Origin of the sequence: Nocardia caishijiensis NBRC 108228 (assembly GCF_001612825.1) — a bacterium.
Classification (GTDB): Bacteria; Actinomycetota; Actinomycetes; order Mycobacteriales; family Mycobacteriaceae; genus Nocardia; species Nocardia caishijiensis.
Map to the genome: position 1 here is coordinate 57,672 of NZ_BDBE01000038.1, position 57,671 is coordinate 115,342.

A 57,671-nucleotide genomic window follows, 5' to 3' on the forward strand; every position below is an offset into this window, starting at 1 on the left:
GAAGACCGGTCAACCGACAACGCCGCAGTCCCCGCGACCGGCGACGCCGCCGACGCACCGGAAACCGTCGCGGTGACCGACACCGAAACCCCAGGTCGCCGCCGGTTGACAACGTTGCTGATCATCGCCGCCGTGCTGTTCGGCCTCGACCTGCTGACCAAGTGCCTCGCGGTCGCCTACATCGACCCCGACGACCCGGTGCCGATCATCGGCGACTTCGCGCGCCTCGATCTCGTGCGCAATCCGGGCGCGGCGTTCTCGATGGCGACCGGCATGACCTGGCTGCTGACGTTGATCGCGGCCGCCGTCGTGGTCGGCGTGATCCGCATCGGGCGCACGCTGCGTTCGCTGTGGTGGGCGATCGGGCTCGGCATGGTGCTCGGCGGGGCGATGGGCAACCTGGTCGACCGGATCTTCCGCTCCCCCGGCCCGCTGCAGGGCCATGTCGTCGACTTCGTCGCGATCGGCTGGTGGCCGGTGTTCAACGTGGCCGACTCGGCCATCGTGTGCGGGGCGATTCTGCTGGTGGCGCTGACGATCTTCGGCTTCGAACCGGACGGCACCCGCAGCGGTCGCAAACACACGGAGGACACCGCATGACCGAGTCAGGGCCCGGAGGCGGCAGCCCGCGTAACCACGGAGGGCCCCTCGGGCATGCGCGGAAGGACACAGCGTGAGGGAAACTCGAACCATGCCCGTGCCCGACGGGCTCGACGGGATGCGGGTGGACGCGGGGCTCTCGCGGCTGCTCGGCCTCTCGCGCACGGCGGTGGCCGCGCTCGCCGAGGAAGGGTCGGTGCAGCTCGACGGTGTGGCCGCGGGCAAGTCCGACCGGCTCACCGCGGGCGCCTGGCTGGAAGTGATCTTCCCCGAACCCAAACGGGAACTCACCGTCGAAGCCACCCCGGTGGAGGGGATGAAGATCCTCTACGCCGATGACGACATCGTCGCCGTGGACAAGCCCATCGGCGTGGCCGCTCACTCAGGTGTCGGCTGGACCGGCCCGACGGTGGTCGGTGGGCTGGCCGCGATGGGCTATCGCATCTCGACCTCCGGCGCGCACGAACGGCAGGGCATCGTGCACCGCCTCGATGTCGGCACCTCCGGCGTGATGGTCGTCGCCCAATCCGAACACGCGTACACGATGCTCAAGCGCGCCTTCAAGGAACGCACGGTCGACAAGCAATACCATGCTCTCGTGCAGGGACATCCGGATCCGAGCAGCGGCACCATCGACGCGCCGATCGGGCGTGCGCGCGGCAACGACTGGAAGTTCGCGGTCACCGGCGACGGCAGGCCGAGCATCACCCACTACGACACCATCGAGGCGTTCCAGGCGGCCAGCCTGCTCGACGTGCACCTCGAGACCGGGCGCACCCATCAGATCCGGGTGCACTTCTCCGCGATCCGCCACCCCTGCGCGGGCGATCTCACCTACGGTGCCGATCCGACGCTGGCCAAGCGGCTCGGGTTGGAGCGGCAGTGGTTGCACGCACGTCAGCTGGGTTTCCATCATCCCGCCGACGGGCGCTGGCTCGAGATCACCAGTGAGTACCCCGCCGACTTGGCGGGCGCCCTGGACGTCTTACGCCGTGCCTGACGACCCGCGGTCGTCCGAACCGGCGTCGACCACGGCGCCGGACGACCGCGGGGATCTCGTCGCACCGACCGTTCCGCCCGAGGAGATGGCGAGCATCGACGACTCGACCGGCCTGTCCCGCCGCTCGGCGGTGGTGCTCGGGCTGGCGGCCGTGGTGGTCGCCGTATTGCTGATCGTGGCGTTCACCCGCCCACACCCGACCGGTCCGGTGGCGACCGACCGGCTCGGTCCCGCCCAGGGCGAACAGGTCGCCGATTACCTGGCCGACGCGCGCGCCTCACTCGACGGCACCGACGCCGACCCACGCTGGGCGCTGGTGTCGTTCGCCGAATACCGGACGCCACAGCAGCTTCCGGCCGCCGCCGACGGCCTGCGTATCTCCGGGGTGATCCAGCACGTGCCGATCGATCGGGTGCAGACCCCGGTCGTCACGGTCGCCGTCCCGGCGGGCGACGAGCCGACGCTGCGGTCGGCGGACGCGGCGGCGGGCCTGCTCGAGTCGCAGCAGGTGCGGGACGCGCGCGGCGCCGAGGTCGTGCGCGTGAGCGCCTCGCGGCTGCGCGCCGGTTGCGCCTGCACCGCGGGAATCGTCGTGCGCGGCACGCTTTCTCAACTCCGCGACCTCGCGGCCGCACCGGGAATCCGTGCGGTACAAGCCCTTCCGGCCGATGCCGTCGCCGGGCGCTTCGCGGTGAGCCCGCTGCTGCCCGAGAGCGCCGGGGCCATCACCCCTACTCCCGACGACGGTCCCGTTCCCGCCGAGTAGGCGCACACGGTGGGCCTACTCGACACCAGCGCCCAGGGCCATCGATCGAACACGGCTCTGCTCGGCCTCAGTCCGGCAGCGTCACGACTCCGTCGAGGTAGCGGCGGCAGCGGCCGAGGAGCAGGACGCGGTTGTCGACCAGTTCGCCGCGCAAGGTGCCGCCACGGCGGGACAGCTGGCGGGCGGTGAGGGTGGGGCGTCCGAGTTCCCGGGCCCACAGGGGAACCAGCTGTGCGTGGGCCGAGCCGGTGACCGGGTCTTCCGGAACGCCGACGCCGGGGCCGAAGAAGCGGGAGACGAAATCGCTCGAACGGCCGGGAGCGGTGAGGACCGCGCCGCGTGGCAGCTGCGGGAAGGCACCGAAATCGGGTGCCGCCGAACGTACTTCGTCTTCGTCGGCGACCACGACGATCTCGTCCTGGCCGGTGTAGGCGCGCACCGGGGTGACGCCGAGCGCGGCGACCAGGGCGGGATCGGGGTCGAGCCGGACCGAGGCGAGTGCGGGCAGGTTCAGGACGTATTCGTCGTCGTCGGTGCGGTCGACGTGCAGCCAGCCGGAGCGGGTGTAGAAGCTGACGCGGTCGTGCTCGGGGTGGATGTCGGTGATGATCTGCGCGGCCGAGGCGAGGGTGGCGTGCCCACACATGTCCACCTCGACCGCCGGGGTGAACCAGCGCAGGTGGAAGGCGGGCCACTCGCCGGGCGGGCCGCCCGCGTCCGTGGGTAACTCGGAGGTGTAGAAGGCGGTTTCGGCGAGGTTGTTCTCCTCGGCGAGCTGTTGCAACAGCCCGTCCGGCAGCCAGGTGGGCAACGGCATGACCGCGGCCGGGTTGCCCGAGAACGGCGCGTCGACGAAAGCGTCGATCTGGTGCAGCAATACCTCCATAACCGGCAAAGGTACTCCAACACCGAAACACCTTCCGGCACAAGGGTTCTCGAGGCGACCCGGCCGCCGGTCAGGCCCCCTGGGCGCCGACCGGCGGGACGAGCTTGCCCGCGTTGCCGGTCAGTCGCGCCTGCACGAACCAGGCCAGTTCCACCAGCACGATGCCGATCACACCGCACACCACCGCGGCCAAGGTGAGCCGCGGGTTCGACGGGTCGAGCTTGAAGAACTCGCGGGTGAACGGAATCGTGAACAGCGCGACATAGGCCAGCACCGACACCGCGATCAGCACCACCTTCCACCACACGTACGGCCGGGCGACCAGCGCGAGCACCCACACCGCGATCATGATGAGCGTGATCAGCGCGGTCGTCCCGGCCTGCACCCGCTGGGTCTCCGACGCCCCGGGGCCCGCGTACGCGATCAGATAGGCCACGAAGGTGGCGACACCGATCACCACCCCCGAGGGCACCGCCAGCCGCATCACCCGGCCGACGAATCCGGTGCGTGCCCGCTCGTTGTTCGGCGCGAGCGACAGCACGAACGCCGGGATACCGATGGTGAACCAGGCCGCGATGGTGACGTGGCGCGGCAGGAAGGGATACCCGATGGGGTCGTAGCCGAAGATCTGCGAACCCACGCCCGCGAGGCCGACGAGGAAGGCCAGCAGCACCGAGTACACGGTCTTGGTGAGGAACAGATTCGACACCCGCTCGATGTTGCCGATCACACGACGGCCCTCCCCCACCACGTACGGCAGGGTCGCGAACTTGTTGTCCAGCAACACGATCTGGGCCACCGCACGGGTGGCCGGGCTGCCCGCGCCCATGGCGACACCGATGTCGGCGTCCTTGAGGGCGAGCACGTCGTTGACACCGTCACCGGTCATGGCGACGGTGTGGCCGCGCGACTGCAGGGCACCGACCATGGCCCGCTTCTGGTCGGGGCGCACGCGCCCGAAGGTCGACTTCCCGTCGAGCACGTCGGCGAGTTCGTCGCGGTCCTCGGGCAGGGTGCGCGCGTCGACGGGGTCGGCGCCGCCGGGCAGGTCGAGCGAAGCGGCGACCGCGCCGACCGACACGGCGTTGTCGCCGGAGATCACCTTGATCGAGACGTGCTGGCTCGCGAAGTACTCGAGGGTGTCCTTGGCGTCGGGACGTACCTTCTGTTCGAGCACGACGAGGGCGGCGGGCTCCACCCGGCCCGGTGCGTCGGGTGCGTCGACCGGGCGGTCACCGCGCGCGAGCAACAGCACCCGCAGACCTCGGGCACCCACCTGTTCGGCGTGCGCGGCGGTCTCGGAGGCGGGGTCGAGCAGGACGTCGGGTGCCCCGAGGAGCCAATCCCCGTGGGCGCCGTAGGAAATGCCGCTCCACTTCTTCGCCGAGGAGAACGGGGCGACGGCCGTCCCGGTCCAGTCCGGGCGGTCGGGCAGTGCCTCACCGATGGCCTGCACACTGGCATTGGGGCGTGGATCGTCTGCCGCCAGCGCGGCGAGTACCTGACGCACGCTCGCCTCGTCGAAGGAGCCGAGTGGTTCGACTCGAGCCAGCCGCATGCCGTTCTCGGTGAGGGTGCCGGTCTTGTCCGCGCACACCACGTCGACGCGGGCCAGGCCCTCGATGGCGGGCAGCTCCTGCACCAGGCAGTTGCGTTTGCCCAGGCGCACCACACCGACCGCGAAGGCGATGGAGGTCATCAGCACCAAGCCCTCGGGGACCATCGGGACCAGGGCCGCGACCATGCCGGTCACCGCTGGACGCCACGACTCGCCGCTGGAGACGAGTTGGTTGTAGATGCTGAGCAGGCCCGCCGGAATGAGCAGGTAGGTGATGAATTTCAGGATCTTGTCGATACCCGAGCGCAGTTCCGAGTGCACCAGGGTGAACTTGCTGGCTTCTTCGGCCAGCTTGGCGGCGTAGGCGTCCTTGCCGACCTTCGTGGCACGGTAGGCGCCCGAGCCCGACACCACGAAGCTGCCCGACATCACCGGGGCGCCGACGCCCTTGTCGATCGGGTCGGCCTCGCCGGTGAGCAGCGACTCGTCCACCTCGAGGGCGGCGGCCTCGGTCACCTCGCCGTCGACCACGATCTGGTCGCCGGGGCCGAGCTCGATCAGGTCGTCGAGCACCACCTCGCCCGGCGCGATCTCCTTGGCGACACCGTCGCGACGCACGGTCGGCATGGCCTGGCCGACGATGGCCAGCTGGTCGAGTGTGCGTTTGGCGCGCACCTCCTGGATGATGCCGATCGCGCTGTTGGCCACGATGAGCAGCCCGAACATGCCGTCGATGATCGAGCCGGTCGACAGCACGAGCAGGAAGAGCACACCGAGGATGGCGTTGATGCGGGTGAATACGTTCGCGCGAACGATCTCGCCGACCGACCGGCTCGCCCGCGCGGGCACGTCGTTGGTCTGACCGTCACGGCGCCGCTGTTCGACCTCTGTTGCGCTGAGCCCGGTGGCGGGCTCCCGCACGGATATGGACATGCTCGACAGGCTACGTCAGTCGTAACATGGGATGAATGCAGCCAAGAACGTCCCCGCCCGGTGTCGTCTTCGGGACGGGGGCGTATCTGATCTGGGGTCTGTTTCCGGCGTTCTTCGGGCTGCTCGCGTTCGCGTCGGCCGTGGAGGTGGTGGCGCAGCGGATCATCTGGACCCTGGTCGTCGTGGTGCTGGTGTTGCTGCTCAGCGGGCGACTGCGGGAGATGCGGGCAATCGACGCGCGGACCTGGCGGCTGGCTGCGGTCGCGTCGGCGGCGATCTCGATCAACTGGGGCGTCTACGTGTTCGGGGTGATCTCCGGGAACGTGGTTGAGTGCGCGCTCGGGTACTTCATCAATCCGCTGGTGACGGTGGCGTTCGGGGTGGTTTTCTTCCGGGAACGGCTCACCCGGGCGCAGTGGGCCGCGCTCTCGCTCGGTGCGCTGGCGGTGGTCGTGCTCACCGTCGACTACGGCCGACCACCGGTGATCGCCCTGGTGCTGGCGTGTTCGTTCGCCACCTATGGCCTGGTGAAGAAGGTGATCCGGCTCGACGCGCTGCGCGGGATCGCCGCCGAGGGGATGGTCGCCGCCCCGTTCGCGCTGGTGTTCGTGATCGTCTTGCTGGCTACCGGGCGCAGTGAGTTCACTTCCAGCCCCGCGCATTTCGGCCTGATGATGGCCACCGGACCGGTCACGCTCATCCCGCTGCTGTTGTTCGCCGTCGCCGCCCAGCGCGTTCCCCTGTCGACCATGGGCATCCTCCAGTACCTCACCCCCGCCCTCCAGATGGCCTGGGGCGTCGCGGTGATGCACGAACCGATGCCGCCCTCCCGCTGGATCGGTTTCGCCCTCATCTGGACCGCGCTGGCCGTCTTCACCACCGACGCCCTCCGCCGAGCCCACCGCAACCGCCACCCCATTCCCCTGCCCACCGAACGCCTGGACGCCTGATCACCACGCTGTGGTGATCACTTGCCCAGAGCGACGACGGTGGCGCCTTCCCCGGAAGGCCCGCTTCCTCACGCGGCCGGTTGCCGCCACGGCGATGTGTGATCGAGCGTGGCGTGATGCGGCGCAGGCACAGCTCCTGGGGCCACTACTGCCATGGCAGCGGAAATCGGGAGGGGGTTGGATGATGAGGGCCGACCGAGCGGTGGGTAGGCGGTACGGTCGAGACGACGTGTCGCGGTGAAAGAGGTGGATGCTGTGCGGGATTCGGGTTTCGCGGATCGGGTGGCCGGGGTGCTGGTCGGGACGGCTGCCGGGGACGCGCTCGGGGCGGGATACGAGTTCACGAAACCGGGACCCGAAGTGGTGATCGACATGATCGGCGGTGGGCCCTTCGACTGGGCGCCGGGTGAGTGGACCGACGACACCTCGATGGCGTTGGTGGTCGCACAGGCCGCGGCACAAGGGCCCGGTATCGATCTGGACGCGGTGGCCGAGGGCTTCGTTCGCTGGTTCGACACCAGCCCGCCCGATATCGGGAACCAGACCAGGGCCGTGCTGTCGATCAGGCCGAGCTCCGCGCTGGACATGCAGGCGGCGGCGATGTCGCTGACCGGGCGGACCGGCGGGAACGGGTCGCTGATGCGCACAGCACCGGTGGCACTCGCCTACCTCGACGACGCGGCGGAATGCGTCGCGGCGGCCGGTCGGGTCGGCATGCTCACCCACTACGACGAGCAGGCGGTCGAAGCCTGCAAGATCTGGACGTACGCCATCCGGCACGCCGTACTGCACGCGAACTTCCACGGCGTGCGCGAATATGTCCGAGGCTCAGCGTATTCCGACTACTGGACCGCCCGCCTCGACGAGGCCGAGCACGGTACTCCCGCCGACTTCCCGAACAACGGCTGGGTCGTCCACGCCCTGCAGACCGCCTGGTGGGCCATCACCACCACCGACAGCTCGGCGCCGACGCACCTGCCCCGCGCCCTCGAGGCGTGCGTCCGCGCGGGCAACGACACCGACACCACCGCCGCCATCGCGGGCGGCCTCCTCGGCGCCCGCTGGGGCGCCTCCGCCGTCCCCGCCCGCTGGCGCGACATCCTCCACGGCTACCCCGGCCTGACCTCCCCCGACCTCCCCACCCTCGCCCATAAGATCACCACCACCTGAGACCCGCGAAGACGCGACGGCGCCCGGCGACGACCGCTTGTGCGCGCGGTCGCCCTTGGCGTCGCCGCGCGGAGCGTGGCCGCCCTGGACAAGCGATCACCACGCCGGGCGTCGGACCCGCATCGATCACTATCGGCCGTCCGAGCGGCGCACGGGCCCGCAGCCGACGATCGCCACACCATGGCGTGGCGACTTCGCCCGTATTCCAGCGTGTCCTCAGGGCTGGGCCGATTGGGCGAATGATCACCACGCTGTGGCGGCGGATTTCAGGACGATTTCCATCCACCCGAGCGTGGGGATCAGGTGTCCAGGACTACCAGGCGGTGATGACCGGGCCGGGAGTCCAGGTGCCCCACTCGGTGCGGGAGTCCACCGAGACCTCGGCGGGCGTGGCTGTCGTGTCCCGGGGCAGGTATTGCTCGAGGGAGCCCCAGTCCCTGTCCCAGTCGTTGTTCAGGTAGGTGGGAAGGGTGCGGGCGGTGAAGAGGAGTTGGGTCCAGCCGAGTGGGCCGCCGCCGTCGTGGCCCTGCCAGAGGTTGGTGATGGTGGCGGCGTTGCGGTCGGGGAGGATGCGGTATTCGGGGTGGGCGGCGACGCCGTTGTGGGTGGGGAGGTGGTTCTGGCACGGGAAGTGCAGGCCGACAGCCCAATCCAGGAGCACGGGGGTGTCGCGGCCGAGCAAGGCGTTCAGGGTGGTGGTCCGGGGCATGCGCGGCGGGGTCACGGCGAGCCACTGGTCGGGGCCGAGATCCTTGTCGGCGGCGACCAGGCGGACCGCCGTGGCGTCGGCGGGGAGCTGGTCGAGCGGGACGCGCAGGTTGCGCCAGATGGGCGCGGGGCCGATGTCGATCGGCATCACCTGACCGGTGACCCGCACCGTGCCGTCGGGCGCGGCGGTGCCGTATTCGACCGTCAGGTCCTGACCGGGGTGCACGATGCCGTCGGCGTCGACCGAACGGATCCGGCCCGCCACCGACACCGCGAGCAGCGGGCCGCGCGGACCCTCCGGCAGGCGGAACCAGCCGGTGGTCAGAGCGGCGGGTTCCTGTGCGCCTGCCCGGTAGCTGCCGAGTACGGGGGTGCCGGCCGGGTCGAGGCCGAACGGGAGCTGCAGCGAACCCTGGCGTGACTCCGAACCGGCCGAGGTGGTCGCGTCGCGTAGTTCGTCGGGGTCGTCGGAGACCGAATTCGCTTGGCCGGTGGTGGATTCCACCTCGTCGGAGGTGAGCACCGGAGCCACGCCGTCGGGGCGGAAACCGGTCGATTCGCCCGTCATGGTCGTGGTCATGTCACCGGCGAGCGGGGCGAGCATCGAGGCGTTGGCGTCGGTTTCGACGAGCACCTCGTCGGCCATCCCACAGCCACCCCCGAACGCCGCGTTCAGGTTCGAGCTCGCCACCGAGTACGCCGGGTACTGGGCGACGGCAGCCTTGGCGAACGACGCCACCTCGAACAGCACCATCATCGCGGCGGCCACCGCGAGCACGGGCACACCGCTGAGCCGCGTCGGCTTGGCCGCCGGGTTCGGATGGATGTGGAACCAGGCGGCGATCAGCAGCGCGAGCCCGGTGAGCCCGGCGAACACGGTGGACACGCCGAACCCGGCGGCCGTCGGCGGCTTGTCCCACCACGGCACACCCCAGGCCGACACGTACCAGTAGCCGTTGGCACCGACGAAGGTCACCGCGAGCGCGAAGAACACCGCGGCGGCGAACAGCGCCCGGTTCCGCAACGGCCGCAGCACCTGCGAGCTCACGGCGACCGCGGTGACAGCGGCGACGCAGGTAGCGAGCCCGGCGAACACACCGAACTGATGTGTCCACTTGGTCGGCGAGAACATCATCAGCACCATGGCGGCGAGGGTGATGCCGAGCAGGCGCCGGGTGGGGCCCACGGCGGTGCCGGGGATGTGACCGCCGCGCCGCAGCATGGTCGCCGCGCACACGACGAGGCCGAGCAGCATGACGAACACCCCGAAGCGGCGGGTGAGCCAGCCGTCGGCATTGATCTGCAACAGGAACTGGTAGCGCAAGAACTCGTAGAACCAGGATTCGTGCGGCCCGATCTTCTCGTGCACGGCGAACATCTCGCGCACACCGGCCAGGGTGCGGTCGGCGAAGACGACGGTGAGCACGACAACGCCCGCCGCGAGGATCGGCAGCAGCTGCGACAGGTAGCCGACCGTCTTCGCGCGGCGCACGATCACCGCCGTCATGGTGCGCGCACCGGCCACCAACGCGCCGAGGCAGATCAGTCCCGACGGCGCACCGGTGAGGGTGAACGCGGCCACGATCACCGCCACCGCGTACGGCAGCAACCGCCGCGTGGCGATGGCCCGCTCCACCGACACCCAGGTGACCAGAACACCGAGGGCGACAACGAATTCCGCGCGCAAGCCGTTGTTGTAGGGCAGCCAGAACGCGAGGAAAACCAGCGCCGCGGTCCAGGTGACGAGCTCGCTGTGCCGCAACGCGACACCGAGGCGCGGCAGCACCTCGCGGCTGATCAACCACCAGGTGAGCACACCGGCGAGCAGCGCGGGCAGGCGGACGAGCGGGCTGACGGTGGAGAGGTGGGTGAGCCAGCCGATGATGTCGGTGTAGGGGGTGTAGAACGGACCCTCGTCGACGCTGAACCAGCGGTAGTAGTTCGACATGTTGCCCGAACTGCGCGCGCCCCTGGCCATCCCGAGGATGTATCCGTCGTCGGAGGTGTTGGCGCCGATGAAGTGCCACACCCCGAGCACCGCGAACACCAGCCAGTCGACCGGGCGCAGCCGCCACCAGCGCTGCGGCAGGAACCGGCGCGCCGACCGGCCGTCGGCGGCGTCGAGCCGGTGCAGCGCGAACAGGGCGACCAGCGTCGCCAGCACGCACAGCGCGATCACCGCGAGCTTGGGCCAGGTGGGTGAGGTGATGTAGCGCGAATCGACGTCGACGCGCACGGCGAGGTCGGCGGGTGCGGTGCCGGTGAGCTCGCTGAACACCCCGACCACCTGCGGTCGGAGATCACCGGCGAGGGTGGCCCCCTCCCCGAGTCCCGTTGTGGTGACCGTCGATCCGGTCGGCGACAGGGTGACGGTGAGCGCGCACGACCGGTCGAGCACCTCGGCCAGCGGCGCGGTCCACACCAGCATCGAGCGCGACACCACGTCGACCCGGCCGGGGCGCTCGGGGGTATCGGCGACGACCTTGACGACGAAGCCGTACTTCTCCATGTCGGCCGATTGCCTCGGCACGGTGGACACGACCACCCCGCCGGTCGCCGCGACCGAACTCGGGGCCGTACACGGCACCGTCGCCGTCAGCGCGGCCGGGGCGTAGGCCACCAGCGGTGCCTCGACCGAAGCGGGCGAGCCCTGCTGCGGCCAGGACACGCTCGCGGCGTCGACGCGGACCGGGAGGAAGGGGATGGCCGCGGCACTGAGCACCGCGATCAGCCCGGCGACGATCGCCACGGCCCGGGCCCAGCCGGGCGAACCCGGTCGCACCGGCTCCGAAACACCCTTGGGCGGATGCCCCTGCCGCACGATCGTCTCAACCACGGGGCCTGATCCTATCGGCGCGTCGTCACGCGCCCCCGCCGCCCCGGTGTGCGGTCGTCACCGCGGCGCCGACGTCAGGCGCAGGCGGTCGACTGCTGACCGAGGTTCGTCAGCATCGTGCAGGCCCACGCCTTCTGCACCTTCCACTTGCCGCCGTCGGCGACGAACGGCACATCGACCACGTTCGTCTGCCCGTTGACCGTGAAGTTCGCCTTCGCGTTCACGCTGTCACCGAACGAGGTCACCTCCGTGACCTGCACCTGGGCACCGGCGTCGTGGGCCGCGACCGCGAGCCGGTTCGGCAGCTCGGGGTCGGCTTCCCCACCCTGCACGAAGTCCAGCTTCTGCTCGTTGGGCACCGACGGATCGAGTGCGGTGTTGAGCTGGGCGTTGAGCTCCTCGACCGTCGGGACGGGCGGCAGCGCGGCGGCGGTCGTGGTGGTGGCCTTGGCGCTGGTGGTCGTCTTGGCGGCGGGCTTGTCTTCGGTGCACGCGCTCAGCCCGAGTGCCGTGATCACGGCCAGACCTGCGATCGCGACACGGCCGATCCTGCGAGGGGTCAACTGCTCGTCCTTTGTGTTCGAGGGGCGGGCTGCCGGGCCCGCACCGCTCAGTCGAGGCTGGCGAGCGGGTCGGCGCGCGACAGTCCCGATTCGTCGGCAGGAAAGGTACGCGCCGGGCCGGGACCTGTCGAACTGGTCTCGAACCGCACGGTCACCACGCCGTAGCCCGCGCCCTGTACCCACCCGTGCCCGAACTCCGGGTGACGCACATCCATCCCCGGAAGCCACTGCCCCACAGGAAGTTCCGGCTGTTCGACCACCGGCTCGGGCGCATCGACGGCATCGGTGTCGATATCGGCGGGCATGGCCTGATCGAGTTCGGGGAACAGCGATTCCTGGCGGACCATGGTGAGCCCGCCGTAACCCACCCCGACCAACCGGATGGGCCCGAGCTCGGTGGGGTCGATGGCCGAGCGTTGCGCGGCCGCCGACAGCGTGCTCAGTTCGGTGGTGGCGTAGGGCAGCGTGAACGAGCGGGTCACGATGCTCATGTCGGACTTCTTGAGTTTGAGGACGACGGTGCGCGCGGCGCGACCGTCGCGTTCGAGGCGGCGGTGCGCCGAGGCGGCCATGGCGGTGATCGCGGGGCGCAGGTCGGCGAGGGTGACGATGTCGCGTTCGTAGGTGTTCTCGGCGCTGATCTGCTTGGCTTCGGCGCGTTCGGCCACCGGCCGGTCGTCGATTCCGCGCGCCAGCCGGTGCAGTGCCGACCCGACGCTGCCGCCGAGGATCGAGGCGGCCTCGGCTTCCGGCAGCGCGGCGAACGCGCCGACGGTCTCGATACCGAGGCCACGTAATCGCGATTCGGCGACCGGACCGATGCCCCACAGTTTGCGCACCGGCAATCCGGCCAGCAGCGCGTGCTGCTCGGCGGGCGAGATCACCCGCATCCCGTCGGGTTTCGCCAGGCCGGAGCCGATCTTGGCGAGCTGTTTGCCGGTGCCCGCCCCGATGGAGGCGGTCAGACCCGTCCGTGCCAGGACCAGCGCGCGCAACATCGCGCAGTACTCCTCGACCCGGGCCACGCTTGCCCCGGCGAGTTCGGCCGGTTCGGCGAACGCCTCGTCGAACGACAGGGTCTCCAGCACCGGAACCCGGCTGCGCAGCGCGTCGAACACCCGCCCGCTCAGCACCGAATACACGGCCCCGCGGGGCGGAACGACCACCGCCGACACCCCGACGAGCCGCCGTGCCTGGTGCATGGGCATGGCCGAGCGCGCGCCGAACACCCGCGCTTCGTAGCTGGCGCCCGCCACCACCCCTCGCTGACCGATACCACCCACGAGCACCGGCCTGCCGCGCAGGGTGGGCCGGGTGAGTTGTTCCGCCGAGGCGAAGAAGGCGTCCATATCGATGTGCAGCACCCACCGACGTGCGGTGACCGCCGCATCGGGCCTGGCCTCGGCCGGGACATGGGTGCTCACGAGCGCAATGTACGCGCCCGCACCGACACGTCTGCGACACCCGGCCGGAACGCTCGGCACCGGACAGGCACGCCCGGATGTGTGATGATCGGGTGATGAAGATCCGTAAGGCTGTCATCCCGGCCGCGGGAATCGGCTCCCGGCTGCTGCCGCTCACCAAGGCCACGCCGAAGGAGATGCTGCCGGTCGGCGACAAACCCGTCATCGAGCACACGGTGCGTGAACTGGTCGCTTCCGGCATCACCGACATCACCATCGTGGTGACCAGCGGTAAGTCCCTGATCCAGGACCATTTCCGGCCGAACCCGGCGCTGGTCGCCCAATTGCGCGCCGACGGCAAGTCCGCCTACGCCGACGCGGTGGAGGAGGTCGGTGAGCTATCGCGCGAGGGCCACATCACCTACCTCGACCAGCACGGCCCGTACGGCAACGGCACCCCGGTGCTCAATGCCGCCCGCCACCTGGGCGACGAGCCGATGCTGGTGCTCTGGCCCGACGACGTGTTCGTGGCCGAGGTTCCGCGCGCCCAGCAGCTCATCAAGGCCTACGAGTCCACCGGCTGCCCGGTGTTGGCCCTGATGCCGATGGAACCGGGCGAGTCGCAGCGCTACGGCGTGCCGGTGGTGCGGGAGGACCTCGACGACGGGTTGCTGCGCATCTCCGGATTGATGGAGAAGCCCAAGCCGGAGGACGCGCCGTCGGCGTACGCGGCCATCGGCGGGTACGTGGTGACCCCGGGCATCATCGACGAGCTGCAGTTGCAGACCGACAACTGGTACACCCATCGCACCGGCGAGGTGTACCTGACCGACGCGATCAACAAGTACGCCGCCGAGCACGCGGTGTACGGGCAGGTGATCCAGGGTCGCTGGTACGACACCGGCAACCCGGCCGACTACCTCGTTGCCCAGTTCGCCTCGGCGCTGGCACATCCCGAGTACGGCCCGCTGCTGCGCCAGCTGGTGGACTAGCGGTTCGCCCGCGCCGCCCGCACGCGGCGCGGGGTCAGCACCGTTTGTCCGCGAGCACGAGGTTCGTCGCGATCGTCGCGACGAATCCGAACAGTAGGCGCCGCAGAACTTTTCGCCGCACAGGTGGACTCCCCTCGTCCCGGCGACGGGTCGCCGACTGGTCGGTTACCGGGCGGCACACCACCGATCACGGTGCGGCACCCGCTGATCCGGCGCCGCGGCGGTAGTGGGTTTCCACTCCCGCCGCGACACCGTTTCCACAGGACACTCATCACGAACCGTCGCTGTCACCTCAGCGTGTTCCATGCGCATGAGCGGCAGCACCCTCGATTCTGCCCGACGAACGGCCGGAAAGTCGTGATTTCAGCAACTTTCCAGCACAATCGCGCGTCGACAGCGTCAGCGGTCGCCGACCGAGCCCGCACTCAGGCCTTGGTGAGCGACACCTTCACCCCGCCGGTGATTTCCGGGGCGTCCGCGTCGAGCGCACCGAAAGTCAGTGTGGTGGCGAGGATTTCACCCGCGATGAGGTCGCGGTGGGTGTCGGCCCACTCGGCTCGTTCGGCGGGCACGTCCAGCACCACGGTGATGCGGTCGGACACGTCCAAACCTTGCGACTTGCGGGTCTCCTGCAGGTCGCGGATGAGGTCGCGAGCCCAGCCCTCGGCTTCCAGCTCCTCGGTGACCACCGAATTCAGCACCACCAGACCGGCATTGCCGGGCAGGGCTGCCGTCGACTCGGGTTCGGCGGCGACCAGGCGCTGGGTGTACTCCTCCGGCAGCAGCGTGATCCCGGCGGCGGTGACCACACCGTCGGCCGATTCCGACCACTCCCCCGCCTTCACGGCCTTGATCACCGTCTGCACCTGCTTGCCGAGGCGCGGACCGGCGGCGCGGGCGTTGACGGCCAGCTCGAAACGGCCGTGCGCGGCGACGTCAGTGGTCAGATCGACCTTCTTGACGTTGACCTCGTCGGCGATCAGCTCGGTGAACGGGGCGAGCCGTTCGGCGTCGCCCGCCGCGATGGTGACCTCGGCCAGCGGCAGGCGCACCCGCAGGTTCTTGGCCTTGCGCAGACTCAGCACGGTGGAACACACCACGCGCACCTCGTCCATGGCCGCGACCAGTTCGGCATCGTGCGGCAGCTCGGACTCGGCGGGCCAGTCGGCCAGGTGCACGGAGCGTTCCCCGGTGAGACCGCGCCAGATCACCTCGCTGATCAGCGGCAGCAGCGGCGCCGCCAACCGGGTGACCACCTCGAGCACCGTGTGCAGGGTGTCCACCGCATCGCGGTCCTCGGACCAGAAGCGCGAACGTGACCGGCGCACATACCAATTGGTGAGCGCGTCGGCGAACGAGCGCAGCTCGTCGCAGGCACCGGCGATGTCGTAGGTCTCGAGCGCCTCGGTCATCACGTCGCGGGTCACCGCGAGCTTGGCCAGGATGTAGCGGTCGAGCACGTTCGGCGAATCCGTGCGCCACACACCGGGCTTCGAAGCGTAGAGCTGCAGGAAGGTCCACGCGTTCCACAGCGGGCGCAGCGCGTGGCTCACGCCTTCGCGGATGCCGCGCTCGGTGACGATGAGGTTGCCGCCGCGCAGGATCGGCGAGCTCATCAGGAACCAGCGCATCGCGTCGGAGCCGTCGCGGTCGAAGACCTCGTTGACGTCGGGGTAGTTGCCCTTGGACTTCGACATCTTCAGGCCGTCGTCACCGAGCACGATGCCGTGCGCGGCAACGGTTTTGAACGCGGGCGAGTCGAAGAGCGCGGTCGCGAGTACGTGCAGGGTGTAGAACCAGCCACGGGTCTGCCCGTTGTACTCGACGATGAAGTCGCCGGGGAAGTGGCTGTCGAACCACTCCTTGTTCTCGAACGGGTAGTGCACCTGGGCGAACGGCATCGAACCCGACTCGAACCAGCAGTCGAGCACCTCGGGAACCCGGCGCATGGTCGACTTCCCGGTCGGGTCGTCGGGGTTGGGCCGGGTGAGATCGTCGATGCCGGGGCGGTGCAGGTCTTGCAGGCGCACACCGAAGTCGCGCTCGAGTTCGTCGAGCGAACCGTAGACGTCCACGCGCGGGTGGGCCGGGTCGTCGGACACCCACACCGGGATGGGGCTGCCCCAGTAACGGTTACGGCTGATGTTCCAGTCGCGCGCGCCCTCGAGCCACTTGCCGAACTGGCCGTCGCGGATGTGCTCGGGCACCCACGTGATGTGCTTGTTCAGCTCCACCATCCGGTCGCGGAACTGGTTGACCGCGACGAACCAGGACGGCACGGCCATGTAGATCAGCGGCTGACCCGAACGCCAGCTGTGCGGGTAGGAGTGCTCGATCGTCTCGTGCCGAAGGAGTTTTCCGGCGGCCTTGAGGTCCTTGATGATCACCGGGTTGGCGTCGAAGACCATCAGGCCCTCGTACGGCGGCACCATCGAGGTGAACTTGCCCGCCGGGTCGAGCGGCTGCACGATCTCGATGCCGTTGGCCGAGGCCACGTCCATGTCCTCCTCACCGAAAGCCGGTGCGAGGTGGACGATTCCGGTACCGGAGTCGGTGGTGACGTAGTCGGCGGTGAGCACGCGGTGCGCGTTCGGGTGACCGAGGAAGAAGTCGAACGGCGGGGCGTAGGACAGGTCGGCCAGGGCCGCGCCGTCGTACTCGCCGAGCACCGTCGGCTCCTCACCGAACTCGCGGGCGTAGTGCGACACCCGTTCGGCGGCCAGCACGTAGCGCTTGCCGTCGGTGGCCCGCACGTGCACGTAGCGCACGTCGGGGTGCACGGCGATCGCCAGGTTGGACGGCAGCGTCCACGGGGTGGTGGTCCAGATCAGGGCGTTGGCGCCGTCGAGGGCGGCCAGCGGGTGCTCGGCGGGCACCGACAGCACCATGTCGACGGTGACCGCCGGGTCCTGGCGCATCTTGTACGCGTCGTCGAGGCGGGTCTCCTGGTTCGACAGCGGCGTCTGCTCGTACCAGCTGTAGGGCAACACGCGGAAGCCCTGGTAGATCAGCCCCTTGTCGTAGAGGGACTTGAACGCCCACATCACCGACTCCATGAAGTCGAGATCGAGGGTCTTGTAGTCGTTGTCGAAGTCGACCCAGCGCGCCTGGCGGGTGACGTACTCGCGCCACTCGTTGGTGTAGCGCAGCACCGAGGACTTACAGGCGGCGTTGAACTCGGCCAGTCCCATCGCGTCGATCTGCGACTTGTCGGTGATGCCGAGCTGCTTCTCGGCCTCGATCTCGGCGGGCAGGCCGTGGGTGTCCCACCCGAAGCGGCGGTCCACCTTCTTGCCGCGCATGGTCTGGAAGCGCGGGACCAGGTCTTTGACGTAGCCGGTGAGCAGGTGACCGTAGTGCGGCAGACCGTTGGCGAAGGGGGGGCCGTCGTAGAAGACGAACTCGGCCTCGCCGTCGCGGTTGGCGATGCTGGCGCGGAAGGTGTCGTCGGCTGCCCAGTAGTCGAGAACCTTGGTTTCGAGTTCCGGGAACGTCGCGCCGGAACCGGCACCGAATTCGACCCGGGGGTACGCGCCACCGGTGGTTGTCTCGTCCGCCATTGCGGAATGCTCCTCGTGCCGCCGCGCCGCTGGCGCGAATCCGTGGCACGGGGACGATGCCGACGCAGGTGCGCCGAAACCGCGGTACCACCCCGTTTGCCCGCGTCGGGAACGCACGCGAGCCTCTCGTTGCGAGCTGTGACGGGCTCACCCGTTCGGTTCTACTGAGCGCTGCGCGCCGTTCTTCCGAAGACTCCCCGGTGATGGCCGGATCATTGCCGTGTATCAGTCGATTCTAACCGGGCCCGTCCAGCCCTTTTTCCGCACGGTCAGTCCTTGCGGGCGTGCCTCCCCGGCGGAACCGGGTCGTTCTCGGGTCGCCCACCGGCCAGCGCGCTCACCAGCAGGGTGCCCGCGCCGACGACGCAGATCAGGATGCAGCCCCACGCCCACGCCACCGAGCCGGTGGCAAGTGCCGCCACGAGCAGTCCGAAGCCGATCGCGGCCAGAACGAGCGTCAAGACGAGCATGCTGACTCCCAAGCAACCGAGCAGCCCGCCGAACTGTGCGTTCGGCGAATCACGCGACGCGCTGCGCCGCGCGACCCGCGTTCCAGTTTACTTGGCGCCCTTGGCGAAGGAGGAGGCCGGAGCCAAACTGTTGGACGATCCGTTGGTGTCACCCGCGAACTCGCCGCCGTCGACCGGAACGGCCGAGCCACGGTTCTCCAGCTCCTCGAGCTGCGACTCCAGGTAGGACTTCAGGCGCACGCGGTACTCGCGCTCGAAGGTCTTGAGCTGCTCGATCCGGCTTTCCAGCACCGTACGCTGCTGGGTGATGGTCGCCATGATCTCGGCGTGCTGACGCTCGGCGTCGGCGGTGAGCGCCTCGGCCTTGTCCTTGGCCTGGCGGATCTGGGTGTCGGAGCGGTTCTGCGCGTCGGCGAGCATCGCGTCGGACTTCTGCCGGGCGTCGGCGATCATCGCCTCGGAGCGGGTGCGGGCGTCGCCGACCAGACGCTCGGAGTTTGCCCGGGCGTTCGACAGCAGGCTCTCGGCCTCGGTCTTGGCGTCGGTGGTGAGGCGGTCGGCCATCTCCTGCGCCAGGGTGAGGACCTTCGCGGCCTGCATGTTGGCGTCGGGACCCGAGTTGTCGCGGGCGGGCGCGGCCACCGGCATCGGCGCGGGCGGCGCCGCCGGGACCGGCGCCGGAATAGGTTCTGGTGCGGGCGGCGGTGCCTGTTGGACCGGGGCCTTCACGGCGGCGACCGGGGCCGGGCCTCGGTTCTTCTTGGCATCGGCTAGCTCGGTGTCGAGCTCGGCGACCCGCTGGCGGAGGTCGGCGTTCTCCTCGATCAGGCGCGAGAGCTCCTGCTCGACGAGATCCAGGAAGGCATCGACCTCGTCCTCGTTGTAGCCGCGCTTACCGATCGGCGGTTTGCTGAACGCGACGTTGTGCACATCGGCGGGAGTCAGCGGCATCGAAGGATCCCTTCACGCGGTCTTTGGAGAACTAGCAAGCGGTCTTCTCGACACATTGTGTCACACGGAGGTCACGGGCTGCCCGAGCCTACCCACGATGGACATCAGGATGAACACCACGAAGAGCAGAACCATGATCGACAGATCGAGCCGGATACCGCCCAGATTCACGGGAGGTATCAAGCGCCGCAACAGTTTCACGGGCGGATCGGTGACGGTGAAGATGAACTCCAGCACGATCACCACCACACCGGTCGGGCGCCAGTCGCGCGCGAAACTGCGGATGAACTCCACGATCACCCGGCTGATCAACAACAGCCAGAAGATGAAAAGCACGAGGTACAGAACCGCGAACAGGGCCACGGGTTCACTCTGCCGCAAAACCGGCGACGTGCAAAATGGCCGCGCCGCGCAGTGCGCGGGCGGCCATCACAGCATTTCCCGAGTTGTCGCTATTTCTGGTTGTAGAAGCCGTTTTCGGCGATCCGGCGCCGTTCCTCGGCCGATACGTCGACGTCGGCCGGTGAGAGCAGGAACACCTTCGTGGCCACCTTGTCGAACGAGCCACGCAGCGCGAAGGCCAGACCGGCCGCGAAATCGACCAGCCGCTTGGCATCGGCGTTGCTCAGGTCGACCAGGTCCATGATGACCGGGTTGCCCTCGCGGAAACGCTCACCGATGATCCTGGCCTCGCTGTAGTCGCGCGGACGCAGCGTGGTGATCTTGGACAAGGGACCTCCGTCCTCGAAGATCCCGGGCCGCCGCACGGGCGCGGGCTCGGGGCGCAAACGCTCCTCCAACCTGCGCTCCTCGGCGTCGGGATCGACCGCGAGCGCGCCACGGGTCGAGCCGCGCATCCCCGGCGCGACCCCGCCCGCCCGGAACGTCCGGCCCGACGAGGGCGCCGTCTCGATCCTGGTCGGGCGCCGCGGCGGTTCGTAGCGGTCCTCGGCGTAGGCGTCGTCGACGTAGTCGTCGCGACGCGCCTGATAAGCCGGCTTGTAGGCAGGCTGAGGGAAGTCGTCGGCCTCGTCGCCGAAACGCTCGGAGCCGTAACGATCTTCGGCGTAGCGGTCGTAGCTGCGCGGGCGAGTACGGCCGCCACGCTCCTCGGGACCACGTGAGGCGTGATCGTCGACGTAGTCGTCTTCGTACTCATCGAGCGGAACCATGCCGAAGTACGCCTTGAACTTGTGCAGCGTGCTCATCTTGGACGACCTTCCTTCGGCCCCGGTGGCGGCCGGGTGTTGAAGTTCTTGCTCAGCGCCTCGTCGGCCAATCGTATGTGTCGAATGTGACTGATGAGGTTTCTTTGCTACGCCGAGGTTATCGGTCGGGCGCCCATCAAGGCGGTACCGACACGCACACACGTCGAACCGTGTTCGACCGCGATCTCCAAATCACCCGACATACCTGCGGAAAGTTCGGTGGCGTCGGCGTGTTGCGAGAGCAGCGAAGTGTGCAAAGTCGCAAGCTTCGCAAAGGACGCATCACTGTCGGCGTCAAGGGGTGGAATCGCCATCAGACCGGCCAGATGCAGTCCGGGAGCCTTCGCTACGAGGTCGGCCAGAGCGGGCAGATCTGCCGGTTCGACACCCCCGCGTCCGGGGTCCGCGTCCAGGCTCACCTGCAGCAGGACACGCAGGGGCGCGGTACGCTCACCGGCTGCCTGTGCGTCGGTCACCGCCCGGTCCAGCGCGTTTGCCAGCCGTTCGCTGTCGACCGAGTGCACGGTGTGTGCCCAGCGGGCCACCGCGCGGGCCTTGTTGCGTTGCAGTCGCCCGATCATGTGCCACTCGACGTCGGGGTAGGCCAGTTCGGCGACCTTGGCCGAGGCCTCCTGTTCACGCGACTCGCCGAACTCGCGCCTGCCGAGGCGGTAGAGGATGTCGACATCGGCGGCCGGGAAGAATTTGGTCACCGGGAGCAGCCGTACCGAGCCCACCGGGCGGCCCGCGGCGGCCACAGCGGCGTCGAGACGCGCGAGCAGCCCGTCGAGGCGGGTCGAGAGTTCGGTCGTGCGATCGGTGCCGGTCGAGGTCTCCTTGGTCATGCGGCCGCCCCTCGCCGGGTGGTGCGCTGCGGGCTCATGCGGTGGGGTCCATCCAGATCACGCCCGCGATGCGGCCGGTCGGGGCGCCACGCCGGTGACTGAACAGGGTCTTGTCCTCGATCGTGCAGCGTGGGTCGAGGGCGATGCCGCCCACGCCCGCCTCGGTGAGCTGCCTGCTGATGCCCGCGCGCAGATCGAGGCCGGGGGTCTTGCGGACGGTGGTGGTGGCGCTGCCGGGTAGGTGGGCCTCCACGTCGGCGCGCATGGCGGCGGGCACTTCGTACTGGCGGCCCGAGGCGGCCGGGCCGAGGAACGCGCCGATGCGCTCCATGCGCGCACCCACGGAGACCATCGCCTCGAGCACCCGGGGCACGATACCGATGCGGGCGCCGATGCGGCCCGCGTGCACGGCGGCGATGACGCCCGCTTCGTCGTCGGACAACAGGACCGGGACACAGTCGGCGGTGAGGACGACCAGCGCGAGGCCGGGCACGGTGGTGACCAGCGCGTCGGTGACCGGCACCGGTTCGGCGCGCGGGCCGTCGACGATTTCCACGTTGCGGCCGTGCACCTGCTCCATCCACACCAGCCGGTCGGGGGTGAGCCCGATGCCCTCGGCCAGGCGGATCCGGTTGCGGCGCACGGCCTCCGGATCGTCACCGACGTGGTCGCCCAGGTTGAACGAGTCGTACGGGGCGACGGAGTAGCCACCGGCGCGGGTGGTGGTCACCCGGCGAACGGTCACGGTGGGGGGTGCGGAAGTCATGGTTCGAGGGTAGTGCGGTCAGCGGGTCGAACGGCACGCGTGCGGGGTGACGTCGGTCAACCCGACGGGCGGTGTTCCGCCTGCGGCGCTCGCGTCGCCACGGTCGAGGCCACATCTCGACCTCCGCGCACGCGTGAACGACACGTGGCGTCGTGCCGGACCGACGACACGAAAACGCCCGAACTCCCCTGGGAGCTCGGGCGCTGATGTGCGCTGCTATCGGCGCATGAAGATCGGCACGTTGATGTCGTCGTCATCGTCGCCGTCGTCGTCCCGCTGGTCGGGATTGTTGACGCGGTTGAGAGCGGCCTCGGTGACCCGCTGGCGCTCCGACTCCCGGTACCGCTCGGTGTCACGGTAGTTCGGCGCCGCGGCCCGTCCGCTCGACATGCCCGCGGTCGCGGGCTCGGTGGGCCGGGCCGGTGCCTCGGTGCTGCGGCTCTGCCCCACCTCACCCGCGCGGCCGGAGCCGATCGGGTTCGTGGAGGACCGGCCGGTCTGCATGGTGTTCTCGACCGCGCGCCGGGAGGGGCCGCCGCCGTCGAAACCGGCGGCGATCACGGTGACGCGCACCTCGTCACCGAGCGAATCGTCGATGACCGTACCGAAGATGATGTTGGCCTCGATGTGGGCGGCCTCCTGCACCAGTGAAGCGGCCTCGTTGATCTCGAACAGGCCGAGATCGGAACCACCCGCGATCGAGAGCAGCACGCCGTGCGCGCCGTCCATCGACGCCTCGAGCAGCGGCGAGTTGATCGCCGTCTCGGCCGCTTTCACCGAGCGACCCTCACCGCGCGCCGAACCGATGCCCATGAGCGCCGAACCGGCGCCCGACATCACGCTCTTCACGTCGGCGAAGTCGACGTTGATGAGGCCGGGGGTCGTGATCAGGTCGGTGATGCCCTGCACACCGTTGAGCAGCACCTCGTCGGCGGAGCGGAACGCGTCCATCAGGCTCACGGCCGCGTCGCCCAGCTGCAGCAGCCGGTCGTTGGGGATGACGATCAGGGTGTCGCACGACTCGCGAAGCAGGTTGATCCCCACCTCGGCCTGGTTCCCGCGCCGTTTGCCCTCGAAGGAGAACGGTCGGGTGACGACGCCGATGGTGAGGGCGCCGAGCTTGCGGGCGATGCTGGCGACGACGGGGGCGCCACCGGTTCCGGTGCCACCACCCTCACCGGCGGTGACGAAGACCATGTCGGCGCCCTTGAGCACCTCTTCGATCTCGTCCTTGTGGTCTTCGGCCGCTTTGCGGCCGACTTCCGGATCGGCTCCGGCGCCGAGTCCTCGGGTGAGTTCCCGGCCGACATCGAGCTTCACATCGGCGTCGCTCATCAGCAGGGCCTGTGCGTCGGTATTGACCGCGATGAACTCGACTCCCTTGAGTCCCTGTTCGATCATCCGGTTGACGGCGTTCACGCCGCCGCCGCCGATACCGACGACCTTGATCACGGCAAGGTAGTTGTGCGGGGGCGTCATGGGCTCTCGCCTTCCTTCGATCTAAAACCCTCAACCTCAACCATAGGGTTGGCGTTATGTCAAGTATCCGACTGCTGCGGAACGCTATTCGCAGCCACCGCGATCCCGGCGCAGGCGCGCCGAAGTTTCGCTCACTTTACCGTGACCAGATTCGGACTCGAAACGTCGAACACGGTGCCTTCCCGGGTGAGCAGCGGCATTACGACGGCAGCCTTGCGCTCCCCGTCGCCCGTGCCGCCCCACACTACCTTTCTTCCGTCGCGCAGGTTCAGCGAGACATCCGAAATGGACCGTGCGACAACCTCACCCACCTGGACCGACAGCGCGGGCGGCAGCGTGACCAGCACCGCGACGGCCGCGCGGATCGCGTCCGGCCCCGACAACGGGCCCTCGGTGACCAATTTCGGCACGCCGATGGGTGGTGCGGCCTCGATCGCGAATTCCACACTCTCGGCGTCGATCAGGTGCGCCCCGTCGGGAGCGTCCAGGTACACCACCGGAGTTCGTTCGACGACCGTCACCAGCACCGTCGACGGGAACTTCCGCTGCACCCGCACCGAGCGCACCTCCGGGATCGCCGCCACACGACCCGCCATCTCGGTGGTATCGATGCGCAACATCGAACGCCCGTCCGGGATTTCGAGCCGGTCGCGGACCTGCTGCTCGGGTACGGCGGTCAGGCCGTCGATCCGCACGGTCCGCACCGACAACGCCGGGGTGAACCACGCGAGCACCGCGAGCACGGTGACGACGATCAGCCCGACCGCGGTCCAGAGTCGGTAGCCGTGCCACCCGCGCGCGGCGGGCATCGGCAATCTCACCGGCCACCCTGCTGCGGACGCGCCCGCAAGCCGTCGAGGATCTGACTGCCGAGCATGGTGACATCGCCCGCGCCCATGGTGATCACGACGTCACCGGGTTGCGCGAGCGCCGCGACCTGGCGGCCGACCTTCGACATATCGGGTTGGTAGTGCACGGGTTCGGTCACCGCCTGGGCGACCAGCGCGCCGTTCACACCGGGCAACGGTTCCTCGCGGGCACCGTAGACGTCGAGCACGACCACCTCGTCGGCCAGGCTCAGCGCCGCGCCGAACTCGGTCGCGAAAGTGGCCGTGCGGCTGTAGAGGTGCGGCTGGAAGACCACGATCACCCGGCCGCGTTCGGTGCGCGCGCCGTCACGCGCCTCCTGCGCGACGAGCTGGGCCGCGGCCTCGAGCACGGCCCGCACCTCGGTGGGATGGTGGGCGTAGTCGTCGAAGACGCGCACACCGTTCTCGCGCCCGGTGAACTGGAACCGGCGGTGCACGCCACCGAAACCTTCCAGCCCCTGCACGATCTCGTCGACGTCGGCGCCCGTCGCCCGGGCCGCGAGCAGCGCGGCGAGGGCGTTGAGGGCCATGTGTCTGCCCGGCACCGACAGGCGAACCGTGCGCGGCGTCGTCTCACCGCCGAGCTGGAACTCGACGATGCCGCCGACATCGCGCGGCTGCCAGCCCAGCAGCCGGGCGCCGACGGGCACCGGTGCGTCGGTCAGGTCACCGGAGCCGTAGCCGAGCACCTGCACGCCGCGCTCGGTGAGCCGGGGCGCGACCCGTTCGGCCAGGGCGAGCGAGCCGGGATCGTCGAGGCAGACCACCAGCAGGCCGCCGGGGGCGAGCCGGTCGGCGAAATCGTCGAAGACCTGGATGTAGGCCTCGTCGGTGCCGAAGTAGTCGAGGTGGTCGGATTCGATGTTGGTGACCACGGCGACGTCGGGGTCGTACTGCAGCAGCGAACCGTCGGATTCGTCGGCCTCGGCGACGAAGACGTCGCCGCTGCCGTGGTGGGCGTTGGTCCCCGCCTCGTTGAGTTCGCCACCGACCGCGAACGAGGGGTCGGCGCCGCAGTGCTGCAGCGACACGATCAGCATCGAGGTGGTCGAGGTCTTGCCGTGGGTGCCCGAGACGAGCAGGGTCTTGTGCCCGCGCATCAGCGCGGCGAGCACGGTGGGACGCATCAGCACGGGGATGTCGCGCCGATTGGCTTCGACCAGTTCGGGGTTGGTCTTCGGAATGGCGGCGTAGGTGGTGACGACGACGGTCGGGCCGCCGGGCAGCAGGTCGAGCGCGTCGGCGTCGTGCCCGATGCGCACCTGCGCGCCGCGGGCCCGCAGCGACAGCACGCCACGGCTCTCCCTGGCATCGGATCCCGACACCGCGCCGCCGCGGGCCAACAGGATGCGCGCGATACCGGACATGCCCGCACCGCCGATCCCGACCATGTGTACCCGCTCGAGTTCGGCGGGCAACGCCGAACCCACGGGCTCGCCCGCGGTGCCCGGGCTCGGGCGGCCCGGCTGGTCACGCTCGGCTTTCGCGTCCGGCCGCTGACCGCTCATCGGGCGAGCCCGGCGACGATGCGGGCCACGGTATCGGCGGCGTCGCGGTGACCGGCGCCCGCGGCGGCGCGGCTCATCTCGGCGAGTCGGGCGGGGTCGAGCAGCAGCGGAATCACCTCCTCCATCACGAATTTCGGGGTCAGCTCGGCATCGGGGACAATTCTGCCACCCCCCTTGGCCACCACAGGTCGCGCGTTGAACTCCTGCTCGCCGTTGCCGTGCGGCAGCGGCACGTAGAACGCGGGCAGCCCAACGGCCGACACCTCGGCCACCGTCATCGCACCGGAACGGCAGACCACCGCGTCGGCGGCGGCGTAGGCCAGATCCATCCGCGACAGGTACGGCACCGCCACGTACGGCGCGGGCGCGTCGGCAGTACTCACCTCGACGCTGTTCTTGGGGCCGTGCGCGTGCAGCACCGAGATCCCGGCGGCCGCCAATTGCGGTGCGGCACCGAAGATCGCCTCGTTGAGGCTGCGCGCACCTTGTGAACCGCCGAACACCAGTAGCACCGGACCTTCGGCGGGCAGACCGAAGTGCTCGCGGGCCTGCGCGCGCAGCGCGGACCGGTCGAGTTCGGTGATGGCGGCACGCACCGGGATGCCGACGACCTCGGCCCCGGCCAGGCCGGAGTCGGGAACGGCGGCAAGCACTGTGGTGGCCAGCCTGGCGCCGACCTTGTTGGCGATGCCCGCCTTGGCGTTGGCCTCGTGCACGACGACCGGCACCCGGCGCTGCCTGCCGATACCGCGCGCGGCGAGGTAGGCGGGCAGGGCGACGTAGCCGCCGAAGCCGATCACGACGTCGGCGTGCACCCGGTCGATCACCGAGCGCGTGGCCCGCACCGAGGACACCACCCGTGCGGGCAGGCGAAGCAGGTCGGCCGACGGCTTGCGCGGCAGCGGGACCGGCGGGATCAGCTCGAGCGGGTAGCCGCGATCGGGCACCAGCTTCGTCTCGAGTCCACGCTCGGTACCGAGTGCGGTCACCCGGATCGAATCGTCGAGTCGGCGCAACGCGTCGGCCACCGCCAGCGCGGGTTCGATGTGGCCTGCGGTTCCCCCGCCAGCGACGATCACCGACAACCCGGATCGCGGGCTACTCACTTGGATCTACCTCGTTCTCTAGCGTGTGGCATCGGATAGGTCGGTTCCCATGCTCTGGTCGACCGTAGCGAACTCGTGCCCCGGCTTTCCCGCGCGCGTCGCCCACGCGGGGCATCGGCTTGGCGGCGGGGGGCCTGACGTGGGCGTTCGGTTTTCGCGCGCGGCGCGGGCTTGCGCGGCGCCGGGGTGTACACCTCGGGTACGGGTAGTCGCAGCAGCCTGCTGAGTCGGCCGTCCTGACCGGCTTTGAGCGCCGAGACGGCCTCCGGCTCGTGCCGCGCGGCACTGGCGATGATGCCGAACATGAACAGCGTGATCGCCAGCGACGAACCACCCGCCGACACCAGCGGCAGCTGCAGGCCGGTCACCGGCAGCAGGCCGACGACGTAGCCGATGTTGATCAGCGCCTGCGCGGTGATCCAGGTGGTGGCGGTGGCGGTGAGCAGGCGCAGGAACGGGTCGACCGAACGCAACGCGATGCGGATGCCGGTGTAGACGAACATCGCGAGCAGCGCGAGCACCGCCATGCAGCCGAGGAAACCCAGTTCCTCGCCGATGATGGCGAAGATGAAGTCGTTGTGCGAGTTGGGCAGGTAGCTCCACTTGGCGCGGCTCTGGCCGAGCCCGCGACCGAGGATGCCACCGTCGGCCAGGGAGTATTTGGCCTGCCGCGCCTGGTAATTGGCGCCCTGGGGGTCGTCACCGGGGTTGAAGAACGCGCGCACCCGGTCGGATCGGTACCCGGCCGACAGCGCGAGCACCGACGCGACGACCAAACCGCTGACCATGATCCCGACGAACAACCGCACCGGCAGCCCACCGAACCACAGCAGCGCCATCAGCACGATGCCGAGCGCGATGGTGGTCGACAGGTTCGGCTCGAGCACCACGAGCAGACACACCAGCAGACCGGCGGGCACCAGCGGTACCAGGATGTCCTTGAGGTGTGCCCCGCGCCGCGACGCGAGCAGGTGCGCGCCCCACACCACCAGGGTCACCTTGACGACCTCGGACGGCTGGATCGAGATGGGTCCGATGTCGAACCAGCGCCGCGCGCCGCCGTGCACCGCGCCGATCCCCGGGATCAGCACGAGGACCAGGGCGATCACCGAGACGCTGAACGCCGGGAACGACCACTGCCGCAGCAGCCGCAACGGCAACCGCAGCGCGATGTAGAACGCGACGGCGCCCAGCCCGGCGAACATGGCCTGCTGGATGAACAGCGAATACGCCGACCCACCACCGGCGTAGGCCTCGACGCTCGACGCCGACAGCACCATCACCAGACCGAGCACGGTGAGCAGGGTGGCGATGGTGACGATGAGGTGGAACGAGGCGAGCGGACGGGCCAGCCACGCGCCGAAACGCTCCCCCGCCCATCCCGGCTGCGGCGCGATCCGTTTCCGACGCGCCGCGGTCGGGGTGGTCTGGCCCGTCGATGTCACAGTGCCCGCCCGATGTCACCGTCTTCCAGTGCCGTGACCGCGTCGACGAAACAGCGTCCGCGGTGGGTGTAGTCGTCGTACATGTCGAGGGACGCGGCCGCCGGTGCCAGCAGCACGGTGTCTCCCGACCGGGCCATGCCCGCGGCGGCCCGCACCGCGCGGCCCATCACCGCTTCGGCGCGCTGCGATCTCGACGACTCCATGTCTGCATCGTCTCCCGGGTCCAGTGCGATGACCGGGACTTCGGGCGCGTGTCGCGCCAATGCGGCGGCGATCACCGGCGCGTCGGCCCCGAACAGCACCGCGCCGACGAGCCGGTCGGCGACCTCTTCGACGAGGTCGTCGACGGTCGCGCCCTTGAGCAGACCGCCCGCGACCCACACCACGTGCGGGTGCGCCAGGATGGAGGCGCGCGCGGCGTGCGGGTTGGTCGCCTTGGAGTCGTCGATGAAGTCGACGCCGCCGAGTTCGCGCACGAAGGCCGTGCGATGCGGGCCGACCTTGTGCTCGGCCAGGCCTTCTTTCACGAACTGCGGTGCCACGTCGATGGCCCTGGTCAGCGCCGAGGCGGCGAGCGCGTCGGCGATGCCAGCCGGCCCCTGCGGACTGATGTCGGAGGTCTCGGCGAGGATCGCGGCCTTGGTGAAGGCGCGGTCGAGCAGTTTGCCGTCGACCACACCGAGTTCGCCGTCGGCGGGCACGCCCACCCGGAACCCGACGGTGCGCCGCGCCTTGGCCTTGCGGGCGAGCGAGCCCGCGACGGGGTCGTCGAGGCCGACCACACCGATGCGGCCGGTGAGAGCGCGCGCCTTGGCGGCGGCGTAGGCGTCGAGCCCGCCGTGCCAGTCGAGGTGGTCCTCGGCGACATTGAGCACCACGCCCGCCTCGGGCCGCACCGACGGCGCCCAGTGCAGCTGGAACGACGACAGTTCCACCGCGAGTACCTGGGGTCCGGGGTTGCGGCGCAGCGCGTCGAGGATGGGCAGGCCGATATTGCCGCAGGCGACGCTGGCGATGCCCGCGGCGCGCAGGATCGAGTGCGTCATCTGGGTGGTGGTGGTCTTGCCGTTGGTTCCGGTGACCACCAACCACTTGCGGACGGGACCGTAGATGCGGGCCTGATCGACCCACCAGGCGAATTCGACGTCGCCCCAGACCGGGATGCCCTCGGTCACCGCGGAGACGAGCACCGGCGAGTCGGGCCGCCAGCCGGGGCTGGTGATGACAAGGGCGAACCGGGTGAGGTCGGCGTGCTCGAGTTCCACCGTGGTGGCGATCTCGAGCCCGAGTTCGGCGGCCTCGGCCAGAGCCTTGGCGCCACCGTCGGTGACCACGGGGTGCGCGCCGATATCGCGCAGCGGTTCGATCAGGGAGCGTCCGGAGACACCCCAGCCCGCGACGAGAACGTCACGGCCACGCAGGAATTCCAGCATGGGGCCCGGGGAACGCAGGGCACGGGGCGAGTGTTCGACCATTTCCGCTCTCACCCGACCTGGGACAGGTATTCGCTGTAGAACAGTCCGAGACCCACGGCGGCGGCGATGCCTGCCAGGATCCAGAACCGGATGATGACCGTAGTCTCCGCCCACTTGCTCAATTCGAAGTGGTGGTGGAACGGCGCCATCTTGAACAACCGGTTGCGGGTGGTGCGGTAGACCGCCACCTGCAGCACCACCGACGCCGCCTCGGCGACGAACAGCGCGCCGATGACGACCATCAGCAGCTCGGTGCGGGTGGTGATGGACAGACCAGCGAGCATGCCGCCGAGGGCCAGCGAACCGGTGTCGCCCATGAAGATCTTGGCGGGCGCGGCGTTCCACCAGAGGAAGCCGATGCACGCGGCGGCGGCCGCCGCGCAGACCAGGGCGAGGTCGAGGGGGTCGCGCACGTTGTAGCACCCGGGCCCGGGGCTGGTCGCGCAGGCGTTGCGGTACTGCCAGAACGTGATGATGACGTAGGCGCCGAGCACCAGGCTCATCGATCCGGCGGCCAGACCGTCCAGGCCGTCGGTCAGGTTGACCGCGTTGGACCAGGCCACGACCAGCAGACACACCATGATGACGAACACCAGGGCGCCCATCGAGACCGTCGACCAGTCACGCACGTACGAGATGTGCTTGCTGCCGGGGGTGAGCCCGTTGTCCGCGCGGAACTGCAGCACGAGCACCGCGAAGATCACCGCGGCACTGATCTGGCCGATGTACTTGCCCGCCGCCGACAACCCGAGGTTGCGCTGTTTGCGCAGCTTGATGAAGTCGTCGAGGAATCCGACCACGCCGAGCGCGGTGGTGAGCCCGAGCACCAGCAGGCCCGAGGCCGTCGGCCCTTCGGCGTCGTAGCCGAGGCCGATCAGGTGCGAGCCGAGGTACCCGGCCCACATGCCGATCAGGATGGCGACACCACCCATCGTCGGGGTACCGCGTTTGGCCTGATGGCTGGCCGGGCCGTCGACCCGGATCTCCTGACCGAAGCCCTGTTTGGCGAAGACCCGGATCAGGAACGGCGTCAACAGGATCGACACCGCAAGGGCGATCCCCGCCGCGAACAAAATCTGCCTCATCGAGCTGCCTCCGAGCTACCTTCCCCTGCCCTGGTCAGGTGCTCGGCGACGGCCCACAGACCGACCGCCTTCGACGCCTTGACCAGTACCACATCGCCTGCGGCGATTTCGTCGTCGAGCAGCGCGATGGCCGCCGAGATATCGGGTACGAGGATCGACTCCTCGCCCCATGAGCCTTCCATCACCGCTCCCTGGTGCATGCCCCGGGAGGGTCGTCCGGTGCCGACCACGATCAACCGGTCGACGTCGAGGCGCACGGCGAGCCGTCCGATCGCGTCGTGTTCGATGACCGAGGTGTCGCCGAGTTCGCCCATCTCCCCGAGCACGGCCCAGCTGCGTCGCGGTTCGGGACCCGCCTTGGCGAGGGTGACCAGCGCCTTGAGCGCGGCCCGCACCGAGTCGGGGTTGGCGTTGTAGGAGTCGTTGATGACGGTGATGCCGTCGGGGGTGGTCCGCACGTCCATGCGGCGCACCGAGGCCGCCGTCGCCCCGGCGAGCGCCTTGGCGACAGTGTCCAGATCCGCACCGCATTCCAGGGCGACGGCGGCGGCGGACAGCGCGTTGCCGACCTGGTGTTCGCCGTGCACGGCCAGCCGCACCGGCACCGACTCGCCACCCGCGTGCAGGGTGAAGCGGGCGCGGGCCTGGTCGTCGGTGGTGACGTCGGTGGCACGGATGTCGGCGTCGCCGGACAGGCCGACCATGACTACGCGGGCTCTGGTGCGCGAGGCCATGGCGGCGACGTTCGGATCGTCGGCGTTGAGCACGGCGAGACCGTCGGCCGGGAGCGCTTCGACCAGTTCACCCTTGGCCTGCGCGATGGCCTCGCGGCTGCCGAACTCGCCGAGGTGCGCGGTGCCGACATTGAGCACCACGCCGATGCGCGGCGGCGCGATGCGAGCCAGGGCGGCGATGTGGCCGACACCGCGCGCCGACATCTCGAGGGCGAGGAATTTGGTGTCGGCATCGGCGCGCAGGGCCGTCCAGGGGTGGCCGAGTTCGTTGTTGAACGAACCGGGCGGGGCGACCACGGGGCCCAGCGGTGCGAGCACGGCGGCCAGCAGGTCCTTGGTCGAGGTCTTGCCGGATGACCCGGTGACGCCGACGACGGTGAGACCGGTGCGCTCGGCCAGGCGCTCGGTGCTGACCCGCGCCAGCTCGGCCAGCGCCGCGAGCACGGCGGCGCCGGAACCGTCGCCGTCGTGGCTCAGGGCCACCGAGGTGGCGGGCACCGTGCCCGCGTCCGGCGCGACGACGATGGCGGGCACCCCGACCGGGCGCGCCGCGAGCACGGCGACCGCTCCGGCCTCGACCGCGGTCGCCGCGTAGTCGTGACCGTCGGAGTTGGCGCCGGGTAGTGCGAGGAACAGATCACCGGAACCGATTCGGCGCGAATCGAATTCGACCGAACCGGTCACCCGTGCCTGGGGGTCGGGTACGTCGTGCAGCTCGCCGCCGACAACGTCCGCGATCTCCCGCAGTGTCATCTCGATCATGAAACCGTCAAGTCCTCCGAGTCCGTGTGCGGACTGTGTTGTGCCAGTAGAGAATCCAGCTCCGCGGCGAGGACCTCGCGGTCGTCGAAGGGATGCTTGACGCCCTGGATCTCCTGCCCCGCCTCATGGCCCTTGCCCGCGACGAGCACCACGTCGCCGGAACGCGCCCAGGCGAGTGCGGCGGCGATGGCCGCCGCGCGGTCACCGATCTCGCGGACCTCGCCGCGATCGGTGGCCGGGAGTTCGTGCGCACCGGCCACCACAGCGGCGCGGATGGCCGCCGGGTCCTCGGTGCGTGGATTGTCGTCGGTGACGATCACCAGGTCGGCACCGCGTGCCGCCGCCGCGCCCATGAGGGGGCGTTTGGCCGCGTCCCGGTCACCACCGGCGCCGACGACCACCACGAGCCTGCCTCGGCCCGCCTCGGTGAGGTGTGCGCGCAGTGTGGCGACCACCGACTCGACGGCGGCGGGTTTGTGCGCGTAGTCGACGACGGCGAGGAAGTCCTGGCCCCGTTCGACGCGCTGCATGCGACCGGGCACGTCGACGGTGGCCAGCGCGGGTGCCGCGACCGCCGGATCGACCCCGGCGGCCGCGCAGGTGGCGACGGCGAGCAGGGCGTTGGCGACGTTGTAGCGGCCCGGCAGGCGCAAGCGGACGGTCAGCTCGCCGGTGGGTCCCCCAGCGGTGAACTCCTGTTCACCACCGGTGGCCTTCACCTCGCCGACGACCCGCCAGGCGGCTGGGCCGACGACCGGCTCGGTGACGGGATCGGCCGTCCGATCGACCGCGCCGGAGCCGGGGCCGGCGGTAGGAGCCACGGAAGCGGCCGGATGATCGTCCGCCGCGTCGGTGGTCGACACCGTGATCGGGTCGACCAGGTCAGCGGCCAGGCGGCGGCCCCACTCGTCGTCCACGCAGATCACCGAGGTACGCGCGGCGATCGGCGAGTCAGGTTCGAACAGGCGACGTTTCGCGGCGAAATAGTCCTCGAAGTCCTTGTGGAAGTCGAGGTGGTCCTGGGAGAGATTGGTGAACGCGCCGACGGCGAAACGCACACCGTCGACCCGGCCCAGCGCCAGCGCGTGACTCGACACCTCCATCACCACCGCCTGCACACCCTGCTCGACCATGGCCGCGAACATGGCGTGCAGTTGCGGCGCCTCGGGGGTGGTGAGGGCGCTCGGCACGCGTTGCCCGCCGATACGGGTCTCGATGGTGCCGATCAGGCCGGTCGACAGGCCCGCCGCGACCAGACCCGCCTCGACCAGATACGACGTGGTGGTCTTGCCTGAGGTGCCGGTGATGCCGACGATGCGCAGGCGATCGCTCGGATGACCGTAGATCTCGGCCGACAGCTCGCCGAGCACGGCGCGCGGGTCCTCGCGCACCAGCACGGGCACCGACACCGCACCGATCAGATCGGCGCCCGCCGCGTCGGTGTACACCGCGACCGCGCCGCGCGCGACGGCGTCGGCGGCGAAGCGGGCGCCGTGCGAAGTAGCGCCGGGCAGACCGGCGAACAGGTCACCGGGGCGGACGGCGTTGGATCGTTGCTCGATGCCGGTGACGCGCACCTCGGCCGGGACCGGGGTGCGCGTGGTGGCGCCGGTGAGCTCAAGCAGGGCCTGCAGCGGCGTCGACGGCGGGGTGTTCGGCCGGAGCGCGTGCGGGCTGGACTGCGCGGGCACAAGGCTCCTCTCTGAGATCGGTCGAGCGCGAAGGCGAGACGAGCAGTCAGGTTACCGACGCGCGGTGTCGGACAGGCAACGTGGGTTGAGTTTCAGGTCGTTCCCGGCCCGCCCGCCTCTGGACTGAGTGGAGGGTGCGACGAAGGAGTACCCGGAGGGAGGGAAGAGGCGGGCTCACGGGGCCGGGAACCGCGGCGCCAGCCGCTATGATGCTGCCTCCAGCACCAGCGGCCTGGGCTCCGGCGACGGTGGCACCCGGTCGCGCTGCAATGCCCAGGAGGCGATGGTGTGGAACAGCGGCGCGGCGGACCCGCCACCGGACCCGTCGGAGCTGCGTACCGGCGCGTCGAGCATCATGCCGATCACGTAGCGCGGGTTGTCGGCGGGCGCCATCCCCGCGAAGGTGATGTAGAACGACGAGGTCGAATAGCAGCGGCAGGCCGGGTCGACCTTCTGCGCGGTTCCGGTCTTGCCCGCCACCTGGTACCCCTCGACCGCGGCCTGCGGCCCGGTGCCCATCTGCACGCCCATCGGGTCCTTCTGCACGGTCGCCTGGAAGACGGTGCGCAGGGTGGCCGCGGTCTGCGGGCTGACGACCCGCACGGGGTCGGGCTGCAGTTCCTCGGTGCGGGTGCCGTCCGGCGCGATCCTTGCCTTCACGATGCGCGGCGGGATGCGAAGACCGTCGTTGGCGACGGCCTGGTACATACCGGTCATCTGCAGGGTCGTCATCGAAAGACCCTGGCCGATGGGCAGATTGGCGAAGGTGCCACCGGACCACTGGTCGCGGGCGGGCACCTGTCCCGGGCTCTCGCCCGGCAGGCCGATCCCGGTGCGCTTGCCGAGGCCGAAGCGGTCGATCATGTCGGCGAAGCGGTCCTCCCCCACCCGCTGCGCGAGCATGAGGGTGCCGACATTGGACGACTTCCCGAAGATGCCCGTGGTGGTGTACGGCGCCACGTCGTGCTGCCAGGCGTCGTTGACGGTGACACCCGACATCCGGATCGACCCGGGCACCTGCAGCACTTCGTCGGGAGTGGTCAGCCCGTATTCGAGCGCGGCGGCGGCGGTGACGATCTTGTTCACCGAACCGGGCTCGAAGGGCTCCGACACCGACGGGTTGCTCATGTTCGCCGAGGCCCAATGCTGTGGCCCCAGTTTCGGATTGAAGGTGTTGTCGTTGGCCATGGCCAGCACCTGACCGGTCTTGGCGTCGAGCACGACCGCCGAGGCCGACGCCGCGCCGGAGAGCTGTTTGGCCTGCTGCACCTGCTGCTGCACGAAGTACTGCATGTCGGCGTCGAGGGTGAGTTCCACGCCGTGCCCGTTCACCGCGGGCTGCTGGTCGCGGTAGCTGCCGGGGATCACCGCGCCGTCGGAGCCGCGATCGTAGGTCCGCGAACCGTCGGTGCCCGCGAGCACCGAATCGAGCGCCGATTCGAGGCCGATCTGGCCGTGCCCGTCCCAGCCGGTCGCGCCGACCACATTGGCCGCCAACGCCCCGCCGGGGTATTCGCGAGGGTCCTGCCGTTCCGCGCCGACCTCCGGGAACTTCGTGGTGATCTCGGCGGCGATCCGGGGATCGACATTGCGGGCCAGATAGTGGAAGGGCTTGTCGCTGCGCAGTTTGTCGAGCAGCTCCTCCTCCTTCGGGCCGGTCGCACCGAGCTTGTCGTGCACGAACTTCGCGATGTCGGTCAGTCGCTGCTCGGGATCGGGCGCGTTCTCCTTGGTCTTCTTCGCGTCGGCGAGCTGCTGGCGCACCCGGACCGGTTGGAACGTCAGCGCTTTCGCGGTGACGGTGAAGGCGAGCGGGTTGCCGTAGCGGTCGGTGATGGGACCACGCACCGCGGCCTCGGTCTCCTTGGTGGTGCGCTGAGAGGCGGCCTGGGCCGAGAGTCCCGGCGCGGCGATGCTCTGGATGTAGAGCAACTGCAGCGCGACCACGGCGAGGGTGGCGAGCATGGTGACCCGGCCGACGCCGAGGCGCAACCGGATGGGCCGGTCCGGCGAGAGCGACCCGCTGCGTCGGGCCCTCGACGAGACCGGCCCGCGTCGCCGTGGCGACGCGGGCCCGCTCTGCCTCATCGGCCTGCCTCGGGAGCGATGATCCGGGGCGTCTCGCTCGGCGGACCCGCGTCCGGTAAGGGCGCGACTTCCGGTGCGGGGGGCGGCGTGTCGGCCGGTGCCGCAGCCAGCTCGACCCGGTCGGGGACGAGCTGGGGGGCCGGTGCCTGGACCGGCGCCTCCGACGGCGCCGGTGGGACGCCGTCGCCCACGGGGGGAGCGACCTGACCCGGCGGGTCCGGCTGTGCCAGGGGCGGATTCACGACGGGCGCGCTCGGCGCTCCGACCTGGGCGCCGGGCGCCGCGAGCACGGCGGGCGGAGTGCTCTCGGGCGCGGCGGTGGCCGGGGTGCCCGGCTGCACCGGGACCACCCGCTCGCCCTGCGCCTGCTGACCCGGTGCCGGGTTCGGCGTCGTCGTCGGCGGTCCGTTCAGCGGCGGCGCGGGGGCGCCCTGGGCGGGCATCGGCGTACCGATCACGGTGACCTCCCCGCCGGGTCCGATCACCAGACGCGCCGGGTCCTTGGCGGGGATCATGCCGAGTTCCCCCGCACGCTCGGCCAATTCGGGTGCCGAGTCGGCGGCGGCGACCTCGCGCTGCAGCGCGGCCCGCTCGTCGGCGAGCGCGCGGTTGTCCGAGCGCATGTCGCCGAGCAGGTAGCTGTCCTCGGCCGCCCGGGTGGTGAGCAGCAGGGTGAGCGCGAGACCGCATCCGAGCAGCCCGATGATCGCGGTGACGAACGGAATGCGCCCGGCCATGGTGGAGGAGCGATCGGGCAGCGATATGCCGTCGAGCAGCTGCTGCCTGGTGCGTTTGCGCGCGTAGGCCCGCTCCGCGGCACCGGACTTCACCCGTTCGGCCGCCTGCACGCGCCGGGCGGTACGCCCCGGTACGGCAACGGTGCTCGTCCGCACGCTCATCGTGTCCCCTCCTGTGTCCTCCCTGACCTCTCCGCGATCCGTTCGGCCGCACGCATCCGCACCGGAGCGGACCTCGGATTGGCCTCGATCTCGGACTCGGTCGCCTTTTCCGCGCCTCGGGTGAGCATTCGGAACTCCGGGCCCATGCCGGGCAGTTCGACCGGCAGGTCCATCGGGGACCTGGACACGATCCGAGGCGCGAATTCCTGCTTCACCAGCCGATCCTCGAGCGACTGGTACGACATCACACAGATCCGCCCGCCCACGCGCAGCGCGTCGAGCGCCGCGGGCAGCGCGGCCCGCAGCGAATCGAGTTCTCCGTTGACCTCCACCCGCAGCGCCTGGAACGTGCGCTTGGCGGGATGCCCGCCGGTGCGCCGGGCCGCGGCCGGGATGGTCGCGTACAGCACCTCGACCAGTTGGGCGCTGGTACTGAACGGTTCGACGGCGCGGCGGCGCAACACCTCCGAGGCGATCTTGCCCGCGAAGCGTTCGTCGCCATAGTTTTTCAGCACCCGGGCCAGGTCGCCGTGGCTGTAGGTGTTGAGCACGTCGGCGGCGGTGATCCCGGTGGTCGGGTCCATCCGCATGTCCAGCGGCGCGTCGACGGAGTAGGCGAAGCCGCGATCGGCCTCGTCGAGCTGCATCGAGGACACGCCGAGGTCCATGAGAATCGCTGACACCGAACCGGTTTCGGCCAGACCCGCCTCGGCCAGCGCCTCGGGGATCCCGTCGTAGCGGGTGTGCACCAGCGTGATTCGGTCGGCGTAGGGCGCCAGGCGCTCGCCCGCCAGTTTCAGCGCGTTGGTGTCGCGGTCGAGGCCGACCAGCCGCGCGTTCGGGTAGGTGCGCAGGAAGTGTTCGGCGTGCCCGCCGAGGCCGAGGGTCGCGTCGAGATAGACCGCGCCCGGCTCGTCGAGCGCCGGACCGAGCAGGTCGTCGGCTCGCTCGAGCAGCACCGGCACATGACGGGGGTTCTCGGTGTCATGGTTCACCTCGACCTCCCGGGATACTGCCTCGCGTCGCAGACGGGTCGCCTTGCCACACAGTGCTTGTGGAATGAGTTGCTTACTCGGATGAGTGCGAATGCGTCGAGGTCTCTGACCGGGGCGCGGCACCTGGCGTCGGGGAAGTACGTCAGGGTCCACGCCCGGGCAGAGGCCTCGCAGCACTCGCGTGCTGCGGGGTCAGAAAATCCCGCCCAGCGACTCGTCTCTGGCTTGCGCGTAGTCCTCCTCGTGCTCGGCGAGGTAGGACTCCCACGCCTGCTTGTCCCATATCTCGAGGAAGTCGACCGAACCGATCACGACGCAATCCCGGGTGAGTCCGGCATAGCGTTTGTGGTCCGGCGACAACGTGATCCGGCCTTGCGCGTCCGGACGTTGTTCGTCGGTGCCAGCGGCCAGCGCCCGGACGAAAGCCCTTGCCTGCGGGTTGCTTCGAGACGCCGCCGCGGCCCGCCGGGCGAGCGCGGTGAACTCTTCCTTCGGATACACGGCAAGGCTGTGGTCTTGACCCTTCGTGACCATCAACCCTCCCGCCAGCTCGTCTCGGAACTTCGCAGGCAACGTCAGTCGCCCTTTGTCGTCCAATCGGGGGGTGTAGGTACCGAGAAACATCCCGGCCACCTCCCTACTGGATCACCTGGCCGTGAGGCCTCTCCTGTAGTGCGCGACCCACATTACCCCACTTTCCCCCACTTTCAATCGAAACCCTGGGTGATCCTACTCCCCGCCAACACAATTCCGCAGGTCATATCAGCTATCAATGAGATTCGGGGTTATCGCGTGTTAGGACGACCCGCGCGGGTCGGCAACCCCGGGTTCCGACAACGTTCAGCAAACTTCCCAGGTGCCGCCGACGACCCTGTCGTTCGACGGCGTACGAGACGGCCCTGGTGGGGAGGGGTGGGGAAGGTGGGGGAACCGCCCTGTTGACACGGTCGCGGACGACCCGACGCGGACATGCGAAAGCGGTGCCGCACCCGTATTCCGGGCGCGACACCGCTTCCTATGCCGTTGTGCTCGACCTCACGGTCGGCGCAGGGTCACTCCTGCTCGAATCTGCGGCGGAATCGGTCTTCCATCCGCTCCGAGAAGCCGCCCGACTTGCGCGGGCGCTGACCACCGCGCCGGTCCGACGGGCGCGGGCCCGCCGACGGTTCGTCGGTGGCCTCCGACCCACCCGGCCGACGCGAGCCGCCGATCATCAGCAGGACGCCGGCGCCGAACATGGCGATGAAGCCCACGAGACTGATGATCGGGAACCCGCCCGGCTTGAACGGGGCGGCGATGCCTGCGACGAGCAGGAACAGGCCGACGGCGAACAACGCCGCAGCTTGGAGCCTGCGTCGACTCGACGTGGAGCGAAGTCGTCCGCCGCGGACGGACGAGGCGAACTTCGGGTCCTCAGCATAGAGAGCGCTCTCGATCTGTTCGAGCATGCGCTGCTCGTGCTCGGAGAGTGGCACGGTACCTCCCCCGGCACTAGGCGTGGCTGGTCGCCTCCGGGTAGGCGACGGGTAGCCGACCTTGGCGGCTATCTGCTCCCCATGATACGAGTTCGATCGAGGCCGTACCACCTACTCGGTGATAACTAAGCGGTCATGTCCCGGTCGCGACTCGGCTGCGGGCGTGTCTTGGCGGCGGCGACCAGCGCATCGTCGACGTCGTAGAGGAACGCGCCCACCCGCGAACAGAACTCGTCGGCTTGTGTGTCGGTGATCGTGCGGTCCAGTCCGGCCTCCAGCGCGGCCCGCAGCGGCGAGTGCGCCTCGAAGTAGTCGGCCCACATGGCGAACTCCGGCGTGGCGCGTCTCAGTAACACCCAGGCGCTGCGCGAACGGGCCCGAGGCGCGCGATCGGCGCCTGCCAGCGCGATGACCGCGCCCGCGCCGCGCAGGGCGGCCAGGTAGGCGGTGCGGAACCGCTCCCCCGGCTCGTGTTCCCAGGCCGAGTCGGTGAGCAGCGCGTCGGCCTGGCGTAGCAGCCCACCGGCGCGGCCGTCGTGGCCCGCGTGCGCTCGACCATCGTTGTGACCAGCCATCTGCTGCCCCTTTCACCCCTCGCACAGATCGAACAATCATTCGAACGTTTGAATTGAGATTGAATATAGGGACACCCACCGACAAGTTCCGACGAGAGCGATGACAGCCGTCAAGCCCAATCACCACACACCAGCACCTGTGGTCGTCGACCTGAGCGTCGCCGCCCTGCGGGCCCGCCTGCACGACGCCCTCTCGGTGTATGTCGCCGCGATGGACTATCCGCGCGGCACCGAACACCATCGCGCCCCGATGTGGAACGAGCACACCACCCGGGTCGGCTGGCGGGCGGTGGCCGCCGTGCTGCCCGACGACGCGGGCGGGGTCGACCTGCGCACCGCGCCATTGCTCGCCATCGCCTACGGCTACAGCGGCGCGCCACGGCAGTGGTGGCATCAGCAGGTACACACCGGGATGCGCCGGTGCGGCTGGCCCGAGGCGGCCGCGCGTGAACTGCTCGCCGACTATTTCGAGCTCACCGAGCTGCATGTACATCCGGCCGCGCAGGGGCGCGGGATCGGGGCGACGTTGCTCGAGCGTCTGCTTGCCGACCGTCCCGAGGCGGCGGTGCTGCTGTCGACGCCGGAGGTTCCCGAGGAGGACAACCGGGCGTGGCGGTTGTACCGCCGTGCGGGATTCACCGATGTGATCCGCAATTTCGTGTTCGCGGGCGATACCCGGCCGTTCGCGATCCTCGGCCGCAGACTGCCGATGCCACCGGCGGGCGGGCGGGCGTGAGCCGTAGCGGGACAACGGTCGTCGTCGGATCGGGCCACAACGCGCTGGTCGCCGCCTGCTATCTGGCGCGCGCCGGGCAGCGGGTCCAGGTGCTCGAACGGGACACGGTGCCCGGCGGCGCGGTGTCGACGGTCGAACGGTTTCCCGGCCATCTTGTGGATCGCGGTTCCTCGGCGCACATCATGGTCCGGCACACCGGGATCATCGAGGAACTCGAGCTCGAGCGGTTCGGGTTGCGCTATCTCGACTGTGATCCGTGGGGATTCACGCCGTCCGACGGTGTGTGCCCACCGATCGTCTTCCACCGCGATCTCGACGCCACCTGTGCGTCGATCGCGACGGCGTGCGGGGCGAAGGACGCCGAGGCCTACCGCCGGTTCGTCGCGGTGTGGGGTGAGCGCAGCGCCCGGGTGATGCGGGCGTTCGGTGGTCGGCCGACACCGGGACGGCTGGGTCGCGCGTTCTGGGGGCTGGACGCGCGCGACGGCGGTTCGGCCCTGTCGCGGGAGTTCCTGCAGACCGGCGACGCGCTGCTGGACTACTGGTTCGACGACGAACGGCTCAAGGCGTCGCTGGCGTGGTTCGGTGCGCAGTCGGGTCCACCGATGTCGGAACCGGGGACCGCGCCGATGGCCGGTTTCGCCGCGCTCATGCACACCTTGCCGCCCGGACGGGCCGTGGGGGGAAGTGGGGCGCTCAGTGCTGCCCTGATCGCGCGGCTGCGTGCCGAGGGCGGTGAAGTCCACACCGGTGATGCCGTCACGGAGCTGCGGCGGTCGGGGCACGGGTGGCAGGTGCGGACGGAATCGGGGCGTGAGCTGCGCGCCGATACCGTGATCGCGGGCTCCCATATTCTCGCCACCCTCGACCTGTTGCGCGCGGGCGGTTTCGACGAGGCGGTGCTCGACGACTGGCAGCGCCGCATCCGGGTCGGCCCCGGCATCGGCATGGTGGTGCGGCTGGCCACCGACCGGCTGCCGTCCTACCCCGGCGCATCGGCGGCGGAATCCGCACACGGACTGCAGTTCCTCGTGTCGGATCGCAGGCAGTCGCGGGCGGCGCACGGCGCGGCCTCGGCCGGTGAACTGCCGCCGCGACCGGTGGTGCTGGCGATGAGTTTCAGCGCGCTCGACCCGACCATCGCCCCACCCGGTGAACACCAGTTGTCGTTGTGGGCGCAGTGGCATCCCTACGAGCTCGCCGACGGCAGCGATTGGTCCGCGCACGCCGACCGGGAGGCCGACCGGATCATCGCCGAAGTCGACCGGTACGCGCCGGGCTTCGCCGATTCGGTCCTGCGGCGGTTCGTGCAGACACCGGTCGACCTGGAACGGGAGATGGGCCTGCGGGGCGGCAATGTGATGCACGTGGAGATGTCGCTGGACCAGATGATGCTGTGGCGGCCGTTGCCGGAGCTGTCGAGCCAACGGGTGCCGGGTGCGCCCGGTCTCTACCTCACGGGCGCGTCGACCCACCCCGGCGGCGGGGTGTCCGGTGCCAGCGGACGCAGCGCCGCCCGTCTTGTCCTGGGCGACCGTCGCATCCGCCGATTCCCCTTGTCACGCAGGCGATGACAGCGTGCGATCCGTGTGCCCCCTCGCCGCCACCGCCCGGGACTGGGTCGGTGCCCGTCGTCGGCGGGCGATCCCGGCGGTCGCCGCGGTGGCGCTCGTGCTCGTGCAGATCACCTATCCGCTGAGCGCGGGGGCGTCGCGCGATCGGATCACGGTCGGCGTCGTGGTGCTGTCGGTGTCGACCGCTCTGCTGCATGCCGTGACGACTCGCGGATGGCGTTGGGCAGCAGGCTTTTTCCTCATCGTCTCGGGGATCGGCCTCGCCTCCGAGATCGTGGGTACGGCGACCGGGGTGCCCTACGGCGCCTATGCCTATGCGACGGATCGGCTCGGCCCAGCGCTCGCCGATGTGCCGCTGGTTGTGCCGTTGGCGTGGACCGGCGGCCTGTATCCGATCTGGGTCGTCGCGGGCCTGCTCGCGGGGATCGATGCGGCGAGAACCGGTGGCCACGGCGTCGGAGACGCGGCCCGGGCGAACAGGGTCGGCGGGCGGGCCGAGGTCATACGTGCCGCACTGCTCGTTGTCGGGGCGGTGGGATGGGATCTGTTTCTCGATCCGCAGATGGTCGCCGACGGGCAGTGGACGTGGTCGGTCACCGACGCCGGTCTGCCGGGGCTGGCGCAGATTCCGTATACCAACTATCTGGGCTGGATGCTCGTCGCGTCGGTGATGGCGACGTTGCTCACCGCACTCGACCGCCTGCTCCCCCGCGCACACGATCCATCGACAGCGGTCCCGGTCGCCGTGTTCGCCTGGACCTGGCTCGGATCGGCGCTCGCGCACGCGGTGTTCCTCGGACTGCCCGCGTCGGCGGCGTGGGGTTTCCTCGGCATGGGGTTGCTCGGTGTCCCGTTCACCCGACGGGTCGTGACGCGAAACCCCTGATCGCGCCGGGTGCCGGGACACGGTTGGGCCCGTCGTGTGGGTTCTGCGGCCCGAGCCTGGCACGATGTCACCCGTGCAGCCGAGTCTCGTCGCCGACATGCCTTCCCCCTCGCGCCGTTCCGGGCCCGCCCGGCGCGTCGCGGCGGTCGCCGTCCTGCTGGCCCTGCTGGTGCCCGCGCTGACCGGATGCCTGCGGGTGCAGGTCTCGATGGGCGTGTCGTCCAACGACCGGGTGTCGGGCCGGATCGTGGCCGCCGTGGCCCCGCAGGGCCCCGATGACAAGGGCCCGCAACTGAAGGCGCCCGAATCGCTGGCCGCCAAGGTGCGGGTCGACCCCTACAACCAGGACGGTTACGTCGGCACCCAGGTGTTCTTCGACGACCTGACCTTCGGTGAGGTCGGCCAACTCGGCAGTCTGTCGGATCAGACCCAGGGCATGTTCACCCTCGAGTTCAAACGCAACGGCGACCTGGTGAGCCTCACCGGCCGGGTCGATCTCGAGTCGGTGCCGCCGCACGGGTCGGACGTGCAGTTCTCCATCGCGTTCCCGTCCCGGGTCGCCAAGACCAACGGCACCCGCGAGGGCGACAACACCGTGTCGTGGAAGTTGCCCGCCGGGGAGGCGTCGACCCTGCGCGCCGAGGTCAAATACGCCGACCCCAACACCCGCTCGTTCGCCGGGTGGGCGGGCATCATGGGCGGTATCACCCTGGCCGTGGCCGCGATGATCGCTGGTCTGGCCTACCGCGACCGCAACCCGCGCCCGCCGAACGCGCCCAAGCACAGCTTCTCACCGTCGGAGATGTGGCGCGAGATCAGCGAACGCAGGTTGGGCCGCTGACATGGGCGCGGCGGGACGCTACCTGACCTGGGCGGGCACCGGGCTCGCCGTGCTCGGCGCTGGCACCGCCACCTACAACCTCGCCACCCTGCGCACCCTCCCCCGGCAGGTCTCGGGGGTGATCGAACCGGTCACCGTTTGCGTGCCCGCCCGTGACGAAGCCGGACGCCTGCCCGACCTCATCACCGACCTGCGCGCCCAGACCGGGGTGCCGCGGCTGCGAGTGCTGATCCTCGACGATGCCTCCACCGACGGCACCTACGAGGCAGCGCTCGCCGCGATCGCCGGTGACGAACGATTCACCGTGCTCCGCTCGGCCGCCCACCCCGCCCCAGGATGGACCGGGAAGGCCGCCGCCTGTGCGCGACTGGCCGCCAGGACCGATGCGGCGGCACTGGTCTTCGTCGACGCCGATGTGCGCCTGCGACCACAGGCGATCGCCGCCGCGGTGACCGAATTGCGCAAGCGCGGCGCGGGTTTGGTGTCGGCGTGGCCGACGCAGGATTCGGGTTCGGTCGCCGAGCAGTTGGTTCAGCCGCTGCTGGCCTGGTCGTGGGCGTCGACGCTTCCGGTTGGTCCGGCCAATCACAGCTTGCGCCCGTCGACGGCGGTGGCGTGCGGGCAGTTCCTCGCCGTCGACGCCGCGGCGTACCGGGCGGGTGGGGGTCACGCCGGTGTGGCGGCGAGTGCCACCGAGGATCTCGATCTCGCGCGGGCGCTGCGGCGGGCGGGTCATCGGACCGCGCTCGTCACCGCCGGGCCCGCCGCCCGCACCCGCATGTACACCGGCGCCGACGACCTCGCGGGCGGCTACATCCGCTGGTTGTGGTCGGCCTACGGCGGCCGGGTCGACACCGGCGCGGCCATCGGTGTCCTTGCCGCCCTTGCCTATTGGATTCCGCCGCTGGCGGTGCTCGCCGGTCGTGGTCGAGTGCGCCGGGCGGGTCTGCTCGGCTACCTCGCCGCCGTCACCGGTCGGCTCACGGCTCGAGTCATCGAGACCCGGCGCCCACCCACCGGCGCCGACCTCGGCTCGGCACTGGCCCATCCGGTGTCCGTCGGCTACTACCTCACCCTGTGGGCTCGCTCGCACCGCCTGCATCGCACCGGGCGCCTGCGCTGGAAGCAGCGGCCCCTGGTCGCACCGGAAGCGCCGCTCGCTCGTCACGGCTGACCCACGCGGTCAGGTATTCCACACCGCTCGGTGAGTCCACGGGGAAGACGGGCGTCTGTCGACGGTCCGCGCTCGCGGGTACCGGATCAGGCGACCTCGGTGATGCCGACGGTCGGGAAGAAGAAGCACGAGCGACCCGCGTTGTCGGTGGTACCGAAGACGGCGGCCAGGACGGTGCCCTTCCCGGTGTCGACGGGGACCGCACGAACACCGCCGACCGGGATCGCGGTGCGTAGGAAATCGCGGATCACGTTCTCGGCGAGCGGCCGGAGTTCGGCGGGAACCTCGGGCGGCACCATCGCCCGGACGATGTCGGCGATCGTCCCCATCGAGGCCAGCCCACCGCGCCCGGTGCTGATATTGAGCCAGGCCACCTGCATGCCGGAGGTCTCGGTGGCGGCCGTGTCCGGGGCCAGGCCGTAGGGGAGGAACGTGAACAACGTCTGGCCTGACTTCACGGCCGTGAGATCGAGTCCGGGGATCGGGAGGGTGTTCGTCGGCCACGGGCCGGGAACCGCACCCGCGACGGCCGGGACCAGGCCGAGCCCGTCACCGGAACAGTTCGCGGCGACCGTCGGGTACAGGAACGGCTGGATGCCGAGTGCTTCGAGAGTGGCGAGCACGGTCTGATAGGCGGCGAGCAGGTCGCCCGGGCCCGCTGTCTGCCGCGCGGGAACGTCACGGGTCACGGCGGGCGCCACCGGTGGATCGGCGGCGACGGGGGCGGCAAGCAGCACGGCGGCGCAGGCCGTCAGCGAGGTCAGGGTGGTCAGACGACGCGCAATTGTCACGGCGAACTCCTCATCGACGCTGAGAAGGCCGAGATTACTCCGGCGACCCGGTGGATCCGCGCAGGTGAAGTGACCGAGCATTCGGCGCGTCGCGCACCGCCACAGCGGGCCCCGGGTTGGGTCGACCAGGCCCGACGTCGGCGATTGTGCCCGCACCCGCGCCCGATTCCAACTGCTGCGCTCACGCTGATTCCTACCGTTGTGCGCCATCACAGCTGTGCCACATGCTGATCCGGCTCGATGCTTCGACACCGGGCACACCATCCAGAGCGACTGAGAGACCTGGCTCTACGACGTCGCAGCAACCCGCCCGGCCTGCCCGGGTGTGGGTGCTTCTGCCGGGTTCGATGGAGGAGATCGATGAAATTCCTGCTCATGACGCTGATCACCCGGGTTCCCGATCCGGTGACCGGCGTCGTGCCGAGCACCCGTGACCGCTTCCGCGAAGTGGTCGAACAGGCCAGGCGCGCCGAGGAGTTGGGCTTCGACGGGTTCGCGGTGGGCGAACGGCACGAAGACCCGTTCCTGTCCGCCGCTCCCCCGGTGGTGCTCAGCCACCTGGCCGCGGTCACCGCGCGGATCACCCTGTTCACCGCCGTCACCACCCTGAGCCTGCTCGACCCGGTGCGTGCCTTCGAGGACTACGCCACGCTGGACAACCTGTCCGACGGGCGGCTCGAGCTGATCATCGGCAAGGGCAACGGCACCGCCCAGGCGCGGCTCTACCACGTGACGACCGAGGATCAGTGGGACCGCAACCGCGAAGGCTACGAACTGCTGCGGGCGCTGTGGGACCGCGAGGAGGTGACGTGGTCGGGCCGCTTCCGACCACCGCTCACCGACGCGCGAGCCCTGCCGCGACCGTTGCAGCCGACGTTGCGGATCTGGCACGGCAGCGCGACGAGCCGCGAGTCGGTGGAACTGGCCGCGCGCCACGGGGATCCGATCTTCTCGGCCAACGTCACCCATCCGATCGAGCCGTACGCGGAGTTGATCCGGCACTACCGGGCGCGCTGGGCCGACCACGGTCGCGACCCCGCCGACGCCCTGGTCGGCGCGGGCACGGCGGGTCTGCACGTGGCGCGCACCTCCCAGGAGGCGGTCGCGGCGTATCGCCCGCTGTACGAGGCACGCACCGCGTTGCAGCGCCAGGTGGGCAATCCGGTGGTGTTCGAGACCGTCGAGGACTTCGTGACCCGATCCTCGGCGCTGGTCGGCAGCCCGCAACAGGTCATCGACAAGGTCGGCCGATATCACGAGCAGTTCGGGCACGAGGTGATCCATCTGTCCGCCGAACGTGAGGGCCGATCCGAGGCCGACCATCTGGGCAGTCTCGAACTGTTCCAGGCCGAGGTGGCGCCGGAGCTGCGCCGCCGTTTCCCGAGCCGTCCCCTGGCCGCTGGCCGTGAATTCGCTGGAGCTACTTCGTGATTCGACATCGCCTCGCCGCGTTCGCCGGTGTTCTCGCCGCCACCGCGACGCTGGTCGCCTGCGGAACCGACACCGGAACCGGCGAGCACGCCGGTCCCCCGCGACCCGGTGGCACCCTGCGCTACGGGCTCTCCCAGGCACCGTCGTGCTCGGATCCCGCACAGGCTGGCAGCAATCAGACGATCTACGTGACCCGCCAGATCGTGGACTCACTCACCGATCAGGACCCGGCGACGGGCAGGATCACGCCGTGGCTGGCGCGCGGCTGGGAGGTCAGCCCGGACGCGAAGGTCTTCACCTTCTTCCTCACCGACGGGGTGACCTTCAGCGACGGCACCCCACTCACCGCCGAGTCGGTGCGCGACACCTTCGACGCCGTGATCCGTCTCGGCGGGGCGAAAGCGCCGCTCGGCGTCAGCTATCTCGCCAACTACGTCGGCACCACCGTGGTCGACAAGCTCACGGCCCGGGTGGAATTCAGCGCGCCGAACGCGCAGTTCCTGCAGGCGTCCTCGACCTCGCAGCTCGGCATCCTCGCCCCCGCCACCAACGCGAAGCCCGCGGAGGCGCGCTGCGCGGGCGACAACATCGGCAGCGGGCCGTTCACCTACGCCGCCTACAAGCAGGACGTCTCGGCGACGTTGACCAAACGCGCCGGATACCACTGGGGTTCGGCGGTTTTCGGCCACGAGGGTGAGGCCTATCTCGACCGGATCGAGTTCACCGTCGTGCCCGAATCGGGAGTGCGCACGGGCTCGTTGGCTTCCGGTCAACTCGACGCGATCAGCGACGCCCTACCGCAGGACGCTCCGCAGATCGAGGCGGTCGGTGGACGCGTGCTCTCGACGTCGAACCCGGGCGTGGTCTTCGGTTTCCACCCCAATGTGACGCGGGGACCGCTGCGTGATCCGGCGGTCCGGCAGGCGTTGCTGCCCGCGCTGGATCGGCGTCAGCTGATCGATACGGTGCTGAGCCCCCAGTTCCGACCCGCCACCTCGGTGCTGGCCGCCTCGACCCCGGCTTACACCGACCTGTCGGCCCGGCTCGGCCACGACCCGGCGAAGGCGAAGACGATTCTGGATCAGGCGGGCTGGTTGCCGGGCGCCGACGGTATCCGGGTGAAGGGTGGTGAGCGCCTGAGCTTCGGGGTGACCTTCAGTCAGGTGTTCGCGGGCAACCAGGCGATCCTGGAGCTGGTGCAGCAGCAGTTGCGGCAGGTCGGGGTGGATCTGCGGCTCGACCTGGTGTCGTTCTCGGAGCAGACCGCCCGGCAGAACAGCAAGGACTACGACGCCGTCTACGGCAACTCCACCCGCGCCGACGGTGACATCCTGCGCACCTCGTTCGCCCTCACCGGCCGTAATCTGTCGGTGCGCGGGCCGGTTCCGGCTCTCGACACCGCCCTCGATCAGCAGCTGGCCACCAACGATCCGGCGGCGCGGGCGGCACTCATCGTGACAGCGCAGCGGGAGATCCTCGACAACGGGCTCTATGTACCGACGATCGAGTTGTCGCAGGCGATCGGTGCCGCCGCCAACACCAAGGACCTGAAGTTCGAGGCCTCGGCGCGGCTGCAGTTCTTCGACACCTGGCTGAGCGGTCACGGCGATGACTGAGCTGATCCGGCGACCCATCGTGCGATACGTGGGTTCGCGGGTGCTGCAAGCGGTCTGGGTGCTGTGGGCCGCGTTCACGGTGTCGTTCGTCGTGCTGTACCTGCTGCCCGCCGACCCGGTCTCGATGGCAGCCGACAGTTCCGGTTCCGGCACCCCCGTCGACAAGGCGGCGATCGCGGAGCTGCAGGCCCGCTACGGGTTGGACAAGCCGCTGTGGGAGCAGTACGTCACCGCGCTCGGCAATGCGGTCACCGGCGATCTCGGCCGGTCCGTCACCACCGGCCAGCCGGTGACCGAAGCCCTCGGTGACGCGCTGCCCGCCACCCTCGGACTGGCCTCGTTCGCCCTGGTTCTCGCGCTCGTCGGCGGCACCGCGCTGGCCTTCGCGGCCACCTACACCCGCCGCCCGTGGCTGCGCGACACGCTGAGTGTGCTTCCGCCGCTCGGTGTCTCGGTGCCGACCTTCTGGACCGGCTTGTTGCTGTTGCAGCTGTTCTCGTTCCAGCTGCGCTGGTTCCCCGCCTTCGGTGGGACGGGTCTGCGTGGCACCGTCCTGCCCGCGCTCACCCTCGCCCTGCCGATCGGCGCGGTGATCGCGCAGGTGCTCGCGGCCGGGCTCACCCAGACCTGGCGGCAGCCGTTCACCGAGGTGGCGCTGGCCAAGGGCGCTTCACGCTGGTGGGTGCAGCGCAGGCACGTGGCGCGGTTGGCGAGCGTGCCCGCCTTCACCATCGCCGGAGTGCTGGTCGGCACCATGCTCGCCGGTTCGGTGGTGGTGGAGTCGGTGTTCGCCCGAGCGGGCGTCGGGCGGCTCACCCAGACCTCGGTGCTCAACCAGGACATCCCCGTCGTGCAGGGGGTGGTGCTGTTGTCGGCGCTGATCTTCGTCGTCGTGAATCTGGTCGTCGACCTGCTGTATCCGCTGCTGGATCCGCGGATCACCGGCACCGGCCGGGTCGCACGGGCGGCGGACGGCAACACGGACACGAAGGTGAGGACGTGACAATGGTCGACGTACCGCATCGCATCGAGCGACGCCGCGCGGGTGGTTTCGTCCGATCCCGGACAGCCGCGTCCCCCGGCGCGACGGACACGTCGAAGTCTGCCGTCGGAAACTCCCGGATCACGGGCGACCGCGCCCGGCTCATCGGCTGGACACGCAGGCATCTCGGACTCCTCGTGTCGAGCGTCGTGCTCGTGCTGGCGATCGGGTGGGCGGTGGCACCGTCGCTGTTCGCGCCCGGCGATCCGCTGACCGGTGTGCCCGGCGAGAAGTTCCGTGGACCGAGTGCGGCGCACTGGTTCGGCACCGACAACCTCGGCCGTGATCTCTACACCCGGGTCGTGCACGGCGCGGGGCTCTCGCTGTCGGCCACCCTCACCGCGGTCGGGATCGCCCTGGTTGCCGGTTCGCTGCTCGGGCTGTTGTCCGGCGCCGCGGGCGGAATCGTCGACACCGCGATCATGCGGGTGGTCGATGTGCTGCTGTCCATTCCGTCGCTGCTGCTCGCATTGGCGCTGGTGACGGCGCTGGGCTTCGGCACCCGCAATGTCGCTGTCGCCGTTGGTGTCTCGCTGATCGCGAATTTCGCCAGGGTGATGCGCTCGGAGGTGCTGCGGGTGCGGCACGCGCCCTATGTCGAGGCCGCGCACGCCTCGGGGGTGCGCTGGTACGCGGTGCTGGCCAGGCACGTGCTGCCCAACTCGTTCCAGCCGGTGCTGGCGTTGGCCGCCGTCGAATTCGGGATGGCGGTGCTGGCGGTCTCGTCGCTGAGCTTCCTCGGCTACGGCACCAAACCGCCCACCCCCGAATGGGGTTCGCTGATCTCGGAGGGCCGCAACTTCCTCGCCACCGCCTGGTGGCTCACTACCCTGCCCGGCCTGGTGATCATCGCGGTGGTGCTGGCCGCCCAGCGGGTCGGTCGTTTCGCGGGAAGGAGCGATCAGCGATGAGCGAGTCACGCACGACGTCGATATCGGAGTCGGGCGACACGCCGACGGCCGAACCGGGCGTGTCCGACGAGCGGCCGACACCGTTGCTGCGGATCGAGGACCTGCGCGTCACCTACCGGACCGGGACGGGTACCGTCACCGCGCTGCGGGGCGCGTCGATCGAGGTGGCGCCGGGTGAGTTCGTCGCGCTCGTCGGCGAATCCGGCTCGGGGAAGTCGACATTGGCGCACGCGGTGATCGGCCTGCTCGGTGCCGGTGCGCGGCGGGCTTCCGGCCGGATCGAATTCGCCGGTGAGCACGTGGCCACCGACGACGAGAAGGCGCTGCGACGACTGCGCGGCCGACGCGTGGGGTTCGTTCCCCAGGACCCGGGCCTGTCGTTGAATCCCGTGCTCCGGGTGGGTGATCAGGTCGCCGAGGCACTGCTCGTGCACCGCCTCGCCGACCGGCGCACCGCGCGGCTGACGGCTCTCGACCTGCTCGAGGAGGTCGGGTTGGACCGGCCCGAGACGCGCGCCCGCCAGTACCCACACGAGCTCTCCGGCGGGCAGCGGCAGCGGGTGCTGATCGCGATCGCCCTGGCCTGCGGGCCGGAACTGATCATCGCCGACGAACCGACCAGCGCGCTGGACGCCACCGTGGCACGGCAGGTGTTGGACCGGCTGGCCGAGCGGACCGCCGCGCGCGGTACGGCGGTGCTGATGATCACCCACGATCTGGCCGTCGCGGCCGAGCGGGCCGATCGTCTCGTCGTGCTCGAGGGCGGCGAGGTCGTCGAAGCGGGACCGGTGGCCCGGGTACTGGCCCGGCCCGCCCATCCCTACACCCGTCGCCTGCTCGCCGCGTCACCCGCCTTGGCGCCCACGGCCTTCCGGCCGCCGAAGGCTCGGGCGGCGACGCTGTTGCTGTCGGTGCGCGCGCTGCACAAGCGGTACCACGCGGCGGGCATCACCGCCGTCGACGATGTCGAGTTCTCCCTCGACCGCGGCGAAACCCTCGCCCTGGTCGGCGAATCGGGTTCCGGGAAGTCGACGACCGCGCGCATCGCGGTGCGGCTCGTCGACGCCGACAGCGGAACGGTGACCTTCGACGGCCACGACCTCGTCGGCGCCCGCCGCACCCGGTTGCGCGAGCTGCGCAGACGGTTCCAGGTGGTGTACCAGAACCCGTACTCCTCGCTGGACCCGCGCTGGGACGTGGGCGACATCGTCGCCGAGCCGTTGCGCGCCTACGGCATCGACGACCGGCCCCGGCGGGTGCGCGAATTGCTCGACCAGGTGGCGCTGCCCTCGGACTTCACCCGCCGCAGACCCGCCGAACTGTCCGGTGGTCAACGTCAGCGGGTGGCGATCGCCCGCGCCCTGGCCCTGCGGCCCGACCTGCTCGTCCTCGACGAACCGGTCTCCGCGCTCGACGCCTCGGTGCAGGCTCAGATTCTCGACCTGCTCGACGGCCTGCAAACCGAACTCGACCTGGGTTATCTGTTCATCTCCCACGACCTGGCCGTGGTGCGGCGCATCAGCGATCGGGTGGCGGTGATGCGCCACGGCCGCATCGTCGAGACCGGGCCGACCGCGACCCTGTTCACCGACCCGAGGCACCCCTACACCAGGGAACTGCTCGCCGCCATTCCCGCACCGGCCCTGCACATCGACGGAAAGGAGACCCGATGAGCGCGCTGTTCCTCGGCATCGAAACCGCGGGCACCGGAACACATCCCGCGTCCTGGCGGCGGACCGATTCCCGCGCCGAAGACCTGTTCACCGCGGGCTACTGGACCGATGTGGTGACCACTGCCGAAGCACTCGGCTTCGACGCCGTATTCCTGCCCGACTCGTTCGCGGTGCAGGACGGCGGGCCCGGCGTGACCCGAGGCCGCCTCGACGCGGTGGCCGTCGCCGCCCGCACCGCCCCGCTCACGCACCGCATCGGCCTGGTCCCGCAGGTGCCGGTGACCCACACCGAGCCCTTCCACGTGTCCAAGGCGATCGCCGCGCTCGACTTCGCGAGTCTCGGTCGCGCGGGCTGGGAGGTCACCGTGTCCACCGGAGAGACCGAGGCAGCCGCGTTCGGCCGCAAGAAGATTCAGGACGCGGCCTCGCTCTGGCACGAGGCCGACGAAGCGGTGGAGGTGGTGACGCGGCTGTGGGACAGCTGGGAGGACGACGCCGAGATCCGCGACGTGCCGACCGGCCGCTTCATCGACCGCGACCGCCTGCACTACATCGACTTCGAGGGCGACAACTTCTCGGTGAAGGGTCCGGCGATCACCCCGCGCTCCCCCCAGGGGCAGCCGATCGTCGCGCTGCGCGCCGACGACCCACCGTCCACCGAGGTCGCCGTCCGCCGCGCCGACCTCATCCGCATCACCGCACCCGATCTGACCACCGCCGCCACCCACCGGCTCGCACTGCGCGCCGCACTCACCGACGCCGGGCGCGACCCGGATGCGGTGCGGGTTCTGCTGGATCTCCCGGTACACCAGGCTGATTCGGCCGCCAGCGCACACGCCGACGTCGCCGAGCTCGATCGGTGGGCCCAGCGGCGTCCAGGGCAGCACGCCCGCGCCGACCGCGCACGAGACGGGCTCGATCAGCGGGAGGCCGCCGGATCCGATCACTCGGCAGCGGAAGGTCGGCTGCGGCACGTGGGCACCGTCGCCGAGCTCGACGAGTTGCTCGCCGAGATCGCGCGGTCCGGGATCGACGGCGTGGTGCTCCAACCGCTCGCCCTGCACGCCACCTTGTCGGCGCTCACCGGCCACCGGGCACCGTCCGCCACGCCGACGGAGCGAGGCGCCTTCCGTGACCGTCTCGGTCTCCCCCGACCCGTCAGCCGATACGCCGCAGGAGCAGCGCTGTGACCTCGAAACCGCGCAAACAGATTCATCTCGCCGCGCACTTCCCCGGCGTGAACAACACCACCGTGTGGGCCGATCCGGCCTCGAAGTCGCAGGTCGAGTTCGCCTCGTTCGAGCATCTGGCCCGCACCGCCGAGCGCGGCCTGTTCGACTTCTTCTTCCTGGCCGAGGGGCTGCGGTTGCGCGAGCACCTCGGCCGCGTCCACGACCTGGACGTGGTGGGCAGACCCGACACGTTCACCGTGCTGAACGCGGTGGCGGCCGTCACCGAACGCCTCGGCCTGGCGGGCACCATCAACAGCACCTACAACGAACCGTTCGAGCTGGCCAAGCAGTTCGCCGCGCTGGATCACCTCTCCGGCGGCCGGGCGGCCTGGAACGTCGTCACCTCCTCCGACGCGTTCACCGGGGAGAACTTCCGGCGCGGTGGCTATCTGGAGCACGGCGCCCGGTACCAGCGCGCCGCCGAGGTGGTCGAGGCGACCCGGAAGTTGTGGGACAGCTGGCCGACCGACGCCCTGGTGATCGACCGTACGCGCGGCGTCTTCGCTCGCGAGATTCCCGAAACCTCGTACCGGAGTCCGCAATTCGACATCCGTTCGCCGTTCGTCGTCCCGCCGTCCCCACAGCGGCATCCGGTGCTGCTGCAGGCGGGCGATTCCGACGAGGGGCGTGAGTTCGGCGCGAAGACGGCCGACGCCATCTTCACCGCCCACGGCACCCTCGAAGCGGGCCAGCGGTTCTACGCCGACATCAAGGGGCGGCTCGCGAAATACGGGCGCACCCCCGAGGAGCTGCTGGTCTTTCCCGCCGCGACCTTCGTGCTCGGCGACAGCGCCGCCGAGGCGCACGAGCGGGCCCGCCACATCCGCTACCAGCAGGTGAGCCCGGCCACCGCCATCGCCTTCCTCGAACAGGTCTGGGGCCGTGAGCTTTCCGGCTACGACCCCGACGGCCCGCTGCCCGACGTGGAACCCGATCCCGCCACCGAGATCACCCGTGGCCGGGTCAGGCACACGAAAGATCCACTGGCCGTGGCGCGTGCCTGGCGTGAACGGGCCGAGGCGGACGACCTCAGCATCCGGGAACTCGTCATCGAGGTCACCGCCCGTCAGCAATTCGTCGGCACACCCGCCGAGGTGGCCGATCAGATCGACCACTACGTGCAGTCCGACGCCGCCGACGGGTTCATCCTCGTCCCCCACCTCACCCCCGGCGGACTCGACGAGTTCGTCGACAAGGTGGTGCCCGAGCTGCAGGACCGAGGCAGCTTCCGCACCGCCTACACCGGCACGACCCTGCGCGACCACCTCGGTCTGCGCCACCCCCGTCACCGCACCGTCACCGAAGGAGCCCGCGCGTCATGACCGTCACCATCGAGAACACCACGGCCACCACCGCTTTCGCCGACGACTGGGCACGCTGGCACCACGCCCGCGAAGACGGCCTGCGCGACCCCCTCGGCTGGCTCAGCCTCGCCGGGCTGCACTGGCTCACCGACAGCCCGGACCACCTCGACGGCGTTCCCGGCACCTGGTGGGTCACCGACGAGAAGGTGTTCATCACCGCCCAACCCGCCGACCGCCTCGATGTGGACGGCGAGCGCATCGCTGGGGTGCGCATCCTCGAACCCGTAGAGGGCGCACCCGGTCTCAGCGTGCACAACGAGGAGCGGGTGCTCGAAGTGATCCGCCGCTCGGGGCGATTCGCGGTGCGCGTGCACGATCCGGCCGCGCCCGGCCTGGCCTACTTCACCGGCGTCCCCGCCTACCCGGCCGATCCGCGCTGGGTGGTGACGGGCCGTTTCACCCCGTTCGAGCAGGCACGCACCGTCACCACCGGGGCCGTGGTCGAAGGGCTCGAGCATCACCATCAGGCGGCGGGCATCATCGAGTTCCAGCTCGGCGAGAGCCGGGAAGCCGTGCTCGCCTTCGGCACGCCGACCGACCTGAAGTTGCTGTTCACCGACGCGACCAGCGGCATCACCACCTATCCGGCGGCGCGGTCGCTGGCGGTCGGCGCGGTCGAGGCCGACGGCACCGTGACCCTGGACTTCAACCGGGCGATCAACCTGCCGTGCGCGTTCACCGACTTCGCCACCTGCCCGATCGCCCCGCGCGAGAACCGCTTGCGGGTGGCGGTGGAAGCGGGCGAACAGGATCCGCGCTCATGACCGTGCCGCTGTCGATCCTCGACCTGGCCCCCGTCAGCCAGGGCTCGAGCGCCGCGGCGGCGGTGCGCAACAGCATCGATCTGGCTCGACACGCCGAGCGGTGGGGGTACCGCCGATTCTGGTTGGCCGAGCATCATTTCGCCTCCGTCGCCAGCTCGGCGTCACTGACGCTGCTCGGGCTGGTCGCCGCCGCGACCGACCACATTCGGGTGGGCACGGGGGCGGTGCAGGTCGGGCAGCACACGTCCACGTCGATCGTCGAGGCGTTCGGCACGGTCGACGCGGTGCATCCGGGGCGGCTGGATCTGGGCATCGGTCGGTCCGGGCATCGCCGCACCCACTACGGCGCCGCCGCGGCGACGGCCAAGGGCGGGCGTCCGGTGCTCGACGCGGTGGTCGGACGCACCCAGGTGCGCGACGGGGTGGTCGTGCCGCCGCCGTTCGACCCGCGACGGGTCCTGGACCGGTCGAAATTCCTCGCCTCCCTCGAGGCGTTGCAACAGCCTGGTGCCCGATCCCTGGACTTCGAGGAGCAGGTCGCCGAGATCAGGGCATTGCTCGACGGCACCTACACCACCTCCAACGGCATCGCACTGCACGCGGTTCCTGGCGAAGGGATCGATACCGAGCTGTGGATCTTCGGCAGTTCCGCCGGGGAGAGCGCACAGCTGGCGGGTCGGCTGGGGTTGCCCTTCGCGGCGGCCTATCACGTGGCGCCGGGTACGGCGCTGGACGCGGTGGCGGCGTACCGGGCGGCGTTCCGGCCGTCGCCGGTACTCACCGCGCCGTATGTCGTCGTGTCGGCGGATGTGGTTGTCGCCGCCGACGACGACACCGCCCGGCGGCACGCGAGCACCTACGGGCACTGGGTGCACAGCGTGCGCAGCGGGGCGGGCGCCGGTGAGTACCTCGATCCCGACACCGCTCCCCCGCTCACCGACGACCAGTTCCGCCTGGTCGAGGACCGCTTGGCCGCCCAGATCGTCGGCGCACCCGGCACGGTGGTCGAACGGCTCGACGCCCTGCGCCGGGTGAGCGGTGCCGACGAACTGCTGGTCACCACCATCACCCACGCACACGCCGACCGGCTCGAATCGCATCGGCTGCTGGCCGAGGCGTGGGGACTGCGGGGTGCGCTGGCCGCGTGAGCGGAAGTGGTCCACACCACGGCGCCCGGCACTCCGCCAGCTCTATACGGGTGCGTATAACAGCGGTAATCTGTTGTTATACGCACCCGTACAGATCGAGGTCATCCGATGCGACTTCCCGCTTCCGCGCACACCGC

49 protein-coding genes and 1 riboswitch (2 of these 50 cut by a window edge) are annotated in these 57,671 nt (G+C 70.1%); of the genes, 21 read left to right on the forward strand and 28 right to left on the reverse strand.

The window, feature by feature from the left end; genetic code table 11:
* From lspA to NC7_RS20560, 3 genes are all read left to right on the forward strand, one after another.
* Positions 1-600 carry the 3' portion of a signal peptidase II gene (gene lspA, locus NC7_RS20550; RefSeq protein ID WP_067985569.1) on the forward strand. It extends 6 nt beyond the left edge of the window, so only the last 600 of its 606 coding nucleotides appear in the window; its start codon lies off the left edge, out of view; it ends in the stop codon at positions 598-600.
* A gap of 73 nt (positions 601-673) precedes the next feature.
* Positions 674-1,600, forward strand: coding sequence for an RluA family pseudouridine synthase (locus NC7_RS20555; protein WP_067985571.1), 927 nt, complete (start codon positions 674-676; stop codon positions 1,598-1,600).
* A complete protein-coding gene (locus NC7_RS20560) occupies positions 1,593-2,366 on the forward strand; it encodes a hypothetical protein (protein ID WP_236573688.1) in 774 nt (257 codons plus the stop codon). Before NC7_RS20555 ends, NC7_RS20560 begins: the two co-directional genes overlap by 8 nt.
* Positions 2,367-2,433: 67 nt before the next feature.
* Here the strand turns inward: NC7_RS20560 and NC7_RS20565 are convergent, their stop codons facing one another.
* The gene (locus NC7_RS20565) at positions 2,434-3,252 is read right to left on the reverse strand and encodes a PhzF family phenazine biosynthesis protein (protein WP_067985573.1); all 819 of its coding nucleotides are present in this window, start codon (positions 3,250-3,252) and stop codon (positions 2,434-2,436) included.
* A 70-nt stretch (positions 3,253-3,322) separates the two neighbouring features.
* Positions 3,323-5,743 carry a cation-translocating P-type ATPase gene (locus NC7_RS20570; protein ID WP_067985575.1) on the reverse strand — a complete coding sequence of 807 codons (2,421 nt, stop codon included), beginning with the start codon at positions 5,741-5,743 and terminating at the stop codon, positions 3,323-3,325.
* A 35-nt stretch (positions 5,744-5,778) separates the two neighbouring features.
* Here NC7_RS20570 and rarD point away from each other — a divergent pair, with 35 nt between their 5' ends.
* Complete coding sequence (rarD, locus tag NC7_RS20575; protein ID WP_067985577.1) at positions 5,779-6,693, forward strand: EamA family transporter RarD; 915 nt, start codon at positions 5,779-5,781, stop codon at positions 6,691-6,693.
* A 246-nt stretch (positions 6,694-6,939) separates the two neighbouring features.
* Complete coding sequence (locus tag NC7_RS20580) at positions 6,940-7,863, forward strand: ADP-ribosylglycohydrolase family protein (protein WP_067985580.1); 924 nt, start codon at positions 6,940-6,942, stop codon at positions 7,861-7,863.
* A 313-nt stretch (positions 7,864-8,176) separates the two neighbouring features.
* Here NC7_RS20580 and NC7_RS20585 read toward each other — a convergent pair whose 3' ends face one another.
* From NC7_RS20585 to NC7_RS20595, 3 genes are all read right to left on the reverse strand, one after another.
* Positions 8,177-11,407: an arabinosyltransferase domain-containing protein gene (locus NC7_RS20585; protein WP_067985582.1), complete on the reverse strand. Its 3,231-nt coding sequence runs from the start codon at positions 11,405-11,407 to the stop codon at positions 8,177-8,179.
* A gap of 74 nt (positions 11,408-11,481) precedes the next feature.
* Complete coding sequence (locus NC7_RS20590) at positions 11,482-11,970, reverse strand: WKL family lipoprotein (RefSeq protein WP_067985584.1); 489 nt, start codon at positions 11,968-11,970, stop codon at positions 11,482-11,484.
* Between the two features lie 47 nt (positions 11,971-12,017).
* Positions 12,018-13,319 (reverse strand): DNA polymerase IV, encoded by a 1,302-nt coding sequence (locus NC7_RS20595; protein WP_067985855.1) that lies wholly within the window; start codon positions 13,317-13,319, stop codon positions 12,018-12,020.
* Positions 13,320-13,489: 170 nt separating this feature from the next.
* Here NC7_RS20595 and NC7_RS20600 point away from each other — a divergent pair, with 170 nt between their 5' ends.
* The gene (locus NC7_RS20600) at positions 13,490-14,365 is read left to right on the forward strand and encodes a UTP--glucose-1-phosphate uridylyltransferase (protein WP_067497501.1); all 876 of its coding nucleotides are present in this window, start codon (positions 13,490-13,492) and stop codon (positions 14,363-14,365) included.
* A 425-nt stretch (positions 14,366-14,790) separates the two neighbouring features.
* Here NC7_RS20600 and ileS read toward each other — a convergent pair whose 3' ends face one another.
* From ileS to NC7_RS20710, 22 genes are all read right to left on the reverse strand, one after another.
* Positions 14,791-17,925 carry an isoleucine--tRNA ligase gene (gene ileS, locus NC7_RS20605; RefSeq protein WP_067985586.1) on the reverse strand — a complete coding sequence of 1,045 codons (3,135 nt, stop codon included), beginning with the start codon at positions 17,923-17,925 and terminating at the stop codon, positions 14,791-14,793.
* A 269-nt stretch (positions 17,926-18,194) separates the two neighbouring features.
* Positions 18,195-18,395 carry a hypothetical protein gene (locus tag NC7_RS20610; protein ID WP_067985589.1) on the reverse strand — a complete coding sequence of 67 codons (201 nt, stop codon included), beginning with the start codon at positions 18,393-18,395 and terminating at the stop codon, positions 18,195-18,197.
* Between the two features lie 87 nt (positions 18,396-18,482).
* Entirely contained in the window at positions 18,483-19,346 is an 864-nt protein-coding gene (gene wag31 / locus NC7_RS20615) for a DivIVA-like cell division protein Wag31 (protein WP_067985591.1), read from the reverse strand.
* A 60-nt stretch (positions 19,347-19,406) separates the two neighbouring features.
* On the reverse strand, positions 19,407-19,709 hold the full coding sequence (locus NC7_RS20620) for a YggT family protein (protein ID WP_067497489.1): 303 nt from the start codon (positions 19,707-19,709) through the stop codon (positions 19,407-19,409).
* An 89-nt stretch (positions 19,710-19,798) separates the two neighbouring features.
* A complete protein-coding gene (locus NC7_RS20625) occupies positions 19,799-20,554 on the reverse strand; it encodes a cell division protein SepF (RefSeq protein ID WP_067985593.1) in 756 nt (251 codons plus the stop codon).
* Between the two features lie 107 nt (positions 20,555-20,661).
* Complete coding sequence (locus tag NC7_RS20630; RefSeq protein WP_174550251.1) at positions 20,662-21,399, reverse strand: YggS family pyridoxal phosphate-dependent enzyme; 738 nt, start codon at positions 21,397-21,399, stop codon at positions 20,662-20,664.
* Between the two features lie 34 nt (positions 21,400-21,433).
* On the reverse strand, positions 21,434-22,165 hold the full coding sequence (gene pgeF / locus NC7_RS20635; protein WP_067985595.1) for a peptidoglycan editing factor PgeF: 732 nt from the start codon (positions 22,163-22,165) through the stop codon (positions 21,434-21,436).
* 216 nt (positions 22,166-22,381) lie between these two features.
* Positions 22,382-23,644 (reverse strand): cell division protein FtsZ, encoded by a 1,263-nt coding sequence (ftsZ, locus tag NC7_RS20640; protein WP_067985597.1) that lies wholly within the window; start codon positions 23,642-23,644, stop codon positions 22,382-22,384.
* A 131-nt stretch (positions 23,645-23,775) separates the two neighbouring features.
* The gene (locus tag NC7_RS20645; RefSeq protein ID WP_067985859.1) at positions 23,776-24,453 is read right to left on the reverse strand and encodes a cell division protein FtsQ/DivIB; all 678 of its coding nucleotides are present in this window, start codon (positions 24,451-24,453) and stop codon (positions 23,776-23,778) included.
* An 8-nt stretch (positions 24,454-24,461) separates the two neighbouring features.
* Entirely contained in the window at positions 24,462-25,904 is a 1,443-nt protein-coding gene (gene murC / locus NC7_RS20650) for a UDP-N-acetylmuramate--L-alanine ligase (RefSeq protein ID WP_067985861.1), read from the reverse strand.
* Positions 25,905-26,017: 113 nt separating this feature from the next.
* Positions 26,018-27,127 (reverse strand): undecaprenyldiphospho-muramoylpentapeptide beta-N-acetylglucosaminyltransferase, encoded by a 1,110-nt coding sequence (gene murG, locus NC7_RS20655; protein ID WP_067985599.1) that lies wholly within the window; start codon positions 27,125-27,127, stop codon positions 26,018-26,020.
* Complete coding sequence (gene ftsW, locus NC7_RS20660; RefSeq protein WP_067985862.1) at positions 27,124-28,524, reverse strand: putative lipid II flippase FtsW; 1,401 nt, start codon at positions 28,522-28,524, stop codon at positions 27,124-27,126. The genes murG and ftsW overlap by 4 nt, the downstream gene beginning before the upstream one ends.
* A gap of 44 nt (positions 28,525-28,568) precedes the next feature.
* Positions 28,569-30,005 carry a UDP-N-acetylmuramoyl-L-alanine--D-glutamate ligase gene (gene murD, locus NC7_RS20665; protein WP_067985602.1) on the reverse strand — a complete coding sequence of 479 codons (1,437 nt, stop codon included), beginning with the start codon at positions 30,003-30,005 and terminating at the stop codon, positions 28,569-28,571.
* Positions 30,006-30,055: 50 nt separating this feature from the next.
* Positions 30,056-31,132, reverse strand: a complete 1,077-nt coding sequence (gene mraY, locus NC7_RS20670) for a phospho-N-acetylmuramoyl-pentapeptide-transferase (protein WP_067497468.1) — start codon at positions 31,130-31,132, stop codon at positions 30,056-30,058.
* Complete coding sequence (locus NC7_RS20675; protein ID WP_067985603.1) at positions 31,129-32,628, reverse strand: UDP-N-acetylmuramoyl-tripeptide--D-alanyl-D-alanine ligase; 1,500 nt, start codon at positions 32,626-32,628, stop codon at positions 31,129-31,131. Before NC7_RS20675 ends, mraY begins: the two co-directional genes overlap by 4 nt.
* Complete coding sequence (locus tag NC7_RS20680) at positions 32,625-34,319, reverse strand: UDP-N-acetylmuramoyl-L-alanyl-D-glutamate--2,6-diaminopimelate ligase (protein ID WP_084458648.1); 1,695 nt, start codon at positions 34,317-34,319, stop codon at positions 32,625-32,627. Before NC7_RS20680 ends, NC7_RS20675 begins: the two co-directional genes overlap by 4 nt.
* Positions 34,320-34,523: 204 nt before the next feature.
* A complete protein-coding gene (locus NC7_RS20685; protein WP_084458649.1) occupies positions 34,524-36,407 on the reverse strand; it encodes a peptidoglycan D,D-transpeptidase FtsI family protein in 1,884 nt (627 codons plus the stop codon).
* Positions 36,404-37,306: a cell division protein FtsL gene (gene ftsL, locus NC7_RS30390; RefSeq protein ID WP_201449935.1), complete on the reverse strand. Its 903-nt coding sequence runs from the start codon at positions 37,304-37,306 to the stop codon at positions 36,404-36,406. The genes NC7_RS20685 and ftsL overlap by 4 nt, the downstream gene beginning before the upstream one ends.
* A complete protein-coding gene (rsmH, locus tag NC7_RS20695) occupies positions 37,303-38,301 on the reverse strand; it encodes a 16S rRNA (cytosine(1402)-N(4))-methyltransferase RsmH (RefSeq protein ID WP_067985605.1) in 999 nt (332 codons plus the stop codon). The genes ftsL and rsmH overlap by 4 nt, the downstream gene beginning before the upstream one ends.
* 192 nt (positions 38,302-38,493) lie before the next feature.
* Positions 38,494-38,925, reverse strand: coding sequence for a division/cell wall cluster transcriptional repressor MraZ (gene mraZ, locus NC7_RS20700; RefSeq protein ID WP_067985870.1), 432 nt, complete (start codon positions 38,923-38,925; stop codon positions 38,494-38,496).
* 428 nt (positions 38,926-39,353) lie between these two features.
* A complete protein-coding gene (locus NC7_RS20705; protein ID WP_067985607.1) occupies positions 39,354-39,776 on the reverse strand; it encodes an SCO2097 family morphological protein in 423 nt (140 codons plus the stop codon).
* A 125-nt stretch (positions 39,777-39,901) separates the two neighbouring features.
* Positions 39,902-40,351 (reverse strand): SAV_6107 family HEPN domain-containing protein, encoded by a 450-nt coding sequence (locus NC7_RS20710; RefSeq protein ID WP_067985609.1) that lies wholly within the window; start codon positions 40,349-40,351, stop codon positions 39,902-39,904.
* A gap of 100 nt (positions 40,352-40,451) precedes the next feature.
* Here NC7_RS20710 and NC7_RS20715 point away from each other — a divergent pair, with 100 nt between their 5' ends.
* The 5 genes from NC7_RS20715 (at position 40,452) to NC7_RS20735 (ending at position 45,562) form a co-directional block, all read left to right on the forward strand.
* Positions 40,452-41,087, forward strand: coding sequence for a GNAT family N-acetyltransferase (locus NC7_RS20715; RefSeq protein WP_067985611.1), 636 nt, complete (start codon positions 40,452-40,454; stop codon positions 41,085-41,087).
* Positions 41,084-42,661, forward strand: coding sequence for a phytoene desaturase family protein (locus NC7_RS20720; protein ID WP_067985613.1), 1,578 nt, complete (start codon positions 41,084-41,086; stop codon positions 42,659-42,661). Before NC7_RS20715 ends, NC7_RS20720 begins: the two co-directional genes overlap by 4 nt.
* Positions 42,662-42,674: 13 nt before the next feature.
* Positions 42,675-43,547, forward strand: a complete 873-nt coding sequence (locus tag NC7_RS20725; protein ID WP_084458665.1) for a carotenoid biosynthesis protein — start codon at positions 42,675-42,677, stop codon at positions 43,545-43,547.
* A 97-nt stretch (positions 43,548-43,644) separates the two neighbouring features.
* Entirely contained in the window at positions 43,645-44,388 is a 744-nt protein-coding gene (locus NC7_RS20730; protein ID WP_067985874.1) for an LppM family (lipo)protein, read from the forward strand.
* A gap of 1 nt (position 44,389) precedes the next feature.
* Positions 44,390-45,562, forward strand: a complete 1,173-nt coding sequence (locus NC7_RS20735) for a glycosyltransferase family 2 protein (protein WP_067985615.1) — start codon at positions 44,390-44,392, stop codon at positions 45,560-45,562.
* A gap of 86 nt (positions 45,563-45,648) precedes the next feature.
* Here the strand turns inward: NC7_RS20735 and NC7_RS20740 are convergent, their stop codons facing one another.
* Positions 45,649-46,353, reverse strand: a complete 705-nt coding sequence (locus NC7_RS20740) for a hypothetical protein (RefSeq protein WP_067985876.1) — start codon at positions 46,351-46,353, stop codon at positions 45,649-45,651.
* A gap of 257 nt (positions 46,354-46,610) precedes the next feature.
* Positions 46,611-46,707, forward strand: a riboswitch (SAM riboswitch).
* Between the two features lie 6 nt (positions 46,708-46,713).
* Between NC7_RS20740 and NC7_RS20745 the strand changes: the two genes are divergently transcribed.
* The 10 genes from NC7_RS20745 to NC7_RS20790 all read left to right on the forward strand — a co-directional run.
* Entirely contained in the window at positions 46,714-47,784 is a 1,071-nt protein-coding gene (locus NC7_RS20745) for an LLM class flavin-dependent oxidoreductase (RefSeq protein ID WP_067985617.1), read from the forward strand.
* Positions 47,781-49,400 (forward strand): ABC transporter substrate-binding protein, encoded by a 1,620-nt coding sequence (locus NC7_RS20750; protein WP_067985618.1) that lies wholly within the window; start codon positions 47,781-47,783, stop codon positions 49,398-49,400. Before NC7_RS20745 ends, NC7_RS20750 begins: the two co-directional genes overlap by 4 nt.
* A 16-nt stretch (positions 49,401-49,416) precedes the next feature.
* On the forward strand, positions 49,417-50,403 hold the full coding sequence (locus tag NC7_RS20755) for an ABC transporter permease (RefSeq protein ID WP_067985878.1): 987 nt from the start codon (positions 49,417-49,419) through the stop codon (positions 50,401-50,403).
* A 2-nt stretch (positions 50,404-50,405) separates the two neighbouring features.
* The gene (locus tag NC7_RS20760; RefSeq protein ID WP_084458650.1) at positions 50,406-51,353 is read left to right on the forward strand and encodes an ABC transporter permease; all 948 of its coding nucleotides are present in this window, start codon (positions 50,406-50,408) and stop codon (positions 51,351-51,353) included.
* Positions 51,350-53,026 (forward strand): dipeptide ABC transporter ATP-binding protein, encoded by a 1,677-nt coding sequence (locus NC7_RS20765; protein ID WP_084458651.1) that lies wholly within the window; start codon positions 51,350-51,352, stop codon positions 53,024-53,026. Before NC7_RS20760 ends, NC7_RS20765 begins: the two co-directional genes overlap by 4 nt.
* Positions 53,023-54,216, forward strand: a complete 1,194-nt coding sequence (locus NC7_RS20770; RefSeq protein ID WP_067985620.1) for an LLM class flavin-dependent oxidoreductase — start codon at positions 53,023-53,025, stop codon at positions 54,214-54,216. The genes NC7_RS20765 and NC7_RS20770 overlap by 4 nt, the downstream gene beginning before the upstream one ends.
* Positions 54,213-55,580, forward strand: a complete 1,368-nt coding sequence (locus tag NC7_RS20775) for an NtaA/DmoA family FMN-dependent monooxygenase (protein WP_067985622.1) — start codon at positions 54,213-54,215, stop codon at positions 55,578-55,580. Before NC7_RS20770 ends, NC7_RS20775 begins: the two co-directional genes overlap by 4 nt.
* Entirely contained in the window at positions 55,577-56,386 is an 810-nt protein-coding gene (locus NC7_RS20780; protein WP_067985623.1) for a DUF1684 domain-containing protein, read from the forward strand. The genes NC7_RS20775 and NC7_RS20780 overlap by 4 nt, the downstream gene beginning before the upstream one ends.
* Entirely contained in the window at positions 56,383-57,534 is a 1,152-nt protein-coding gene (locus NC7_RS20785) for an LLM class flavin-dependent oxidoreductase (protein WP_067985624.1), read from the forward strand. The genes NC7_RS20780 and NC7_RS20785 overlap by 4 nt, the downstream gene beginning before the upstream one ends.
* Before the next feature lie 108 nt (positions 57,535-57,642).
* Positions 57,643-57,671: the start of a DUF2867 domain-containing protein gene (locus NC7_RS20790; protein WP_067985628.1), read on the forward strand. It continues 556 nt past the right edge of the window; the window shows 29 of its 585 coding nt (coding positions 1-29); the start codon lies at positions 57,643-57,645; its stop codon lies beyond the right edge, outside the window.

What these genes read in the sequence shown, in the direction of transcription:
- NC7_RS20565 (WP_067985573.1), bottom strand. Translation starts at nt 3,252, where the DNA reads ATGGAGGTATTGCTGCACCAGATCGACGCTTTCGTCGACGCGCCGTTC.
- NC7_RS20570 (WP_067985575.1), bottom strand. Translation starts at nt 5,743, where the DNA reads ATGTCCATATCCGTGCGGGAGCCCGCCACCGGGCTCAGCGCAACAGAG.
- rarD (WP_067985577.1), top strand. Translation starts at nt 5,779, where the DNA reads ATGCAGCCAAGAACGTCCCCGCCCGGTGTCGTCTTCGGGACGGGGGCG.
- NC7_RS20595 (WP_067985855.1), bottom strand. Translation starts at nt 13,319, where the DNA reads ATGGACGCCTTCTTCGCCTCGGCGGAACAACTCACCCGGCCCACCCTG.
- NC7_RS20600 (WP_067497501.1), top strand. Translation starts at nt 13,490, where the DNA reads ATGAAGATCCGTAAGGCTGTCATCCCGGCCGCGGGAATCGGCTCCCGG.
- ileS (WP_067985586.1), bottom strand. Translation starts at nt 17,925, where the DNA reads ATGGCGGACGAGACAACCACCGGTGGCGCGTACCCCCGGGTCGAATTC.
- NC7_RS20610 (WP_067985589.1), bottom strand. Translation starts at nt 18,395, where the DNA reads ATGCTCGTCTTGACGCTCGTTCTGGCCGCGATCGGCTTCGGACTGCTC.
- wag31 (WP_067985591.1), bottom strand. Translation starts at nt 19,346, where the DNA reads ATGCCGCTGACTCCCGCCGATGTGCACAACGTCGCGTTCAGCAAACCG.
- NC7_RS20625 (WP_067985593.1), bottom strand. Translation starts at nt 20,554, where the DNA reads ATGAGCACGCTGCACAAGTTCAAGGCGTACTTCGGCATGGTTCCGCTC.
- NC7_RS20630 (WP_174550251.1), bottom strand. Translation starts at nt 21,399, where the DNA reads ATGACCAAGGAGACCTCGACCGGCACCGATCGCACGACCGAACTCTCG.
- pgeF (WP_067985595.1), bottom strand. Translation starts at nt 22,165, where the DNA reads ATGACTTCCGCACCCCCCACCGTGACCGTTCGCCGGGTGACCACCACC.
- ftsZ (WP_067985597.1), bottom strand. Translation starts at nt 23,644, where the DNA reads ATGACGCCCCCGCACAACTACCTTGCCGTGATCAAGGTCGTCGGTATC.
- NC7_RS20645 (WP_067985859.1), bottom strand. Translation starts at nt 24,453, where the DNA reads ATGCCCGCCGCGCGCGGGTGGCACGGCTACCGACTCTGGACCGCGGTC.
- murC (WP_067985861.1), bottom strand. Translation starts at nt 25,904, where the DNA reads ATGGTCGGGATCGGCGGTGCGGGCATGTCCGGTATCGCGCGCATCCTG.
- murD (WP_067985602.1), bottom strand. Translation starts at nt 30,005, where the DNA reads ATGCTGGAATTCCTGCGTGGCCGTGACGTTCTCGTCGCGGGCTGGGGT.
- mraY (WP_067497468.1), bottom strand. Translation starts at nt 31,132, where the DNA reads ATGAGGCAGATTTTGTTCGCGGCGGGGATCGCCCTTGCGGTGTCGATC.
- NC7_RS20675 (WP_067985603.1), bottom strand. Translation starts at nt 32,628, where the DNA reads ATGATCGAGATGACACTGCGGGAGATCGCGGACGTTGTCGGCGGCGAG.
- NC7_RS20685 (WP_084458649.1), bottom strand. Translation starts at nt 36,407, where the DNA reads ATGAGGCAGAGCGGGCCCGCGTCGCCACGGCGACGCGGGCCGGTCTCG.
- ftsL (WP_201449935.1), bottom strand. Translation starts at nt 37,306, where the DNA reads ATGAGCGTGCGGACGAGCACCGTTGCCGTACCGGGGCGTACCGCCCGG.
- mraZ (WP_067985870.1), bottom strand. Translation starts at nt 38,925, where the DNA reads ATGTTTCTCGGTACCTACACCCCCCGATTGGACGACAAAGGGCGACTG.
- NC7_RS20710 (WP_067985609.1), bottom strand. Translation starts at nt 40,351, where the DNA reads ATGGCTGGTCACAACGATGGTCGAGCGCACGCGGGCCACGACGGCCGC.
- NC7_RS20715 (WP_067985611.1), top strand. Translation starts at nt 40,452, where the DNA reads ATGACAGCCGTCAAGCCCAATCACCACACACCAGCACCTGTGGTCGTC.
- NC7_RS20730 (WP_067985874.1), top strand. Translation starts at nt 43,645, where the DNA reads ATGCCTTCCCCCTCGCGCCGTTCCGGGCCCGCCCGGCGCGTCGCGGCG.
- NC7_RS20735 (WP_067985615.1), top strand. Translation starts at nt 44,390, where the DNA reads ATGGGCGCGGCGGGACGCTACCTGACCTGGGCGGGCACCGGGCTCGCC.
- NC7_RS20745 (WP_067985617.1), top strand. Translation starts at nt 46,714, where the DNA reads ATGAAATTCCTGCTCATGACGCTGATCACCCGGGTTCCCGATCCGGTG.
- NC7_RS20760 (WP_084458650.1), top strand. Translation starts at nt 50,406, where the DNA reads ATGGTCGACGTACCGCATCGCATCGAGCGACGCCGCGCGGGTGGTTTC.
- NC7_RS20765 (WP_084458651.1), top strand. Translation starts at nt 51,350, where the DNA reads ATGAGCGAGTCACGCACGACGTCGATATCGGAGTCGGGCGACACGCCG.
- NC7_RS20770 (WP_067985620.1), top strand. Translation starts at nt 53,023, where the DNA reads ATGAGCGCGCTGTTCCTCGGCATCGAAACCGCGGGCACCGGAACACAT.
- NC7_RS20780 (WP_067985623.1), top strand. Translation starts at nt 55,577, where the DNA reads ATGACCGTCACCATCGAGAACACCACGGCCACCACCGCTTTCGCCGAC.
- NC7_RS20785 (WP_067985624.1), top strand. Translation starts at nt 56,383, where the DNA reads ATGACCGTGCCGCTGTCGATCCTCGACCTGGCCCCCGTCAGCCAGGGC.